The following is a 57,671-nucleotide window of genomic DNA, read 5'->3' as shown; positions in this document are numbered from 1 at the left end:
AAGATCCAGGTATGCGCCGTCATCTGAAACATCTACTACTTCCAGAAAAGCAAATTCACCGACAGTAGCATAAGGTGTTTGGTTGGTGGCCAGTAGTTTACCTTCCTTATTCATGAAAGTAAATACATTGATGTTGTCACCCGGAATAGCCACATTGGGAGCATGATTATAAGGCATCATTACCTCGGTGTCGCCATCGGTTAACAAAACGCCAACATCTGTTTTTTGTACGATTCTAAGGTAATTGAACTTTCCGATTTCGATCATTGCTATTGTGGTTTTAATCCTTCCGCTATTGTATATGAACATTAGCGGATGCAAAGATAGTAAAACCCGCTTAATAAGTTCTAAAAGAGATGGATGCTCCTTTAATTAGGCCTATTAGTTTAAAGATTATCAGAATGTTATGTTTTAAGTACTATAATTAGATATATCTAACACGTATGTTAGATATATCTAATTATTTATTTATGTTTGCTTAAAAATATGCGTATGAAGATTTTATTACTATTGGTACTGACCTTATCGACGCTCTATTCTTACTCTCAAACTGGCGGGATAAGCGGAAGAGTGTTGTATGGAAAAAATCCCTTGCAAACAACTGTTTCTATTTCAAATGCTTCTTTATCAATGTCTTCAGACTCATTAGGTAGGTTTTTTATGACAGGGATCCCCATAGGGTCGCAAGAAGTTATTTTTTCGGCAGTAGGTTATGAACGATTAAAACTCAGACTTCAAGTACTGCCTGATTCTATTTTAGACCTTCATATCCACATGAAGGAAAGCAGAAATTCGTTAAGCGAAGTAGTTGTTACGGGCACTATGAAAGAGGTAAGCCGTTTGGAAAGCCCGGTTCCTGTAGAAGTGTATACGCATAAGTTTTTTCAAAAGAACCCCACTCCTAATTTGTTTGAGGCGATAGGGCTAGTCAATGGTGTACGCCCTCAATTGAATTGCAATGTGTGCAATACAGGCGATATTCACATCAACGGAATGGAAGGACCTTATACCTTAGTGCTGATTGATGGAATGCCTATCGTAAGCAGTCTCTCAACAGTGTATGGGCTATCCGGAATTCCGAACAGTCTGGTCGAGCGGATTGAGGTAGTTAAGGGGCCGGCTTCGTCCTTATATGGTTCGGAAGCGATGGGAGGTATTATTAATGTAATTACAAAAAGTCCTTCTAAAGCGCCATTGGTAACAGCTGATGTTTTTGGAACCACTTGGGAAGAGTATAATGTAGATGCAGCAATAAAGTTCTCAGGAAAGAAGTTTACAAGTCTGGCTGGTTTAAATTATTTCAATTATGCTAACCCAATAGATAATAATAATGACGGTTTTACGGATGTAACCTTGCAAAACAGGATTTCTCTATTTAACAAATGGGACTTTATTAGAAAAGATAAGCGATTAGCTACCGTAGCATTCCGTTATGTAAACGAAGATCGCTGGGGTGGGCAGATGAACTGGAACACCGAATGGAGAGGGTCGGATAGTATTTATGGGGAGAGTATTTACACCCGGCGATGGGAAATGATCAGCAAGTATCAGCTGCCTTTCAAGGAAAAAATTATGCTTCAGTTATCGTATAACTGGCACGATCAAAATTCATATTATGGTATTTTGCCCTATATGGCCAATCAGCAGGTTGGCTTTGCGCAACTATTCTGGGATAAGGACTTCGGGGAAAAGCATAGCTTTTTATTAGGAGGAACCATGCGTTATACCTGGTATGATGATAATACGCCGGGTACTTTATCCGCCGATGGTCTTCATGATGCTCCTGCAAAAACACCCTTGCCGGGAGTTTTTATACAGGATGAATGGAAGTTTACAAATCAACAAACCCTCTTGTTGGGCTACCGGTACGATTACGATCGCTACCATGGCTCTATTCATTCTCCAAGGGTGGCGTATAAGTGGTCCCCGGATAAGAATAATGTGTTAAGGGCAAGTTTTGGTACTGGATTTCGTGTGGTAAATCTATTTACGGAAGATCATGCTGCGCTGACAGGTGCCCGTCAAGTCGTAGTAAATGAAGAACTCAATCCGGAGAAATCATATAACAGCAATCTGAATTATGTGCTAAAAGTACCCTCGGAACACTATTACCTGGGCTTTGACCTGACGGGATTTTATTCCTACTTTACCAATAAAATTGTAGGTGATTTTGATCAGGACCCCAATAAGATTATCTATTCCAATTTAAACGGCTATGCGGTATCCCGGGGTGTCTCGCTGAATACAGATCTGTCTTTCAATTTTCCGCTTCAACTCCTTGCCGGGGTAACTTTTCTCGATGTTTATCAGCAAGCAGACCGGGGAAATGGGAAGCAAAAGGTTGTTCAGCTGCATGCACCCAAATGGAGTGGTAATTATTTGTTTTCTTACACCTACAAGAAAAAGTACACGCTGGATTTTACGGGTACTTTTAGCGGACCAATGCGTCTGCCTATTCAGAAAAATGATTACAGACCTGCATACTCACCCTGGTTTACCCTTGCCAATGTTCAGCTAACCAGGAAGTTTACTAATGGAATGGAAATCTATGGGGGCATTAAGAATCTATTTAATTTTGTACCTAAGGATCCTTTTATGCGACCTTTTGATCCATTTGATAAGACGGCCAATGATCCGGTATCCAATCCAAACCACTATACCTTTGATACCGAGTACAACTATGCGCCGCTTCAGGGAATAAGAGGTTTTTTAGGAGTCAGGTATACCTTGTTCTAGGGGCGGTTTGCTATCTTTGCCACATGAAAAATAGTTTTAAAACTGAAATAGACGGGACGCTATTTGAATTTCATACGATGAATGTACAAAGGCTGCAGTTATTCCAGGTATATGTATTGCATGAAAATGAAAAGTTAAGGTTTCATATGCAAATTGATGCAGAAAGGCAGTTTAAAATTACAGATCCATCGGTATGTCCGGATAAATATATGCAAATGGAATCTGCCTTGCATGATGCCATCATGGAATATGCTAAAGAGGATGAGCTGTACCTGAATGCAAGAGAAAGGACGACATAATTCTGTAAGTCTTTTTTCTTTGCGCTATTTAGCTGAAAACTCACTCTAATTGACTGAATAGGCTTACTTTTGCTTTTTCAATGCATTTTAGCTCTCTCTAAACAATGAAGGGATGGCTTGTGATCAAATAAACACCATACTTCTATGCCCATTATTTTCAATAAATTTAAGGAACACAAAACTAGCCCCTTGGCTGAAATACTAATACTAGGTACTTTTAATCCGGATACGATTGATGGACCTGATTTTTATTACGGTAGGTCAAGAAACTTTTTATGGCACTTATTGCCGGAATGCTGGGGAGTAGAGGATCTTAAAGAGGCTGAACTGAAGTATAAGAAGGCGTTTATGCAGCAGTATAAAGTAGACTTTGCTGATGTAATTGATGCTTTAGAGATTCCCGAAGGAGAAGAAGAGAATGTAGATGATGCATTTATTGATAGTCATGTGCAGCAATGGAATAACATCATTGGAATCATTGATACTATGCCCCAATTGAAGGCTGTTTATTTCACCAGGAAAACTTTTAATGGCATTCCAAATATGCGCGCGCAAATGAAGCTTGTTTCTACGCATTGTTTGCAAAAAGGGATTCGGTTTTGTAAACTGGATACTCCAGCCCGTTATCATAGTCCGGAAAAACAGAAACAATGGGTGGATACTATTATTCTGCAGAACACCTGTTTAAGGGTGTAACTTTTGTTAGAGCTAGTGCTTTAACAGCAAAATGCTGCAAAATCATGGATATATTCCGGTTCATCTGTTTAAGATATAGGTAGCCATATTCATAAAGCTCTCGTGTGGATTTAGAATTATACTACCGGTATGCGCATTGCTAAATTTAGCCCTTTCTAAAAGAGCAATTGATTTACGGTTTTCTACTGAAGGGAAAGCGGTGATTGATTGAGCATTCATTTGTTCAAATCCGAATTTAATTACCTGCTTCATTGCTTCAATCATCAATCCTTTGCCTTGATAGGAGGGTAGCAGTTCATACCCGATCTCCACGATTTCATTTTCAACATCAAAGTTCCAAAAGCCTATTGTGCCGATTAAGATATCCTCTTCCTTTTCTACAATGGCCCAGTTCATAGATTGCTTTTTTTTGACTAAATTTTCAATCATTAGGATATGTGCTTCAGCATCCGCAATGCCGGTTGAGATACGCCGATCCAGGTATTTATTGAGGTCCTTATCAGATCGTATTAAATGGATCCGGTAAGCATCTTCAGTACAAAGTGGTCTTAAAATTAATCGGGGAGTGATTAACACTGGAATCTCTTTAAAATCTAAATATAGCATATTTGTTTTTCCTCGATTTGAATATTCGTTTGTGTAGTTTAGCTGATATAAAAATAGGTTCATTTATTTGATTTATTCAATAAACAGATCGATTAGTACTTTATAAAACAACAAATGCACCCTCATAAAACGAATGCTGCCCGAATATTGGATAAAATACCTGTTCCATACGATCTGATTACCTACGCTGTTGATGAGGATCACCTAAATGCAATTCATGTAGCGGAACAATTAAGCCAACCTATTGAGCAGGTATTTAAAACCATACTGGTTCGTGGCGATAAATCTGGTGTTTTCGTGTGTGTTATTCCTGGTGCTCTGGAAGTCAATCTTAAAAATGCGGCTAGTGTATCTGGCAATAAAAAAGTGGAAACGGTAGCAGTGAAAGAGCTTTTTTCGCTAACCGGGTATATCAGAGGGGGCTGTTCGCCCATAGGTATGAAAAAAAAGTATCCGGTTTATCTCGATAAACACGCTTTAGACTTTACTTCTATCTATATTAGCGCTGGTCAACGTGGATTGCAACTTAAATTAAATCCCACAGATCTGGTCCAGGTTGTAGATGCTACTATCTGCACATTAACTGATACAAATCCATAACTCTTTATGCTTTCCGAAAATATAAAAATCAATACCAAAAATAGTCATCAGTCACTTGAAAACAAATTGATTCTCCCAATGAAATCAATTCATAATCAGGAAAGTCTAGCGCGGTTATTAGTAATCTTCTATAGCTTTTTTGGAGGTCTGGAAGTTAATATCAACAAACACATTGATACTGCTTTTTTGCCCGATTATGCAGATCGCCGGAAAACAGCTGCTCTTGAAAATGACTTGATCCTATTGAAAACAGCACTTCCATCTCTGGCAAGCAATGACGATCTGCCAGAAATAAACAACCATCTGCAAGCACTAGGCGCCCTTTATGTGATCGAAGGATCTACTTTGGGTGGCAAGTTTATAAGCAAAATGGTACGGCAGCAAATAGATCTTCCTCATGTTATCGGACTAACTTTTTTCGATGGATATGGAAGCGATACCGATACCATGTGGCAGCTTTTTAAACAGTTTATGGATCAGCCAATGACAGCAGATGAAAAGGACATGGTGATCCAGTCTGCTAATGATACATTCGCAAAATTTAGTCAATGGGTCGATAAAACGAATACCTTTTTAGTAGCTTAATTCTTTGAATTGAACGCTATCCTTGTCCTTTAAAAGCACCTCTACAATGCGGTCTAAATCAGGACAATCCTGAGCGGTAGCTATTCCTACTTCAACCAAAGCGTTAATATTATCTTGTGTAGCGTTATCCATTTCAAATTTCGCTCTTCTAATGCTGGAAGGCTGAATCCGAATATAATTATCTTCATTCCCCTGTGCCGCAAACATTTTCGTTAAATGATAATGGGTTGTTTCCGATGCTCCAGCCATCATGATGTCTATAATTGGCCTTATCCATCCAATAGCACCATAATCTTTAGCATCTTCATATTTGTAAGGTTTATTTTCACTGCCAGTACCAATTGATACGATAAACATGTCCTTTGCTGTTGGTTCTCCATTTGACGTGCGGACTTCGGAATAGGCACATAAAGCTGGATTATTGGCAAATACGCCACCATCAATCAAAGCATAAGATACACCGCTGAGCGACTTAACTAAAGCGGTTTCAAAATAGGTGGGTGCAGCAGAGGTAGCCCGACAAACTTCTCTTACCAGAAAGTCGCCACCTTCACCCTTTGATAAATGGTCTTGCTGAGCAAAAAAATGAGTATTCCTACCTTCAATATCATAGGAGGTGATTATACAGGGTTTAACCAACTGACTCAGTTTTAAATCTCCAAAATATTCCTTCAGACAGTCTTCTAGTGGTTTTGCATCAAACTTTTCGTCCAGCATTCCCTCTCCGGAATGAATGCGGTGCCATAGGTTCGTGTCGAATATTTTAGCTCCATTTTTAACATATAAATTCACAGCTTCCTGTGCCGAGAACCGGGGAGAGGTAGGGTTATTTTCATCCGGACATAAACAAATACAAGTGAGGATTCCCCCGGTACTGGTACCGGCAAAAAAATCAAAGTAATCGGCTATGCGAGCCTGGTCATTTCCTGTTTTTTTCTGTAGTTTCTGCTCAAGGGCTACGAGAATTTGTCCGGCTATTATTCCGCGGATTCCACCTCCATCAATCGATAGTATCTTTTTCATATACAAAGTGTTATAAAAGAGTTGTTAATATAAATTTATAAAATAAGTTTTGATAAATAGTGGGGAATAATAAAAATATATTACGAATATCGATAGGTGTATACATTCCAGGCTGCACTGAATTAAAAGCTGAAAATGTATATGTGTTTAGTCTCCTTAATGGTGTGTAGATTAGTTGAATTAAACTCTCAGGAGAAAAAAATAACTAAGAAATGTATAATGGGTATGACCTTCTTTATAATTGAAAGGGAAATAACTTTCACCTTGTCCCCACTTTATTCGCATTCCGAGCGGAGGAGGTGCGGAGGAGCTGCGGTTCAGGTGGGTATAATGTGCGAAAAAATTAAGAGTAAGAATACTAAATTATTCTGCTTTAGCATATAAGCATTTTTAACCCTATTTTTATTTTAACAATCTGTTTATATGAATGTATTAACAACCGAATGGCTGCAAACAATTGAGGCGATTAAAGATGTTCCCATTGAACAGCTGCAATGGTTATTAGATAATAGCACACTTGTCAAGCTGGAGGAAGGGGATTATTTATTTAATCAGGGAGATCCAATTAAAGGAACTTTTGTGGTCATTAGTGGCATAATTAAGTTATCCATCAAGCAAAATAACGAATTACGGGAAATAACAAATTTTGAATCGAAGTCTATCACGGGGCATTTGCCATTTTCAAGGGGGAAGTTTTCTAACGGAATTGGTCAGGCTATATTACCTACCGAGCTTCTTTTCCTCCCAATGAAGAAAACGGAAGAGATGATTCATAACCAGTTTGAACTTACACAGGCGCTGGTGCATATTATGACTAGCCGGGTACGCGATTTCACTGCTTTAGAACAGCAAAATGAAAAGATGATGGCTTTGGGCAAGCTCTCGGCTGGGTTAGCTCATGAATTGAATAACCCTGCAGTGGCGGTGGTTAGGGGCTCCATCTCACTTAAAAAACATCTGCATCTGATTCCTGAAACTTTCAAGCTGATCATGTCATTGAAAATGAGTGAGGAAGAAATTGACATCGTCAATGTAAAATTATTCGAACTGTTAAACCGGGAAGAGAAACCTGCACTTACTTTAATGCAACGATCCAATCTGGAGGATGAGTTTAGCGACTGGCTAGAAGCTAATCAAGTACGTAACTGTCCTGAAATAGCTGAAACGTTTGTTGATTTTGGTTTTACACTTGATGATCTGGATTATTTTAAAGCGCATATTGCTCAGGAATCTTTAAATGCAGGTTTTAAATGGATGAACAATCAGTTGATTACTGAAAAAATGGTAACTGATATCGTGGAGGCATCACAACGGATTTCCAAATTGGTGGGCTCAGTTAAAAATTTCACTCACATGGATCAGGGGCGCGACAAACAATACGCCGATATTCATAACGGGATCCGCAATACGCTGACCATGTTGGAGCATAAGATCAGGAAGGGGAACGTGGAAGTGATTCAGAATTTTGATACTACTATTCCGCCTGTTAAAGCGATGATTGGAGAGCTGAACCAGGTATGGACGAACCTGATTGACAATGCGCTCGACGCCATGGAAATGAATGGAAAGGGTGTTTTGGAGATTAAAACGCGGCAGGATAAGAACGATGTAAAAGTTTCCGTGATTGATAATGGTTCCGGCATTTCTAAAGAAGCTATATACAAGATCTTCGATCCTTTTTATACCACTAAGGATGTTGGAAAGGGTACTGGACTGGGTCTGGATGTTGTGAACCGGATTGTGAAATCTCATCGTGGATCAGTGAATGTGAATTCGGTTGTCAACCGTACCGAATTTGTTGTTTGCTTTCCTATTGACAATTAAATAATCCCGATTGAGTATATTTAAATGTAGTTATTAGTTTATTAAATCAAAATACAGCAATGAATCTGCCGATACTGTTTTGTATAGATGATGATGCACAAGTTTTACGTGCTTTAAGCCGTGACTTAAAATCGAGATATCGTGACCGGTATAAGGTGGTTAGTACCACTCTTGTGCAAGAAGGACTGGATAGTCTGTTAGCATTGAAAAATATGGGTGAAACGGTAGCCGTTTTTATATCTGACCAGCGGATGCCTCAATTAGAGGGTGTTGAGTTTCTTGAACAGGCCATGAAATTCTATCCCGAAGCCAAGCGTGTTTTACTAACGGCTTATTCGGATACAGATGCAGCCATACGGGCGATAAATAATGTGCAATTGGATTATTACCTGGTAAAACCATGGGATCCACCTGAAGAGCGGTTGTATCCTGTTATTGATGATTTGTTGGAGGATTGGCAGGAAACGTATCATCCGGACTTCAAAGGAATTAAGGTAATTGGGTATCAGTATTCTCAAAATTCACATGAGATTAAAGACTTCCTGGCGGGTAATTTAGTGCCTTACCAATGGCTTGATATTCAAATTGCGGATGAAGCGGAAGAGCTACTTAAGCTGAATTCGCTTAGTAATAAAGATTTACCGGTTATATTTTTGGAGGATGGTTCTTATCTGATCAATCCTGGTATTGTTGAAATTGCCCATAGTATTGGTCTTAATCCTCAGCTGAAAAAGCAGGATGTGTATGATGTGGTCATCATTGGCGCAGGGCCGGCAGGATTGGCTGCTGGTGTATATGGCGCATCGGAGGGATTGAAAACGCTATTGATTGAACGGCGTGCTCCTGGTGGTCAGGCTGGAACGAGCTCCAGGATTGAGAATTATCTGGGTTTCCCTACAGGTTTAAGTGGAGCTGAACTGACCAGAAGGGCTATTACTCAGGCAACTCGTTTAGGCACTGAATTTTTGTCGCCTCAATCGGTTAAATCAATCGTTCAAATAGATGGTTACAAGCGGATTATTCTTGATAATGATGAAGAGATCGTGACTCGAAGTGTGGTGATTACTACAGGAGTGGATTACCGCAAATTGGAAACTAAGGGTGTTTCTGACTTTACTGGTGCGGGGATCTATTACGGAGCGGCTATGACAGAGGCTACTGCTTGTAAAGGTAAAGAAGTGTACATCGTAGGTGGGGGCAATTCAGCCGGACAATCTGCTATGAACCTTTCTAAATTTGCTTTAAATGTGTATATCCTGATTCGAAAAGAAGATCTCAGTAGTACCATGTCGGCTTATCTGATTGATCAGATCAATGCGACTGAAAATATCCATATCATATCGAAAACGGAAATTGTAGAAGCCAGGGGTTCGGGTAACCTGGAACAACTGGATATTATTTGTCTGGATTCCAATGAAGTTGAAACTAAAAATGCGGATGCCTTATACATTTTTATTGGGGCGAAACCATTTACGGACTGGATCCAACTTGATATTATTAAAGATGGGAAAGGGTTTATTGAAACGGGTCGCGAGCTGACCTCTTATGCTAACTTCAATAAAGTCTGGAAACAAAATCGTGATCCTTATCTGTTAGAAACCAGCTGTCCGGGTATTTTTGCAGCCGGTGATGTACGTGCCGGAGCCATGAACAGAGTAGCCTCAGCAGTAGGTGAGGGATCTATGGCGATCAGTTTTGTACATAAATACCTGGCTGAAGTGAAGTAAGTTAGTTTTGATAGGGGATGTCTTTTGTTTCATTTTCCCATTCCTTACAAATTGACAGCACTACTTCTTTGAGTCTGTCGGGAAGGTGTGCCGTTTCGGAAATCAGCTGATGAAGCGCACATTCTTTTGCCGGCTGTTGTGGATATGAACGGAACTTATGAATAATGATAGAGATATCCTGCAGGCTCATTACCTGACCAGTATCCAGGTAATGAGGTCCGGTTACCTTCTTAAATAAATGCGTCAATTCATCAAAATTGGAGGCATTGCTTGAGAAACTTCCTAAAGTAGGTTTTTTATCAGTTAACAATAGCGCTTTGTCATACTCCGCCTGGAGATGCATTTTAAATTTTTCAAACGCCTTAAACTGTGCAAAGAGGTAATCGTAGCCGGTAGAAAAACCTGCATCGCCATAATAAAGCATGGGGAGCACCTTTAGAGGAATGTTGCAGAATCTAAAACGATTGGAAGGTTGGCGTACAAAGAGTTTGAAATCCATGTAGTCCTGATGATCGCGGTAATAATCATATAGAAAGGAGTTCGAGACAAAGAACTCCTCTAATTTGTTTTGCTGGTTACAGATGAAGTTTAACAGATCTTCTTTGCCATTAGGGGGCAATGGTTTATCCATCTCCATGTTCCATACTTCTGAAAAGAAGATCGCCTTCTTTAAAAACAATGGTTTGATATTCCTAAAGAAAAAGACTTCTTCTGAGCGCCATTTAAAGGGATGTTGCTGTATGTAATCCTTTAACCTGACCATATATGCAGAGGTAACTTCAATAGAAGCCTTTGACCAGTCCCACGCTTCAGGATACTCAGATCGGATAGAAAACAGTTTAGATTCCATCTCTTTATACATTCCGTTGCAGTGGTCTTTTAAAGCTTCCATATTATTGCTTCCGGTTATTTTAAATAGGCTTTTAACATCCAGCTGTTTTTTTCTTTGAATTGCATGAAGCCATTAATCATGTCATTCGTTCCGTCGTCATTTGCTTCAGCAGACTGAACAAGAATCTGACGTTCCAACTGGATCAGAATTTTAAAGTCATCAAGGATGGTTTGTACCAATGGTCTGTCTGATACTCCTTTTGTTTCAATTTCTTTAATCTTAGCGATATCCATGTATGCTGATAAAGTACTTATTGGCGTAGTATCCAATGCTAAAATTCGTTCTGCGGTATCATCTATCACCTGTAATGCATGGTCGTATAGTTCTTCAAACTTAACATGCAGTGGAAAGAAGTTGGTGCCGGTAACATTCCAGTGGCAAGCTCTTAGTTTCTGGTAGTGTACATGGTAATTAGCCAGGTATTCGTTGAGTAGTGTAGTAACCAATTTGATTTCGGTCTTATCCAATTCAAGAGTTTCAGTTTCCATTATTTTAATTTTAGATATTTTTTTATTAAGCCTGACCATGCAGGTTTCCTTTTTTAGCAAGTAGCTGTTCCATTGTTTCAGGATACAGCGGAGAGATGACACAAGCACCTACCTGGCAGGCATCAACACATTGAGGTTTATCATGGAATCCGACACATTCCGTGCATTTGCTTGATACAATATAAAAGGTGTCGAATGATTGAGATGGATTGCGTTGATCAGCATCAACTACTGTTCCATCCATAAGGGTTACGGACCCTTTGGTCTTCGTGCCTTTTGCCATAGTCCATTTTGTTCCACCTTCATATATAGCATGATTAGGGCACTCTATTTCGCAAGACCCACAGCTTACGCATTTTTCTAATATTTGAAAAGCCATATTATTAATTTTAAAGAAATAGTAAAAAGCAAATGTAATTAATTGTTTACGATAAAAACAAATCTTAATTTATATAATTAATTGATAATCAAATTGTTAAATCTTTCATTTATGTAATATTTGCTCAAAAACCTTACATAAATGTAAGAAATAAGCTATTTATTTGGTTAATAATGATTATAAATAGCATTGTATTTTGCGTGATTTTCAACTTGTTAAGGTTTCTGTTGCCGTATTCGCAATAGAATAAATCAGTATTGGCACATGAGTTGCAAATGAGGTTTATTGTAAAGCAAAAAATATTCGTAATGAGAAAAATAGCAATTTATGGTAAAGGTGGTATTGGTAAGAGTACTACTACTCAAAATACTGTAGCCGGATTGGTTGAGTCAGGAAAAAAGGTCATAGTTGTTGGTTGTGACCCGAAAGCTGATTCAACCAGGTTACTCTTAGGAGGTCTGGCTCAAAAAACAGTTTTGGATACCTTAAGGGAAGAAGGTGAAGATGTAGAACTGGATGATGTAGTGAAGTTAGGATACGGCGGTTCACGTTGTGTTGAATCAGGTGGTCCGGAACCAGGTGTTGGATGTGCTGGTCGTGGGATCATTACTTCCATCAATTTGTTGGAGCAGTTAGGTGCTTATGATGAAACCGAAATTGAAACCGATTATGTTTTTTATGATGTACTGGGTGATGTAGTTTGTGGTGGTTTTGCCATGCCAATGCGTGAGGGAAAGGCACAGGAAATTTACATTGTTTGTTCAGGTGAAATGATGGCTATGTATGCGGCTAACAATATCAGTAAGGGTATTGTGAAGTTTGCTGAAGCTGGTGGTGTTCGTTTAGGTGGCTTGATCTGTAATAGCCGTAATGTGGACAACGAAGAGAATATGATTGTTGAGTTTGCCCGCAGACTAGGCACTCAGATGATCCATTTTGTTCCCAGAGATAACATGGTTCAGCGCGCAGAAATTAACCGTCAAACAGTAATTGAATTTGAGCCTACTCATAACCAGGCTAATGAATACCGTGCTCTTGCTAAGAAAATTGATGAGAACAAAATGTTCGTGATTCCTAAACCTCTTGAAATGGAAGATCTGGAAAGCTTACTGGTAGAATACGGTGTTGAATAATAATTAACCAAAATATAAAACGAGAATATGTTATTAATAAGAGCAATTGTAAGACCTGAAAAATCTAGTGCCGTGTTGAAAGCCCTTATCGATGTTGGGTTTCCGGGTGTAACTAAAATGCCTGTGTTTGGACGCGGTAAACAAAGGGGATTAAAGGTAGGCGACATTACCTATGATGAGCTTCCTAAAGAGCTGTTGATCATTGTGATCAAAGAAGCGGATAAAGATTATGTAGTCAACACAATCATCGAAGCTGCAAGAACAGGGGATAAAGGAGCCATGGGAGATGGTAAGATTTTCATTACTCCTGTAATTGAAAGTTATACAATTTCAAGTGGGATTAAAGAACTGGCGGCAGGTCAAGTAGAGGCATCTGTAGCTATCGGTTAAATTTATTATTAAGATCATCCATTTATGAAATTAATTCTGGCAATTATACGCATCAGGAAAATGAACGATACCAAGAAGGCCCTCTCTGAAGCAAACTTACCATCCTTTACTGCGATGGGCGTTTTGGGTCGGGGGAGTCAAAGGGGATTCGGACAGAGCTATCAGGAGGTTGTTAATGATCCTGAAATTAAAATGATCATGCAGGAAGCGGAAGCAAACCACCGTTTAAAAGCGAAACGCATGATTACACTGGTTGTTTCCGACGATAAAAAGGACCTTGCTATCGAAACAATTATTAAAACCAACCGAACAAATAACAGTGGAGACGGAAGAATCTTTGTGCTTGAAGCCCTCGATTCGATTAGTGTCCGTACTGGAGAAAAGGGTGTCCTCACATTAGATTAACATATATAACCATGGGTAAAATCGAAATAGATCCACTAAGATGGAAAGAAGAGGTATTGAAAAAATACCCAAAGAAAGTGGCTAAAAAACGTGATAAGGGGATTTTAGTACATGATGGGGAGATGCCTAAACAAATCATGGCCAATGTGAGGAGTATTCCCGGAATCATTACTGCACGTGGATGTACCTATGCAGGATGTAAAGGTGTTGTACTTGGTCCTACACGAGATATCATCAATTTGGTTCATGGTCCTATAGGTTGTAGCTTTTATGCCTGGTTAACCAGACGTAATCAAACTTTACCTCCAACTCCTGAATCTGAAAACTTTATGAACTACTGCTTTTCTACAGATATGCAGGATTCGAATATCGTGTTTGGTGGTGAGCTTAAATTGAAACAAGCGGTAAGAGAAGTTTTTGAAATATTTAAACCGAAGAGCATTGGGATCTTTTCAACCTGTCCGGTAGGACTTATTGGAGATGACGTGCATGCGGTAGCTCGTGAGATGAAAGAAGAGCTTGGCATCAACATCTTTGGTTTTAGTTGTGAGGGTTATAAAGGGGTAAGTCAGAGTGCAGGTCATCATATTGCGAATAATACGCTGATGAAACATGTAATCGGGCGTAATGATACCGCACCTGAAGGAAAATATAAAATTAATATGCTGGGCGAGTACAACATAGGCGGTGATGCTTTTGAACTCGAACGGATCTTTGAAAAATGCGGACTTACTTTAGTTTCTTCTTTTAGTGGAAACTCAACTATTGAACAGTTTGAACGCGCGCATACAGCAGATTTAAATGTGATCATGTGCCATAGGTCGATCAACTATGTCGCTGAAATGATGGAGACTAAGTTCGGAATTCCTTGGTTTAAAGTCAACTTCATTGGTGCAGATGCTTCTGCAAAGTCTTTACGCCGGATTGCGGAGTACTTTGAAGATGCTGAATTGATGGCACGTGTAGAAGAAGTGATCGCGGAAGAAATGGCTATCGTAAAAGAAGCGATTGAAACAGTATATCCTCGTACAACTGGTAAAGTAGCCATGCTATTTGTAGGTGGTTCCAGAGCGCATCATTATCAGGAATTATTTTCTGAATTGGGCATGAGTACATTATCTGCGGGTTATGAATTTGGACACCGTGATGATTATGAAGGCAGAAGGGTAATTCCTACTATTCAGGTAGATGCTGATAGTCGTAACATCGAGGTCTTAACTATTGAGGCTGATGAAACACGTTACCGTCCCCGTAAAACGGATGAAGAAATAGCAGCTTTGAATGCGAAAGGATGTGGATTTGGTGAGTATGATGGGATGATGGCCGATATGGCTAAGGGTGCCCTGATTATTGATGATATCAGCCATTACGAAATGGAAAAACTGATTGAGATCTATCATCCTGACATTTTCTGTGCAGGTATTAAAGAAAAATATTGTGTTCAAAAGATGGGTATTCCGCTTAAACAGTTGCATAGTTATGATTACGGTGGTCCGTATGCAGGTTTTGAAGGTGCTGTTAATTTCTACAACGATATTGACATGATGATTAATACCAGTATCTGGAAAATGATCAAAGCACCATGGCAGGTAGAGCCTGTGATTGAAGCAGAATACGGAGTTTAATTTTTGAAATAAGAATCAGATATGTTATTACGTCATACAACAGATAAAATAATCGAGAGAGAGGCCCTTACAATTAATCCGGCAAAAACATGTCAGCCGGTAGGAGCCATGTATGCGGCATTGGGAATTCATGGTTGTCTTCCCCATAGCCATGGTTCTCAAGGGTGCTGTTCATACCATAGAAGTGCTTTAACAAGGCATTACAAGGAGCCCGTAATGGCTGCTACAAGTTCGTTTACAGAGGGTACTTCCGTATTTGGAGGTCAGGCTAACTTACTTCAGGCCATTGAAACAATCTTCACGGTTTATAACCCGGATGTGATTGCTGTTCATACTACCTGTCTATCCGAAACTATTGGAGATGATGTAAATCAAATCTGTCAAAAAGCAAGGACAGAAGGGTATGTTCCTGAAGGCAAGTTTGTGATCCATTGCAATACACCTAGTTATGTAGGATCGCATGTAACTGGTTATGCCAATATGGTTACCTCCATGGTTAAGCATTTTGCTACAGTAAGTACTACACCCAAAAATCAGATCAATTTGGTTGCTGGATGGTGCGAGCCAAGTGACATGCGGGAAATGAAACGGATTTCTACTCAAATGGGTATTAAAACGGTTATGTTTCCTGATACTTCGGATGTTTTGGATACTCCATTGACAGGTAAACATGAATTCTACCCTTCTGGTGGTGTTACTATTCCTGAATTGGTGAGTACTGGTGACAGTAAGTTTACGCTTGCACTAGGCTCTTATAGCTCTGAAGATGCTGCAACACTGCTTGAAACCAAGTGTAAGGTTAAGTTCAGTGTTTTGGACCTTCCAATTGGATTGCAGGCAACAGACAAGTATGTGATGGCATTAAGTCGTGCGTCAAAAATGCCTGTTCCTGATTCAATTACAGCTGATCGTGGCCGTTTGGTTGATATGATCGCTGATATGCATCAATACCTGTATAATAAAAGGGTAGCGCTTTTTGGAGATCCTGATACACTTGTTCCGCTAACGGAATTTCTGTTATCGATGGATATGAAACCGGTTTATATCGTAAGTGGTACTCCGGGTAAAAAGTTTGAGACGGCTATGACTAACCTGCTTTTGAAAAAAGTACCGGAAGCAAAGTTTAAAAATGGTCAGCGTGCTGATATGTTTTTATTGCATCAGTGGATTAAACAGGAGCCTGTCGATCTATTGATTGGAAACAGCTATGGAAAATACATTGCCAGGGATGAGAATATACCATTGGTACGTGTTGGTTTCCCAATTCTTGATCGTATAGGTCACAGTCATTTCCCAATTGTTGGTTATCAAGGTGGTATGGGTCTTATTATAAAGATCTTAAATGCGATCCTGGATAAAGAAGATCGGGAATGTGCTGAAGAAAAGGTTGAATTAACGATGTAATAAACGGCGATACCGCCTAATAAAACGAAGCATGATGAGTGAATTTCTTACAGGTCGCGAAAAGCAAATAGTTCGTAGTGGAACTACCAGTGAAGCTATACTCTGTGCTAAACCAAGTCTTGCCGGCTCTGTGAGTCAGCGGGCTTGTGTGTTTTGTGGTTCCAGAGTGGTATTATACCCTATTTCAGATGCGCTGCATCTGATTCATGGACCGATAGGTTGTGCAGTTTATACCTGGGACATAAGGGGTGCTTTGTCATCGGGACCAGAACTTCACCGTAATAGTTTTTCAACTGATTTACAGGAGAAGGATGTGGTGTTTGGTGGAGAGAAAAAGTTATATGCTTCGCTGATTGAGCTGATTGACCGGTATAAGCCAAAAGCTGCTTTTGTTTATTCAACCTGTCTGGTTGGTGTGATAGGAGATGACCTGGAGGCTGTTTGCAAAAAGGTGGGCTTAGAGAAATCTATTCCAGTGATTCCGGTACAGGCACCGGGATTTAACGGGACTAAAAAGGATGGTTATAAGGTCGCATGTGAAGCTTTGGCCACACTTGTAGGTACCTCTGATAGAGAAATCCCTAAGTTCAGTATCAATATTCTGGGTGACTTCAACATTGCAGGTGAATTATGGCTGCTGCTGGATTACTATCGCCGGATGGGCATTCATGTGAATGCAACTATTACCGGTGATGGGAGAGTAGATGCAATCAGAAATGCACATAAGGCATCATTGAACGTCGTGCAATGTTCGGGTTCCATGATGTATCTGGCTAAATTGATGCAGGAAAAGTATGGCGTTCCATTTATGAGGGTCTCTTATTTCGGTTTAGAAGATATGTCGGAAGCTTTATATGGAGTGGCTAAATTCTTTAAGGATAAGGACTTGATGATTAAAGCAAGCGAGATTGTGAAGGAAGAATTCTTACGGATTATGCCTGTCATCAAGGAATATAAAGAGAAGCTGCAGGGGAAAAAGGCTGCTATTTATGTGGGTGGATCCTTTAAGGCTATTTCTTTGATTAAAGCACTTCGACTGATTGGTGTGCAGACCGTTGTGGTTGGATCGCAGACCGGTACAAGTGAGGACTATGAGTTAATTCAGCAGTTGTGTGACGAGGGAACCATCATTGTAGATGATTCGAATCCGATTGAGCTTTCCACATTTGTGAAAGAAAAAAAGGCTGATATTTTTATTGGCGGGGTAAAAGAGCGACCTATAGCTTATAAGCTGGGTTTGGGTTTTTGTGATCATAACCATGAACGTAAAGAGGCGCTGGCAGGTTATGAGGGGATGCTCAATTTTGCTAAAGAGATTTATGCAACAGCCATGAGCCCGGTATGGCAATTTACCAGATAAACGAGTTAATATGGATATAGCAGTAAAAGAAGGTCCGGAAAGTTTTTCTTCTCTACGAAATGCCTGTAAACTTTGTTCGCCATTAGGGGCAAGTGTGGTTTTTAAGGGCATAGAGGGGTGTATTCCAATGATTCATGGTTCTCAGGGATGTGCTACTTACATCAGGCGTTATCTGATCAGCCATTACAAAGAACCTGTGGATATTGCTTCCTCTAATTTCAGTGAAGAAACGACCATTTTTGGGGGACATAAAAACTTCAATAACGGATTAGATAATATCATTAAACAATATCATCCTGGGGTTATTGGGATTTCCTCAGCTTGTCTCAGTGAAACAATCGGGGAAGATATTAATATGTTGATTAAAGAATACGAGGCATCTAATAAGGATACTGATTTGCCTGTATTGATTCATGCATCCACACCTGGTTATCAGGGAACGCATATAGACGGATTTCATGATACGGTTACCGCATCAGTAGCTGTTCTTGCTGAAGAAAACCAGAGTGGTACGCATATTAATATCTTTCCCGGATTTGTTTCTCCCGAAGATATCAGACACTTGAAAGATATTCTGGATAGTTTCGGATTTGACTATGTGCTGTTTCCCGATTATTCAGATTCATTAGATAACCCAAATTGGAGTGAATACCATCTTATTCCTCCGGGAGGAACGCCTGTTGCTGATTTAAGACGTACAGGATCGGCTTCTGCTTCTATAGAATTCGGATATGTTCTGAATGAAGGAACTACAAATAGCCGCATAAAAAAAAATAAGCAGTCATTTACTGCCGCTAAATGGTTAGAGAAAAATAGAAATGTTTCCGCAAACCGCCTTGGCTTACCCATTGGGATCAGGGAGACGGATCGCTTTTTTGAATTGCTTAAAAAGCTTTCAGGAAAAGAAACAGACCGGAAATATACCATGGAACGAGGGCGGTTGATTGACTCCTATGTGGATGGACATAAGTATCTCTTTGGTAAAAGAGCAATTGTTTATGGAGACGAAGATCTGGTGATCGGTACGGTGTTGTTCTTATTAGAGATTGGAATAGAACCCGTACTGATTGCATCAGGTGGTGTAGGTGAGAGCCTTAAGCCTATTCTGGATCGCCTTACTGAAGGGAAAACAAAAGATATACCGGTGATGAACAATATGGATTTCGAGTCTATAAACGAGAAATCAGATGCCCTAAAGCCTGATATTTTAATAGGTAGCAGCAAGGGGTATTACGTTGCCAGGAGGTTGGGGATTCCTATAGTTCGGACAGGTTTTCCGGTGCATGATCGTTTTGGGGCCCAACGGTTACAACATGTTGGATACAAGGGAACCCAGCAACTTTTTGATCGGATAGTAAATGCTTTGATTGAGCATAAACAGGAAGATTCGGCAGTTGGATATAAATATATGTAGTGTTAAAATTTAGATAAAAAACTTATGGTAGAAAAACCGACAGCTGCGGCGCATCCATGTTTTGATGTAAAAGCTCGGCATACACATGCCCGTGTACATTTACCGGTAGCACCAAAGTGTAATATCAGTTGCAATTACTGCAATAGAAAATATGATTGTGTAAATGAAAGCAGGCCGGGAGTTTGTTCTGCTTTGCTTTCTCCTTATCAGGCGGTTGAATATCTGAAGGAACTTGATACGCATATTGAAAAGCTTTCCGTAATTGGGATAGCCGGTCCTGGTGATCCTTTTGCAAATCCGGAGGAAACATTGGAAACCATGCGGTTGGCAAAGGCTCAGTTTCCGGATAAGATCTTCTGTCTTTCTACCAATGGGCTGAATCTAAAGCCTTATATAGATGAATTGGCTCTCCTAAATGTAACGCATGTAACCATCACTATTAATGCGGTTGACCCTGATATTGGCAGTAGTATTTATGCCTGGATCAGACATGAGAAAAAGATTTACAGAGGAAGAGCAGCTGCAGAAATTATTATAAAAAATCAACTGGAATGCATTCCCCTGCTTAAAGCGAAAGGTATTACGGTAAAAATAAATTCTGTTATTCTTCCGGGAGTGAATGACCATCATATTGAAGAAGTAGCTAAAATGGTTGCTTCGCTGGGTGCTGATGTGATGAATTGTATTCCTGTGTTGCCAACAAAGGACACTGCTTTTGAAGATATTGATAAACCTTCGGGTCCATTGATGAAGGAAGTAAGGAAGGTAGCTAAGAAGCATCTTGGGTTGATGACTCATTGTTCCCGGTGTCGTGCTGATGCTGCTGGTTTATTGGGTCACGATTTTACTGAAGCCTACGGTATGTTGCGTGAATACGCTATGCGGCCCTTGAAGTCTACAGACGACAGGCCTTATGCAGCAGTTGGAACCAGGGAAGGTGCATTAGTGAATATGCATCTGGGGGAAGCGGAGTCGCTTTATATTTTTAAACAAACGCCTAGTGGGTTCCAGTTTATTGAGGAGCGGGTTACCCCTCCTGCAGGGTGTGGAGATAGTCGCTGGAAGGATCTGGCTGATTCACTTGCTGACTGCAGAGCTATTCTGGTGGAGGGAGTAGGTGCTAAACCTTTGAAAATTCTTCAGCATGCAGGGATCAGAGTAATTCAAATGTCCGGCATTATAGATGAAGGACTTGAAGGGGTGTATTATAATAAAGAGGTAAAGGCAGTTAAAATGCCTGATGCATTTAAGTGTGGCGATAGCTGCAGGGGAGATGCACAGGGATGTGCTTAAGTAGAAATATAAATTAAACTATCATAAGATGAAAAAGCCAGAATTCCATATTCTTTTATGCAATTCATACCGTCTAGCCGGTGATGCTAAAGGAGTTTGTAACAAGAAAAATGCGCCAGCTATTATTCAGTATATGATTTCGGAGGCTTCGGACAGGGGAATGGATGTGACGGTATCGACTACGGGTTGTCTGAATGTTTGTGCCCAGGGGCCGGTAATGGTGATTCATCCCTGTAATTACTGGTATGGTGCGGTGGATGAAAATGCAGTAGATGAGATTCTGGATGCGCTGGAAGAGGGTAAGTCAGTAGCGAAATATTTAATATCTGATTAAACTGGTTGCAATGGGGAATGATAGAGGGATTTTTAATACGCTTTTAATCGATACGACCTTACGTGACGGGGAGCAGGCACCAGGAGTAGTGTTCGATTTGAATGATAAGATTCGGATTGCCTGTTTGCTGGAGCAAGCGGGGATCAAAGAAGTGGAATTAGGGACGCCTGTGATGGGAAGCCGTGAAGTGAATGACATCAAAACTATTGTGGAGTTGGGATTGAACTTCAGGTCTACTGCATGGTGCAGGGCAAACAGGTTAGATCTGGACGCCGCTTTGAAAACAGGGGTCAATAGTGTTAATATTTCCTTTCCTGTTTCTCCGATTCTCTTAAAAGCATTAGGGAAAAACTACCATTGGGTGATTGAGAACTTGCGTGATCTGGTTCGTTATGCATCAGATCATTTCGAATATATTGCAATAGGTGCTCAGGATGCTTCAAGGGCTGAGTTCTCATTCTTGTCCTATTTTCTTGCTGAAGCAAATCGAGTTGGTGCGAGCAGGTTACGTATTGCGGATACGGTAGGTTTGCTTACTCCGCTATCAACCATGGAGCTTTTTACTAAAGTACGCAAGATCCTGCCTGATGTATCATTGGAATTTCATGGGCATAATGACCTGGGAATGGCTACAGCTAATACCTTAACGGCACTGCAAACTGGTGCAGATGCAGCAAGTCTGACCGTAAATGGTTTAGGCGAAAGGGCAGGAAATGCTGCTTTGGAAGAGCTTGTTATGGCTTTGGATTTAGGGGGTAAAATGGAGCATGGCATTCATACCGAGGTTCTAAATGAACTATGTATGGAAGTGAGTAAAGCTTCGGGAATTCCAATACATGATCATAAGGCGATTACTGGAAGTAAGGTGTTGAGCCATGAGTCTGGAATTCATACGAGTTGTTTGCTGGCCAATCGGGAAACGTATCAGATTATTGATCCTGAAAAGATAGGCAGACCACAGGGTGAGTTTGTTTTTGGAAAACACTCTGGAACTGCGGCATTAATATCTTTTTTAAATAGTAAGGCAATAGCCATTAATAAGGCAGAATCAGTTTCCTTACTACATGTCATCAAAGAGATGTCCTGTCGGTTGAAGCGATCGCTCTCTCAACTGGAAGTTCAGAACCTGTATCTGAATAAAGAATATGTAATTAACAGCTAAAATATATAATTATGAGTGGTGAAACAGTAACTAACAGCTTTTTAAAGGAAGCAAATGACTACTATAAAGTTTCGGTAGGTGGATTAAACAGAAGGAATATTTTTACAAATGAAATTCTGTATAACACTATTTCGCTGTCGATAGAAAAATACATTATGGGCTTCTTTGTTTCCAGAAAGGAGATGCTGCAATGTCATACTTTAAATGGTATGATTAGTGAATTGAAGCGGTATATGCCTGTGGAAGATAACCTGGTGAGTCAAATCAGGTATTTTGATAATATGCAACAAATCTGTTCTTTGGCGACCTATAATAAGAATATGATTGCGGATGATGATATTTCTAATATGATTGATGTTTTGCATAAAATAAAAGGCATGATTCTGTCTAATTTAGATCAAAAGAATTAAATATTGTGATAGTGTCTGCTATTGTAGGTTTAAATTATAAAAAATGCAATAATTATTAAATTTTACTATTAAAAACTTATAAAAATCTAGTTTTTATTGATGGAAGTCATTTTTTATGGGCAGATAATGAATTAAATTTAAAGTATAAGATCGAATTGTCTGTTTTTGTCGAGTTTATTCGAGCTTAAAGTTTAAATAGTTTAAAATACCCCTATATGTTATCATGTTGTGTGAGAAATGGCCGAGATTGTTACGGACAATCTGAACTTCCTTTGCTTTTTGGCATTAGTACCCTATTAAATGGAAGTGTAGATATTAAAGATGTTCTTTATCCCATTTTAGAGCTAATGAACAAGTATATCAGCGCGAAACGTAGTATGATTACCATTTTGAATCGTGACCAGTCCACTATTTACATAGAAGATGGATATGGGATTACTGCAGCAGCCAAAGCAAAAGGGGTATATCGGATTGGAGAAGGCATTACAGGGTTGGTGGTGAAAACGGGTTGCTCCATTACTATTCCTGATATATCAAAAGAAAGTCGCTTTTTAAATAAAACAGGTTACGACCTGATGAAAAATCGTGGTGTTTCTTTTATCTGTGTGCCCATTAAAGTAGATGAACAATCGGTGGGTACGATCAGTATTTTTCGTTTAAAGAATGATCATTTTTCGGTTGTTCAGGATGTGGAAACTTTAAGTATAGTGGGCTCTCTTATTGCCCAGGCGGTAAAGGTAAGGCAGGATCAACTGGAAGAATTGGTCAGGCTGAAGAGTGAAAATCAGAAGTTAAGTATCGAATTAAAAGGCTTTAAACGACCTGCAAATATCATTGGAAGTTCAAGAAGAATGCAGGAGGTTTATCAGCTTGTGAGTACAGTGGCTCCTACAAACGCGACCGTTTTGATCAGAGGCGAGAGTGGAGTCGGGAAAGAACTTATTGCAGAGGCGATCCATTATGCGAGCAACCGTGCTAATATGCCTTTTATCAAAGTAAACTGTTCTGCTTTGCCGGAGAATTTGATAGAAAGTGAACTCTTTGGACATGAAAAAGGCTCTTTTACAGGGGCTGCCAGTCAGCGGAAAGGACGGTTTGAACTAGCTGATCACGGAACGATCTTTCTGGATGAAATTGGCGATTTGCCTACCATTATACAGGTAAAACTGTTGAGAGTGATTCAACAAAGGGAATTTGATAGAGTAGGGGGTACAAAAACGATTAAAACAGATGTACGCATTATTGCGGCTACGAATAGGAATCTGGAGGAGTTGATCAAACAGAACCTGTTTCGCGAAGATTTATATTATCGCATTAATGTGTTTCCGATGCATATTCCTTCTTTGAGGGAGCGGAAGACGGATATCACTACCCTGGCAGATCACTTTATAGAGAAATTCAATAATATGAATAATGCGTCTGTAAAACGGATCTCCAGTGATGCCATTGATTTATTGATGATTTATAGCTGGCCGGGTAATATCCGTGAGCTGGAGAATTGTATTGAACGCGCCTGCATATTGAGTGTAAGCGGCGTAATTAACTCAGAAAACTTACCACCAACACTTCAAACAGCGGAATCCTCACATACAGAACGAAAGGGGCCATTGCTGAATGTCTTGGATGGTGTAGAAAAACAAATGATTATTGATACCCTGACCAGTACCCGTGGCAACATTGTTAAAGCGGCTGAAATTATGGGGATTACGGAACGGATAATAGGTTTAAGGATAAAGAAATATAGCATCAGTACAAGAATATATAAAGGTTTGAGAAATCAGAAAAACAACGAAAATGAGTAAAACAAAGATCATTGACGGTAACCAGGCTGCCGCCCACATAGCATATAAAACAAGTGAAGTTTGTGCTATTTATCCAATAACACCTTCTTCGGCAATGGGGGAATGGGCGGAAGAATGGAGCAGTGATGATAAGTTAAATATTTATGGGGAGGTTCCCTCTGTAACCGTGATGCAAAGTGAGGGAGGTGCTGCGGGAGCTGTTCATGGTGCACTGCAAGCGGGTGTTTTGTCTTCTACCTTTACTTGTTCTCAAGGACTGTTATTGATGATCCCGAATATGTATAAGATAGCAGGTGAATTGTCGCCTACTGTTTTTCATATTGCTGCAAGGGCATTGGCGACTCATGCGCTTTCTATTTTTGGTGATCATAGTGATGTTATGGCTGTGCGTTCTACTGGTTTTGCGATGCTGTTTGGCAGCAATCCACAGGAAGCACATGATATGGCCATGATTGCTACTTCTGCTTCGCTGAGTTCTTCGGTTCCTTTTATGAATATCTTCGATGGTTTTCGTACTTCTCATGAATTGAATTCTGTTGAAATTATACCCGATGAAACGATCATGGAAATGATCTCTGATGAGGATGTGGCCCGTCACCGGAATAAAGGACTAAACCCGGCAGCTCCTGTCATCAGGGGAACTACACAAAATCCGGATGTCTATTTTCAGAGTAGGGAAGCGTGTAATTCCTATTATTTGGAGGTTCCCTCTAAGGTTGAGGCTGCCATGGTAAAGCTTTCGGAATCGACAGGGAGAGCGTATAAATTGTTCGATTTTTATGGTGATCCTGAAGCTGAACAAGTGATCATTATTATGGGTTCCGGTGCTGGTGCAGTATACGAAACGGTTGATTACCTGAACCAAACAGGTGAAAAAACAGGATGTCTGCAGATCCATCTTTACCGTCCTTTCTCGATTGCTCATTTCGTTCAGTCACTGCCTGTTAGTGTAAAATCTATTGCTGTGCTGGACCGTTGTAAAGAGCCCGGATCTATTGGAGAACCACTTTATATGGATGTTATTTCTGCTTTGCATGAAGGTTGGAGCGGTAAAATGCCTACAGTAATAAGAGGCCGGTATGGCTTAGGTTCTAAAGAATTCAATCCTGGAATGGTAAAAGCCATTTTTGAAGAATTGAAAAAAGAGGTTCCACAGAAAAGTTTTACGATAGGCATTCTGGATGATATTACACATCTTAGTTTAGCGTACGACAAAGAGTTTTCGCTTGAAAAACATTTATTCAGAGGCTTGTTTTACGGATTGGGTGCCGATGGAACAGTGAGTGCAAATAAAAATACCATTAAGATTATTGGAGAAGTGACCGATCATGCCGTTCAGGGATACTTTGTTTATGATTCAAAGAAATCAGGTTCTTTAACCGTATCCCATCTTAGGTTTAGTGCTGAACAAATTCGCTCGTCCTACCTGATTAATTCTGCAAACTTCATTGCCTGTCATCAGTTTACGCATGTTCATAAATATGATCTCTTACAGACTGCAGAAAAAGGAGCCACATTTCTATTAAATGCTCCTTATTCAAAGGAGGAGGTGTGGGACACGTTGCCGAAGATCATTCAGGACGACATTATTAACAAACAACTTAAGTTTTATGTTGTAAATGCTTCTAAAGTTGCCAGGGAAACTGGAATGGGCTCACGCATAAATGGGATCCTTCAGACTTGCTTTTTTGCTATTTCAGGCGTCATTCCTCAGGAAGAAGCGATTGGACATATCAAGGCATCGATTAAGAAAACGTATGGTAGAAAGGGAGAGGCCATTTTAGAGAAAAATTATAATGCGGTAGATAAAACGCTTGAAAATTTGTTCCAGGTGGATTACTCCGGATATATAGCCGGTAATAAAGGCTTTGATACCCCTGACTTTACCGGGGCTTCAGACTTTGTTCAACAGGTATTGTCGAAAATTATATCAGGTGATGGGGAAGAAATTCCTGTGAGTGCTTTACCTGCCGATGGTACTTTTCCAACGGGTACAACCTGCTATGAGAAGCGAAATGTTACGGAAAAGGTGCCTGTATGGAATACGCCTTCATGTACCCAATGTGGTAAATGTTTTATAATTTGTCCGCATGCCGCTATTCGTCCAAAAGTGTACGACAAGGCCTTACTGGAGAATGCACCGGAATCTTTTAAATATACCAGTCCTATGGGCAGGGAGTTTTCAAAAGATAATGAGGTGTATTCGATTCAGGTTGCTGTAGAGGATTGTACAGGATGTAATCTTTGCGTGGAGGTCTGTCCGGTAACTGATAAATTATATCCGGGTTCCAAGGCTTTAAAAATGGAAGAGGTACTGCCTATCAAGGAAGTTGAAAAAGTAAACTGGAAATTCTTTCTTTCTATTCCCGAAATTGACCGTACCCGGATTAGTCACAGTACAGTGCGCACCTCTCAATTATTGCAACCTTTATTTGAGTTTTCCGGTGCATGCAGTGGTTGTGGTGAAACGCCTTATCTTAAATTATTAACCCAGTTATTTGGAAGCAGAATGATCGTGGCAAATGCAACAGGTTGTTCATCTATTTACGGAGGTAATCTTCCTACAACGCCATGGACAAAGAATTGCAGTGGTCATGGACCTGCTTGGGCAAATTCACTCTTTGAAGATAATGCAGAGTTTGGTTTGGGGATTAAACTGGCCACGGATAAAAAGCAGGATTACGCATTTTCTTTATTGAAATTATTAGAAAAAGAGGTTGGTTCCGAACTATCCGAAAGTATTCTTTTAAACCCACAGGAAACGGAATCAGATTTTGTTAATCAACAAAAATATGTCGGGAAGCTCAAGGAACTGTTAGCTGGTAACGATAGTAAGTCTGCAAAATTGTTACTTCCGCTAACCGACTTTCTTGAAAATAAATCCATCTGGATCATTGGTGGTGACGGTTGGGCGTATGATATTGATTTTGGTGGAATAGATCATGTTTTATCAACCGGACAGAATGTGAATATCATGGTAATGGATACGGAAGTGTATTCCAATACAGGTGGTCAGAAGTCTAAATCCACTCCTATTGGTGCCAGTGCTAAATTTGCCACAAAAGGAAAGACAACCGGTAAAAAAGATCTTGCTATGCAGGCTATTGCCCATGGAACGGCTTATGTTGCAGAAATTGCAATTGGTGCAAATGATGCACATGCACTAAAAACAATTATTGAGGCAGAAGCATATCCTGGACCATCATTAATCATTGCTTATAGTCACTGTATTTCCCATGGATATGATATTCAAAAGGCGCTTGTGCAACAGTCCCAGGCAGTTAAAACTGGTTATTGGCCACTGTTCAGATATAATCCTTTAAATGAAAAAGGGGAGCGTTTTATGCTTGATTGTCGTGAACCTAGCGTTCCTTTAGAAGACTTTTTATATAAAGAAAATAGATTCGCTACGATAAAAAATAATTTCCCTGAAAAGGCAGATGAATTTCTAGCTTTGGCGAAAGAAGGTTTGCAACAAAGATGGGAGCGTATTGAAGCCCTGAAGTTACTATAGTTTATAATCATGAATGAAAGTCACCCTAATACAGTAGAATCTATAAAGTCTCAAGAGGATATTGACGAGTTAAAAGAAGCGATATCCGCCTTTAAAAAGGGCGATTTATCAGAAGATCAGTTTCGGAGTATGCGTACTCTTAAAGGTGTATACAGTCAAAGGCAAGCGGGTGGACAAATGGTACGAATAAAGCTTCCGTTTGGAAGAGTAACTTTTCGTCAAATGCTTTTACTTGCTGATATATCTGAAACGTATTCGGATGGCTTAATTCATTTTACTACGCGACAGGACATTCAGATCTATAATGTTAGCTTGGAACGAATTCCTGAACTATGGAACAAACTTGAAACGGTAGATATTACATTAAGGGGTTCAGGTGGAAACTCTGTCAGAAATGTTACCGCAACCGCTTTAGCAGGGATAGATCCTAAAGAGCCATTTGATGTTTCGCCATACGCATACATCGTTTTTAAATACTTTCTACATAACCCGGTTTGTCAGGAAATGGGGAGGAAAATTAAAATCTCCTTTTCTTCCAGTGAAGAGGATACCGGTTTATCTTTCATTCATGATCTGGGATTCCTGCCTCGCTTAAGGCAATTGGATGGTGTAGAGCAAAGAGGATTTAAGGTGCTTATTGGAGGGGGACTTGGAGCCCAACCTCTATTGGCACAGGAAATAAAGGACTTTCTTCCTGAAGATCAATTGATTCCTTTTATTGAATCCGTGTTACGTGTGTTTAACTCATACGGCGAGCGAAAGAATAAAAATCGTTCCAGACTGAAGTATTTCGTTCGTGAAATAGGATTAAAAGAGATGTTGGTTCTTATTGAACAGCAAATAATGGCTCTCCCTGTAAAATCACTTTGCGTTGATCGGAATTGTATTCCCTTGTCCGGCTTACACCAGCACCTGAATGAGAAAACAAAATTTATTCCGGATACAAAGTATAATTCTTGGTTCAAGACAAATGTGTTCGAGCAAAAGCAGGGTGGTTGCTATGGAATTTATATAAAGCTTCAGCCTGGTGGTGATATTAAATCAGACAAACTGAGGAAATTAGTTTCTTATGTTAAAAACAGAGTTGCTGATGATATCCGAGTAACCGGGAATCAGAACCTGGTATTAAGATTCGTAAAGAAGGAAGATCTGACTACTCTTTTTGCCAAATTAAATGAGCTAGGTTTAGCTGAGTCAGGTGCCGGTAGTCTTTTAGATCTGATGTCTTGCCGAGGAAGCAAAACATGTAATCTAGCTATTTCAAATAGTCTTGGATTGGCTCAGGTACTGGAAGACTTATTTATAATAGAGTATAAAGATTTAATGCACCATACCGATATCAAAGTTAAGATCAGTGGTTGCATGAACTCCTGTGGACATCATGCGATTGCTTCTATTGGATTGCATGGAAGTTCATTAAGGGCAGATAATAAAGTTCTTCCAGCTGTACAGATTCTTATTGGTGGGGGTATATTAGGAAATGGCGAGGGACGTTTTGCCGATAAAATTATAAAGATCCCTGTACGCCGTGCACCAGATGCCTTACGACTTATCTTAAATCATTATAGAGAAAATGTTGGTTTAAATGAATCTTTCTTTGACTATTATGACCGGTATAACAAAGGAGTTTATTATACGCTATTAAAGCCGCTGTCTGATCTGTCAAACTTAACACATCTGGATTTTATTGACTGGGGATATAAGGAAACATATAAAACAGCTATTGGCACGGGAGAGTGTGCCGGTGAGACAGTAGACCTCACCTATATACTGTTGCAGCAGGCTTACGATAAAATTGATAAAGCAAAAAATACTTTTGATGCAGGTCTATATGCTGATTCTATTCATCATGCCTATACCTCCCTGATTAATACAGCAAAAGCTTTATTACTGACTAAGGGTATTTCAAGTAGTAGTCAGCATAATATGATCTCAGATTTTGATACGCATTTTGCTCTTAATGAAGACTTCTCTAACTACGAAACCTTTAAAGACCTGGTTCAGCAGATCAATCAAAATGAACCCGAAGAAGGGTTTGCGGAAAGATACCTGGAAGATGCGATCTCTTTCGTTCAAAATCATGACCTTATTACAAATGGTAATTAATAAACAAATTAGCTACATAAATGTATTAAGTAATCTATTTCCTACCTGGAGGTATCTTTTATAATTAGCAATAAGTTAATAAGGAACTGATAAGTAGGCGTTTACGTTTATGGCATAAGGTTTGTCTTATAGTTAAAACAAAACGTATCATATATATGAAGTTAAGTGCAAGAAATCAATTAAAAGGAAAGGTCCTTAAAGTTGAAGAAGGATTAATAACAGCGAAAATTACACTTGACTTAGGAAACGGAAATGTTATCACTGCTATCATTTCCAAGGATGCAATCGCCGATCTTAACCTTAAGGCAGATGACATGGCATATGCAATTATCAAATCTACAGAGGTCATTATCGCTATAGACGAATAGATATATGATTGAAGTAGAATGCCGTATTTTTATTAAAAAAGACAAACAGATTTACCTTGATCAAACTAAGATCAACCTGTTACTGCATATTCAACAAAATGGAAGTCTTCGATCAGCAGCAAAAATCATGGGAATCTCGTATCAGCATGCATGGAATTTGATTAACGATATGAATACTGTCGCCGTCGAACCACTAATCATTAAACAACGGGGTGGAACAAGTGGAGGAGGAGCAACGCTTACTTCCTCTGGCCTTAGAGTTTTGAATGAATATCAACAGATCGAAAAACAAGTAAACGTATTTGTGAAGCAAATTAATGCTGAAATAAATATGTGATTTTTTTTACCTATCGTTATCTCTTTAAGTTTATATCGAATTATATATTTTAAATCCTATCACGAATGAAGTTACACTTTACTTTCTTTTGCACTCTTTTTATGCTTTTTTTTTCGGTCCCTTCAAAAGGGCAGGATATTCTTATTGATGGAGAATTCAGACCCAGATTTGAATACAGAAATGGCTTCAAGTCACCATTAGCCGATTCATTAAAACCGGTAGGCATTGGACTTCAGCGTACCCGTCTGGGTGCTAATTATAAAAGCAACGCGATCATTGCTCAATTCACTATGCAAGATAGCCGGATTTATGGGGCAACGGATCTTAAACAGACGGCAAGCTTAGGGATTTATGAAGCCTATGCGGAGTTATTATTAATGCAGGGCCTTTCAGTGAAGGTTGGAAGGCAGGGTCTTCAATACGAAGATGGCCGGCTGTTTAGTACTGCACCATGGAGCAATACAGGCAATGCGCACGATCTGGCTATGTTAAAATATAACAACAGCAGCTTTCAAGCAAATCTTGCTTTTGGCTATGGCAATAAAAATGATATTTTAAGTGAGTCTGTGTATGATGTAAGTGGCATGTATAAAGACATCTCCATTTTATGGATGAAAAAAACAATCTTGAACGGCTTAAATCTTTCCCTGCTAGGCACGCAAGAGGGATTTCAGGAGGGAACCACTGCAGCACTGCTGAAAAATCTATACCATCGGAACACAATAGGCGGTACGTTAGAATTAAAAAATGACTCCATACCACTTAGTTTTTTATTGACGGCCTATACTCAATCGGGGAAAAGCAGTGTTTCCACAAATCTGGATGCCTACCTTTTGGCTTTTAGAGTCAATAATAAGTTCAGCAGTTCCTTCGGGTTATCACTAGGTACAGATTATTACTCCGGTACATCACCTGAAACAGCCAGTACTGAAAATCATACCTTCAATAAATTATACGGAGTAAACCACTTATTTAACGGGTTTATGGAATATTGGGCTACCTTACCTAAAGGAGGCTTGATCGATTATCTGGCTATAGTATCCTATCCCGGTAAAAGTAAATTATCTGCTGATCTAACCTTGCATCATTTCTTACTGGCTAAACAAATGATCGTGGACAAACTGCAAGTGAAACGTAATATTGGTTCCGAACTGGATCTGGTATTCAACTATAAATTAACTAAAGAAGCAGCCATTCAGTTAGGTTATTGTTCCTATTTTACTACGGATGGAACCAGAACCCTAAAAAAGGCCAGTCAGGATAGTCACTCGCCTCAATATGCTTACCTGATGTTCACCATTAAACCACAGTTTTTCGAAACACCTGAAGTCAAATAATTAATGCCTCAACACCTTTATAAAAATCAAAAATGAAAAAAATATTTTTAGGCCTGCTTGTTTTGTTTTCTTTACACACAACAGCTCAAACCATTAAAGTGGCCGCCGCCGCTAATCTTCGCTATATCCTTGAGGAGATCAAGACCAACTATCAAAAGTTGAATCCGAAAACGCATCTGGTATTAACTATTGGGTCATCGGGTACTTTATATCAGCAAATTATAAACGGGGCATCTTATGATGTTTTCATGGCCGCTGATAAAATATTTCCTGAAAAACTTAAAGCACAGGGTGCCGTTATTGGTGAGGTTAAAACTTATGCCTATGGTAAATTGGCAATATGGAGCAATTCAGTTGACGTTAAAAGCATGAATAAACTCCTATCTGAATCCGTAAAACACATTGCAGTAGCAAAACCAGACTTAGCTCCCTATGGAGAAAGGGCAATTCAATGTCTTAAATACTATCATTTATATGACCGGGTAAAAGATAAATTAGTATTCGCTGATAATATCTCACAGGCTGCTCAGTTTGCACAAACCGGAAATGCAGAGGTTGGTATCCTTGCACTTTCTTTGGTAAAAACCCCTGAAATGAAGGGTAGTTACATCATACCTGATCCTAAAAGTTACAAACCTGTTGAACAGGCTATGGTATTGGTTAAAGGTTTTCAATACAATCCCGGGGCAGCAAAATTTATGAAGTTTGTTATGAGTGCAGCCTGCAAACCTATATTTGAAAAATATGGATATATTGTACCTTAATCTGCAAAAATTAAAAGCTACTTATTCAAAACGTTCTAATGGATATCGATTTTCTAATCACACTTTGGATCACTTTAAAATTAGCCTTGCTGACCACTTTGATTCTTGTTCTGCTGGGGATACCTGTTGCCTATGGTTTAGCCTACACCAAGTTTAAGGCTAAACCACTCGTAGAAGCGCTGATTAGTATGCCAATGGTTTTGCCCCCTTCCGTAGTGGGCTATTATATGCTTCTGGTGTACAGTCCCCGCAATGCCTTTGGTGCATGGCTTGCCCAGACTATGGATATCAGACTTGCCTTTTCTTTTCCAGGGATCCTTATAGCCTCTGTTCTGTTCAGCCTGCCTTTTATGGTGCAGCCGCTCCTGAGTGGGTTGCGTTCATTGCCCGATAGTTTGTCTGAAGCTTCCTATACGCTTGGTAAGTCGAAAACCACCACATTCTTCCGCGTTCTACTGCCTAATGTCAAGTCATCCTTTATAACCGCAATTGCCCTAACTTTTGCACATTGTATTGGTGAGTTTGGTATCGTGCTGATGGTTGGAGGAAACATTCCAGGCGAAACACGGGTAGCCTCCATAGCTATCTACGATGAAGTTCAAGCCTTAAACTTTGCCCTTGCCGATCAATATGCTATTATCCTATTTGGGATCTCTTTCGTGCTCCTTGCTGTAATTTATAGTGTCAATAGAAAAAATGATCAATGGAAAATCCTGTAATATATATTGATATCGAAAAAGAGCTAATCACTCCCAGTGGTAAAATGAACCTGATATTCAAGTCAGAGATTGCTAGTGGAGAACTTCTTGCTTTGTTTGGCGCATCAGGCGAAGGCAAAACTACTTTACTGCGAATGTTGGCAGGACTCACTAAACCTGATAAGGGGATTATTAAATATGGCGAGAAGGTCTGGTTTGATTCTGATAAAGGGATCCATGTCGCTGCTCAAAATCGGAATATAGGTTTCATGTTCCAGGATTATGCCTTGTTCCCAAACATGACCATAGAGGGAAATATTCGCTTTGCGCAGACTATTCCGGATGAAGAAATGGTTGATCAGCTTCTGGAGCTCTTTGGTTTAACCGGTTTCCGAAAGCAGAAGCCTGATAAATTATCAGGGGGACAAAAACAGCGCGTTGCTCTTGCCCGTGCCCTTGCCCGAAAACCTGATATATTATTGCTTGATGAGCCCTTTTCTTCCCTTGATTACAAAATGCGTCTTTCTATACAAAAGGAGATTAAAAAGGCATACCAGTTTAAGCAGACGACCATGATCATTGTAAGTCACGACCCTGCGGAGATCTTACGTTTGGCAGAACGGATCATCTGTATTGAAGATGGGGCGATTGTACGGACAGGCACTCCTAAAGAAGTTTTTGCCGATTATGAAATAATTACTTTTGAGTAATTAATAGGTAAAAAACAAGTCGATCATAATGTAGTATCCGTATACTGTCTTTGCTCTGTTATTAGCTTTTTGAAAAATGACAGGTAGTGATCTGTCATTTTTTTCCAGTTAAATTGCTGTTTTGTATAATTAATTATATCAGCACGGTTCATTTTTTTAGGTTCATTTATGAGTTGATTTAAAGCATCAATCCATGCATTTGCATCTTGAGTAGGCAAAAGAATACCATTTTTTCCTGGGTGTACAGCATCTGTTATTCCCTCTATTCCAGAAGCGATTACTTTGGTGCCACACATTGAAGCTTCCAGGCCAACAAGACCGAATCCTTCCATATCCCCTTTAATATAGATATTAGGCATAATCAAAGCTTCTGCAATGCCAAGAATATTAATGATGTCGGTAAAAGGTAATTTCCCTAAATTTTTAACTCTACCTGAAATAAGAGGATTTTTTATTAGTGTAATAACCGTTTGTCTGTCTGACGGATATCCCAGGAAAAGCTCCATTGGCTTTCGAATAAATGAAGGTATATTTTTAAATAAGTAATTTTTGAAGTCAGTCTTTTCCTCAACAGAAGGTCCAATAAGTAATAGAATAAAGTCCTCATGCAACTTTGGTAGCACATTTTGTATAAACCAGGAAAACCCTTTCCGTTTAACAGGTCTTCCCATTGCTACCAATATTCTTTTATCTGTACAATCCAGGTGATATTTCTCTTTCATCATTATAGCAATATCGGCTCTTAAAAGAGATGGCTTTATGCTAGTATCAACTCCGTTATTAACAACCACTACTTTCCCTGGAGAAATACCTCTTAAAATACAAGCCTCAGCAGTAGCCCTGCTTACTGCGAAAATTAAATCAAAGCGGTTAAACTTCGGAAGTACAAAATGCTGATATATTCGGGAAGGGAAAACGATATCCAGACCATGCACGGTCATTGTTCGTTTAAGATGGGAATACCCCTTATGCGTTAAACTCCAGGCAGCTACTAAAGCATCATTAAAATGAATAATTGAGATCCCTTGGTTTTCTTTACAAAGCAGAATAATCCTCTGGTTAAGCTTTAAAAAGAAGCTCAGCCTGCTTTCCTTTCCTTCATACACGATACTGTGCACTTTTAAATAGGGCTTTAATCCATTAATTAGTTCAAAGCTCTGTTTCTCCATACCTCCTAAAGCGGGTGGGTATTTGTGACTAATAAACAGAATTTCCATTCAGTGTTTTTAAGTTTGAAAGCCTTATTCGGTACATAAACCAATAGATGATAAAGCCTATAACTATCCAGGTAAGTTGTCTTGAACGCCTTAATATGGAAGCCATAGTCCAAATTTCAACCCCCGTTATTCCTATTACAGCGAGCATGATCTTGTTGCCGAATTCTTCAATCCCAACTTGTCCGGGAATAAAGATCCCAGCGGCTTTGAAAAATATAACCCCCATATCCAATAACAAGGCTTGCACAATATGGATGTTTACCCCTAAAAATTGCAGTATAAGATAAAATTCAATACATCCAGCAATCCAGTGCAACAGCGCAAAAATTACTGCCAGAAATAGGGCATTTTTATGATCTTCAAAAAGATTTGAAATATCTTGCTTAAGCTCTGAAAATTTCAATCTTAGTTTTATTGTTCTCTCAAATACGACAATACCCAACCTGGTTCTGAGCAATATAATCGTAAACTTTCTTCTAAAAACAAATGAAGTAACCGCAATTAAGCAAAGAAGAATACCAGTTACTACTGCAAATTCCAGGCGAATAGGCGAGCTTATAATCGTTGAGTTGGTATACAGCAGAACGCTGAGAGCAAAGGAAAATAAAATGAGCTGTGTTCCAATCATAATAACTCTGGAAACCAATATGGAAGAAAGGATCGCTTTTTTTTCAATTCCATGCTCTTGTAAAAGATGAGCCTTCACCGTTTCGCCAACCAATATGCCTGCCGGGTTGAGTAAACTTGCCGTTTCACCCACATGGCGAATCAAAAATAATTTGACTAGCGAAATATCAACAGCCTGATCAGCCATACAGTACTTCCAACTTAAGGTACCCAAAACATACGCAATACCTGTAATGGCAATCAGATAGATAAATTTAAACCCAATTTTTTGTATTGAAGAGATGACGTATCCATAATCAATAGCATAGACAAAGATGACCAAAGAAACAATAACGCAAATCAGTATTAAAACCTTTATATACTTCATCGAAGAATCTTAAACAGCAACCTGCAGCGATTCCGCAGAAAGAAATTGTACATCTTCAAAATACGTTTGTGCCAGTTGTTCCCAGTTACACCCTTTGCTGTAAGTCAATCCCGCCTGTGAAAACTGCTTCCAAAGTGTTTTGTCATGCAGTAAAAGCTGTATTTTATCTATGTAATCCGCAGCGTTTTCAGCCTCGCATTTAAAGCCATTTACTCCGTCTTCAATGAAGTCTTTTGAACCACCCCCGTCTGCAATTACGCAAGGTAATCCCGATGCCATAGCCTCTAACACCACATTTCCAAAGGTTTCCGAAATGGAAGGGAAAAGAAAAATATCAGATGATGCATATAAAACAGCCAGGTCTTCATGACTCTTTTTACCAACAAAAAAAGCTTTAGGCATTCTTGCTCTGCAGGCATCTTCCGCTATACCATCTCCTGCAATTAAAAGGTTAATCTCTAGTTTCTTTTTAATCAATATATCATAAACACCAAATAGGGTCTCCAGGTTCTTTTCCCAGACTAACCTGCTTGCAAATAGTATAGTTGGAAATTTATTTCCTGTAATCTTCCTGATAAGAGGTAAGTCTTTTTTTACCGCTGAGAAAATAGAGGTATCAAACCCCCTTTTCCATATTTTTAAACGACTCTCCTCAATTCCCATCTCACCTAACTCAGCTGATATGCTTTCTGAAGGTACATAGGTTAAGTAACTTTGATTGTAGAATTTCCGTTGACTATCAGCAATCAGCGGTTTAATGGCACCTATTAGAAATGGGGCATGCTTGAAATAATAATCAATATAAGAGATAAAGTGGGTATGATAAATGGATATGATTGGAATGAATCGCCGACGCGCATATTTCATTGCAAAGTGACCCAATAGGGAAGGTGTAGCAATGTGTACTACATCAGGATTGAAATTTAATAGCTTTTCCTTAAGTCTGCTCTGCGCAAAAACAGGTAAAGCCATTTTATAAGTATGATTAACTGGCAGTGTAATAGTAGGAATCCGCATGCACTCAAATCCGTAAAGCTGATCAGGCCCTACTCCACAAATAAAAAGAAATTCAAAATTCTCTGGATTGATTCTTTTTATTAGTTGAAACATGGTACGTGATGCACCATCAAAATCTTCTATTAAAATCTCAGCAAAAAATGCCACCTTAATCCTTTTCATAATTAAACTTTGGATGGAAAGCTACCATCTTCTTGTTACTATAGAATGAAGAGAGAATTAAGTTTTCAGTCCATGCCTTTCCCTGTATCAATAAATGCGTCCAAGTTTTTTTAAAGGTGTAAATAAATTAAAAGAATCAATTAAGCTTCAATACTTCAACACCAAAACGTGCTGTTTCCCTTTCAACCGTCTTAATATCTTTCGATTTGATCCATGATCCGATTACATGGTTTCCGGCGTTTGGAATGGCTGCCTTCCGTTTTAAACGTACTGGCGAGCCAAGTTCATTAAACATATTAAGCATGGCATCAATCTTTACTACATTATCCTGATGGGCAGGATCTTTATAATAATAAAGAAGAAGAACCGGTTGCCGCACCTTTTTAAAAGTGGAAGGTAACATCGTCGTTTCAATAAGTTCCTGAAGCTGAACAGCAGCCTCAAGTCTGTAATAAGGATACCAGTACCTGCTGTATTCTTTTGTTTTTGTACGGGACCTTAAATAGTTGCCTCCTGCAATTTGTCTTGCAATCTGTAATCCCCATGGATTATTCAGCAACCAGGAATTGTCATTGTTGATCTCAATATTTGGTGATAACAGGATCAGACTGTTGATCTCAGGATAATCTGCAGCTAGTTTTAATGACAGTGTGCCCCCTGTAGAGGTGCTCATCAAAATTACTTTTTTACCAAGCTTTCTACCAATCGCATAAGCTTCCAAGGCAGATTGCCAAAGTCTTTCTGCGCTGAAATCAATCATTGGCTCTTTGGTGATTAATCCATGATCTGCCAGTCTTGATAGGTACAGGTTACAGTGAAACTTTTTTGCAAATGCACGATGTACAGGATTACCTTCCTCATGACTGGAGCCAAATCCATGTAGATAGACTACCGCATACTCCGTTTGGGTTTTAGCCGCAGAGTCTGCCCAAATAATTTCTGCTTCGTTTCCTGGTTTAATAGCTAATTTCCCTTCTTTCCCAGTAATGTATGCATGCAGATTCTTCAACTCCGGAACAGCAGGCAGCTGACTGGTATAAACAGGAGTCTTGGGATTAGGCCCGCAGAAATAAACAACGATCAGTAAAAGGATAACCGAAACAAGTACTTTTAATCCTGTTCTCAACGTGATTTGTTTTTGTGGATCAACAAATCCGGGTAGTCAGTAATAATGCCATCCACTCCCTTGTTGATCAAACCTTCAATAGCCGCCTGGGTATTAACTGTCCATGGAATAATTTTAATATCCTGTTTATGGCAATCCTTGATTGTTTTGTCGTTAACAAGTAGATAGTAAGGGCTGTATATGGTTGGTTTAAAGCTCAGCCTTTTCAGGTTAAGCTTAAAGCTTTCCTTATTCTCGACCAAAAGTGCTGTTTTAATTTCCGGATAATCACGGTGTACAATTTCCAGTGTTCGGGGATCAAAAGATTGAATGATCACTCTTTTTTCTATACCCTTACTCAATATGACAGGCATCAGCACTTTCATAAAAGCTTCTGGTTTCGGATGATAAATGTCATCCCCTTCTGCTGTTACCTTTGTTTCAATATTATAATAGGGATCCGGTAAATGAGCATGCTTTGCATAGGCCTCGGTTGAATCAATCAAATCGCTCAGTAAAGGTTTGTAGGCCACCATCTTTTCCTGCTTCGGAAACTTATCATTTCCTCTGCTTCCCACATCAAACTTCCGGATCTCTTCGTAGTTTAGCGCGTATATTTTTAAGCTTTTTGACTCTGCTGACGTAACGGCTTGTCCATCTGGTTTCGTTACGAAATCCGAAGACATAAAAGGATCATGTGACACAACCGCATGCATATCCTTACTAATAGCAATATCCATCTCCAGGGTAGTAACACCAAGATCCATTGCTTTTTTCATAGCCGGTATGGTGTTTTCAGGCATTAGTCCCCTGCATCCCCGATGTCCTTGAATGTCAATTTTTCCTTGTGCCATAGTAAAATAAGATATACACATCAACAAGGTAACCAGAATTAGGTATTGAATCTTAATAAGAATATTTTTTTTGATCACCATGTCATTTATTGTTAATTGATTGCCTTATAATTACCTGCATACCAGCCTTTGCTAGGTATCAGTTATTTGTTGCTAATATAAGTGTATCGCTTAATCATATACATTAAAATTATACCATTAAATCATGAACTTTAAAATGCATGAGTAGTCATTGATTTAAGAAAATGACATTATAATGAAAGATTTTAGCTGATCACACAACTAAATCGTTAATAATTTGTTTACACTCCTATAACCTACTACTAAGATAATTACCTTTGCATATGACATTGACTACAACTAGTTTTTCAGAATTCATTAAAGAGTTCGAAGAAACTCTAAGACATTTATTTCACGAGAAAGAAGATATAAATAAACTCAGCCTTGAAAGAGGTCTTCCCCCTTCAATTATGAGTGGAATTATGTCTAAAGTTCCTTTAGCCGTTGCTATTCCTGAACAATACGGAGGCCGTGGAAGCAAAGTAAAAGAATGCTTAGGCTTATTAGCTGCAGCATCCTACGAATCACTTCCCCTTTCCTTAACATTCGGAATCAACATCGCCCTCTTTTTAGAGCCTATTTCTAAATATGCAAACGAAGGCGTAAAAAAAGAAATTTTTGACCGCTTTCTGATGAATCAGAATATGGGTGGACTCATGATTACTGAGCCAGACTTTGGTAGTGATGCCTTAAACATGAAAACATGCCACACGCCTTTTAATGATGGATATGCAATTAAAGGTACCAAACATTGGCAAGGCCTGACCGGTTTAGCCGATTATTGGCTCATCGCTTGCCGGAAGTCAATAGACAATGGAGAACTAAGCAGGGATATTGACTTTTTTATCTGCGATACTGCTCAAAAGAAACAACAAGTTGTAGTAGAGGAACTTTATGATAGTTTAGGACTTTACATGATTCCTTACGGATTAAATACCCTTGACCTGGAGGTTCCCGCTAAATTTAAATTAGAACCGGAGACTACAGGGATTAAAATGATGCTTGATATTTTACATCGAAGCAGAATGCAATTCCCAGGTATGGGTATGGGCTTTATCAAACGCATGATGGACGAAGCCATTAACCACTGCAAGAATAGAATGGTTGGTGCAGGTAATTTATTATCCATGGATCAGGTGCAACATCAGATTGCCAGGATTCAATCTGCTTTTACCATTTGTTCAGCTATGTGTGCCAGGAGTAGCCAGATCAGTGGAATTGACCATAACCTGGCAACCGAAGGCCTGGAAGCAAATAGCATGAAAGCCGTTGTTACAGATCTAATGCAGGAATCTGCCCAGTTATTGGTACAGGTTTCTGGTGCAAACGGATACCGCATCAGCCATATTGGTGGTCGTGGTATCATGGATAGCAGACCTTTTCAGATTTTTGAAGGTTCTAATGAAATGCTGTATGCGCAGATAGCCGAAATGATTACCCGTCTTATGAAAAAACAAAAACAACTGAATCTGTTTGATTTTCTAAAAGATTTTAAAGTAACAGCTGAAGCTTGTTTGCATTTTAAAAAAGACTTAAGCTTCTCTATCAGCAGCACCATCTCTCAGCGCAAGCTTGTTGATCTAGGTAAGATTCTGGGAAGAATTGTTTCCGTGGGATACGTATTGGATCTGGAGGCTAAAGGTTTCAGGAAAGACTTGATTGAAAATTGTATTACTATGGTACAACAGGAAATCTCCTCCCTGATGTGCTCATTTAAATTTGATAATACTGTTCAGGTTGTTGACGACTATGCAGATGATAGTTCATGGCTTAATTTTGCTTAATTAATAAATTCTACTGGTAATAAATAATCTCCTTAGATTAATCTGTCACAGTTTACCTGTGTTAGATTAAAATAAGGAGATTTTGAATCTTAAAGCATTAAAGAACCTGCTTTCTGTTATAAAATAAAAGGAATACTTAACTCTACTTATTCCCCAACTTTTTGCTGGTCGGGTGCTTCTCTGTAACCAGCAACATCTTCCGAGCCAGAGTCCTGATTGCTTCTATTCTCTGTGGTAGGTTCTTCCTCCTCCTGATCATCCGTTGAATTTTGTCCTTCAGTTAAATAGGTCCTTAAATCTTCAAGTGATTTTTCCCAACCTTCCTGATGCGGCATTACGGCTTCCTCCGTCGAATTGCTCTCCTGAAGAATTGCAATTTGACTGCCTTGATCGGCATCCGTAAAATTTACAGTTAGTTTATAACTTGCATTTCCTAAAGGACCCTCCTGTGTAACCCAGTCCCAGGTGTACACTAACTTTGCATTTTCTTCTACTTTCAAATATTCGCCGGTAATAATCAGAAAATCCTTGATTCCGTTATTTTCAAAAGTGTACTTTATTTTACCTGCTTTTTCGACAGTATTGTCCACTTCAGTCAACGTCGCTTTCAATGGCTTCCACCATTTTTTTAAATCATCAGCATTCGTCCATGCCTGATAAAGCGCTTCTTTTGATACCGGAAATTCCTTTTTAATTTCAATGTTGTTAACTTGTGATGCTTCCATAATGTAGATAGATAGTTTTTTAATACTCTTATTTATCTATAATTATGCCATAAACAAAGCAAAATCCTGATCCTTGTCCCTTTATTCTATTTCTTTTAATCCAAGAGGAACCAGTACTTTAGTTTTGAAATAGGTAACACTGACAATGATCAGGGTCATTGTACCTCCGAATACGACGGCTGGGACTGTTCCCATGAGTCGGGCCGTTAACCCGGATTCAAATGCACCTATTTCATTGGAAGATCCGATGAACATCGAGTTGACTGCAGATACGCGCCCACGCATGTTATCAGGAGTAAGCAGCTGCATGATGGTAGAACGTATAACGACACTTACACTATCAAAAACGCCTTCAAAAAAGAGAAAGAAAAGGGTCAGGTAAAAATTTGTAGACAATCCATAACAGATGATTGAGACCCCAAACCCTGTTACTGCAATGAGCAGATTCCTCCATGGTTTATTCATAGGAGAGTGACGAGCCATGAAAAGCATGGTTAATACAGCTCCTATTGCGGGTGTCGCCCTCATTATGCCAAACCCTTCTGCGCCAACATGAAGCACTTCACTGGCAATTACAGGAATTAGAGCTACAGCACCACCAAAAAATACGGAGAACATATCCAGACTCATGGCTCCCAGCATCATCCTGTTTCCAAATACAAATTTGATTCCTACGGAAAGACTTTCAAAAATACTTTCTTTAGGCATAAATACAGGTTCTCTTTTTTTGATTAAAAAGATACAGCATAAAGCAATTGACAAAAATATCAGGATCAGCAAAAAGGTAAAGGAGATTCCGGCAAAGGCATAAATCAATCCCCCGGCAGCAGGACCACCAATAGCGGCAATCTGAAAACCAGTACTATTCCAGGTAGAGGAATTGGGATAAAGCGCCCTTGGAACGATTAAAGACATGAGCGAAAAAGTAGTAGGGCCCATGAAACCCCGACAGATGCCGATGCAAAAGATCATCATATAGATAATCCCTACAAGATGGGCAGTACTGAGTCTGGAAGATAATGTTGGCAGCGTGATGAGATAAAGTACTGTAGAACAGGCAATCATGCCTCCAATGATAATCTTTAGTAGTTTAGTTTTCTCTGATTTATCTGCTACATAACCGCCGTAGAGGGAAATGCTAACAGCAGGAATGGCCTCACATAAACCAATCAGTCCCAGTGACAATGGATCTTTAGTAAGATGATAAATGTACCATCCAATTACAACAGCTTGAATCTGATATCCAAATGTTAAAAAGAAACGCATTAGTAAGTATGCACGGAATTCAGGAAAGCGTAAGGCGGCATAAGGGTCTGGTTTTACAGACTCCGAATCATCAGTATTCATATCATCGTATAATCGTTATCAATAATAACGAAATTATCCTAAAGTGCCGTAATAATCAACGATGTTACGAACAGAAAAAGGAGTATAATCTACGATAATTACCTGTAATAAGCTGATTTTTATTAGTATGCGCATTTTTATTCATTTCCATCTCTTTGTTTAATCGCATAAAAACGTGATGGCATATTGATTCATTCTGGAGAATAACTGATATACAACTTTTCTCTCATTTATACATTAAATATACATAACTCTGAAGAGTCCGAACATTCCGGTGTCTGCACAGAACTTTGTAAAAGAGTTGGTGTTAGCTTTAAAAATAGTATACATATTTAAATTTTCATCGTTATGAAAACTACACTGCTGAGTATTATGGCCGCATTTTTCTTATTTGTTTTTGTAAGAGCTGGAAAAGACGTTAATACGCTGAAAAAAACAAATGCTATAGTTTTGGCTGATCTAACTAAAAATCTGGAATACGACTTTGACAAGCCTTCTGTTCGTGTTTCTTATTACAAAAAATTAGATCAACTGGCAAGTGCAGTTATCCATGATAATTATGTTGTTTCTTTAAGGGGGCATGCAGATAGTATTGGTGCTTACAAGTACAATTGGGTGCTATCTGATAAGAGGGCAGGAAACGTAAAAGAGTACTTGGTTTCTAAAGGAGTAAAAAGCGAACGTATTATTACAACCCCTTTCGGAAGTACTGTACCGATTGCTAGTAATAAAACTAAAGCCGGTCGCCAAAAAAATAGAAGAGTGGAGGTTGAGCTTAAAAAAATGGGTAAATAATAATAGCGTATATCCTTGTCGATCATAAAATTTACGATAGGTCCGTATAAAAACTACAAACTTTTTAACCCGCTAAAAATGCCATCGCGTTTAATAGCACAAAGCATTCAAATAATAAAAAATTGTTGCTTTTGAACATTTTTTCCCAAATTATGGGAAGGCTTTTGTGTATTAGATGTGTACCACGAGCGGGATCATAAGTGATACTTTTGTTTACGTTTATTTACTTTATGCATATTCTTAATCTATGACACACAAATTTTGGAAAATTTTCGCCTTAAACTTTATGTTTATTTCTGGTCTGACCCTTATTTCTTCTTGTGTAAGCACTAAAAATATTCCGTATTTTCAGAATTTAAATCAAACAGACCGGAAGCGGTTAGATTCTGTTACGAATTTTACAGAACCGATCATTCAGCCAGATGATATTTTATCAGTATCTATCATTACAGTTGATCCACAGACCGCAGCGGTAATCAATCAATCCAATCCCCTGGAAACAATGGGAACGCCAAGGAATCCAAGTTCACGTGAGATCGAAGGATTTTCTGTTGATAAGAATGGTGAGATTGAGCTTGCTATTATCGGCAATGTGAAGGTAGGCGGATTGACTACTTTTCAAGCCCGCGATTTGATCCGTACAAAAGCAGCTAGGTATTTCCAGAAACCGAACGTAAGTGTTCGTTTTGCCAACTTTAAGATCTCTATTCTGGGCGAGGTTAACCGTCCCGGTTCATATACTTTACCAAACGAAAAAGTGACGATCCTCGATGCTCTTAGTTTATCAGGCGATTTGACCCTTTATGGCAAAAGAGAAAACATCATGATCATTCGCGATGTAAACGGAAGGAAAGAATATGGAACAGTAAGTATTAACTCATCCAATATTTTTAACAGCCCATATTACTTTCTAAAGCAAAATGATGTGGTTTATGTAGAACCAAACAAATCGAAGGTCTTTAGCTTAAACAACACTGCGCGTTCTACTGCTGTGATTGCTTTATCCGCACTTTCAACGATTGTACTCATTATAACACGTATTTACTAGGGCTTTAACCTCTTTTTATGAGCAGAATAAATAATACAGGAATGTCATTCGACGAAAGTGAAGAGACGAATTACAGTCAGCTTTGGAAAAAGATGAAAGCCGCATGGCCATGGTTCTTACTCGCGTTCATCGTTTTTTTTACTGCAGTCTTCTTTTATGTGATGTATACCACGCCTATGTATAACATACATGCGCTGATTAAAATTAATAATTCCAACCGTGGAGCACCTTCAACGTCGACTGATAATTCCCTTTCAACCGAATTTGGAGTTCCAACGGCCTCTATAGTAGATGAGGAAGCAGTGGTTTTACAAACCAAATACCTGATGGAACGGGTTGTGAATGATATGAAGTTAAACATCACTTACTTCAGTAAAGGTCCGATCAGAGATGAAGAACTTTATACCCCTCCTTTTACGGTTCAAATATCTGAACCTGTAGATACTATTCATTTCACGAAGTTTAATGCAGAGGTTCTGGCAGGACATAAAGTTCATCTGCAGACTGAAACGCTTGATACCATTGTCGATTTTAATCAGTCATTGAGTTTGGCTAACATTGGTAGAATTAAACTGGTTAATCCATTGCCTGGATTAAAATCGAATCATTACGCCTTTACACTTTCATCTGTCGATCAGACTGTAAATAAATTGAGCAGTAATCTGACAGTAGCATTGCTGGCCAAGCAGATGGGTATCATACAACTTGACTTTGTTTATCCCTTACCTAAGAAAGGGGAAGATATCCTGAATAAACTGTTGGATATTTATGTGCAATCCAATTTGGAAGATCGTAATACATTGGCAGACAGTAGTGTTAAGTTTATCCGGAACAGGTTGAGTTATCTTGGAGGAGAGCTGGGTGATTTGGAAGGAAATATTCAAAACTTCAAGCAACGCAATCAGATCGCCGAAATGAGTGAACAATCCAGAGTGATGGTTCAGAATACCAGTCAGTTCAACGATGAAGTGGCCAAGGTGCAAACTCAGATCAGCGTATTGAACAGCATTCAGGATTACCTGCAGAAGAATGCAGGAAACGACAGGGTTGTGCCTAGTTCACTCGTAGTGTCAGACCCTACGTTTAGTAGTTTGGTTGATAAATACAATACCCTGCTTTTAGAGCGTGACCGGAGAATGGTAGGCGTAACGGCAGAAAATCCGGTAATCACAAATCTGAACGATCGGATTGCTAACCTTCGTGCAGATATGCTGAGCAGTTTAACCAACAGCAAAGACTTCTTGAAGATTACACTTAATTCCCTGCAGAAACAAGTGCAGACTGTAGCCGGAAAAATTCAAAACGTTCCTGAAATAGAACGAAACTATCTGGATTTGGCACGTCAACAGCAGATCAAACAACAGCTGTATATTTTTCTAATGCAGAAAAGTGAAGAAGCAGCTATTGGTAAGACTTATAATACGCCGAATTCTAAAAAGATAGATCCTCCTAAAACACAGGAGAAAGTAAGTCCCAAGGTCCCTGTTTTTTATGCTATAGCAGTACTTCTGGCTTTGATTTTGCCAGCTACCGTGATTTATACCCGATTTTTGCTCAATAGTCTGATCGAAAGAAAAGACGATATCATAAATGGAACACAGGTTCCGGTAATTGGTGAGATCGGTCATAATTCAGGATCCGACAATTTAATTGTCGCTCATAACCCACGATCCGCCATAGCAGAGCAGTTTAGAGCTTTGCGAACCCGGTTATTCTTCTATTTGAAGGATGCGGATGAAAAAGTGATCTTGCTGACTTCGAGTATGGCTAATGAAGGAAAGTCATTTACATCGATTAATCTAGGCAGTGTTCTGGCAATATCGGGTAAAAAAGTGTTGTTGATGGAACTTGACCTGCGCAAATCAGGCTTGTCTTCCAAACTAGGAGTGGATAATAGCGTAGGTTTTACGAATTATATCATGGATGATAAAATGATCCCTGAACAGATCATTAGACCATCGGGTGCACTCGATAATCTGTTTGTCATCAGTTCCGGAGAAACACAACCCAATCCTGCCGAATTACTCATGCATAATCGTATTGGATTGTTATTTAAAGACCTGAAAGAACGTTTCGATTATATTATTATTGATGCTCCTCCGGTAGGGGTAGTGATTGATGCGCAGTTACTGGCTGGATATGCTGACTTATGTCTTTATATAGTGAGACAGCATATTACATCAAAATCACAGCTGTCTATCGTAGAAGATATGTTTAAAGAAAATGAAATGAAACGTCTGGCTATCGTGCTGAATGACATCAGGATGGGTACGGGCAGTGATTATGCTTACGGTAATTATAATTATGGTGATGAGCGCACTGGTTTAAGGTCAAAAATTAAAGGGATTTTCAGTAAAAATTAAGCTTTACAATCTGATGAACAATGAACCTTATTTTTCAGTGATCATTCCGGTTCATAATAAGTTGCCTCACCTGGAGCGATCTGTATTTTCAGTATTGAAGCAGACTTATCAGAACTTTGAACTCATTATTATTGATGATGCATCAACGGACGGTTCTTCAGAGAAGGTAACTGAATTTACCGATCCAAAGATTTCCCTTTACACCCGTACTGAACCTGGTCCGGGTGGTTACAAGGCCAGAAACGTTGGTATTGATCATGCTCGTTACCCCTGGATCTGTTTCCTGGATGCGGATGATGAATGGAGCCTGGATCTGCTTGATACCATTAAAAGCGCAATTGTTAAAAATCCGGATATCGAATGTGTGACCTGGGGATATTACAATACTTTAGGGACGCAAAAAAAACTGGATAAAACCTCAGTGATCAATGCTGATGTACAACAAAAGTCTTTTGCGCTGATTGATTTGTTTAGGCAAAAACATACGTTATGGACTGGAGCGGTTTCTTTTAAAAAGGACCTGCTTGTGCGCGCGGGCAAGTTTCCTGAAAGCGGCTATAAGAGAGGGGGGGATGTGGATACCTGGATCAGATGTTTGTGGCAAAGCAAAGGTAATTTGTGGATCAACAAACCGCTTTCTTATTATTATCTGGATGCGGTTAACATGGTCACGAAGTCCATAAAAAGGGAATCACTTTATATATTTTCTCCTTTTTTGCTTAACATATTAAGGGAAAATAAGAATACCGAACTGGAACAGGCCATAAAAGATTTTCAAAATAAACGGATTTATAGTATTCTCAGGGGGCAGATCGTAGATAAACAACCGCTGGACTACCAGTTGCTCCGGAAAATGAATCTCACCCCGGATAGTATCATCCTGGTGTCTAAGCTTATGCTTAAAAAAATGATTAAAGTGTAATGGGGTATGAAGCTAGCTTATTTTTATAGAAATCTGAATCAGGGGGGCATTCAGAAGATGATTGTAAATGCCGCGAATTACTTCGTGGAACAGGGGAACGACGTTTCTGTGGTGCTAATGATCCCTGGAGGGGAGTATGTTAGTTTACTTGACCCTCGCATCAAACTGATTTACTTCCGTTCGTTAAAAAAAAGTCGCCTGTTTTTCTCTTTTTCTGATATTTTAAAAAGGGAAAAGTTTGATGTGCTCTTCACTGCAACCCCTTCTTTAAATACATTCACGGTTATTGGCCGTTTAATGGCTCGTGTAAAAACAAAAATTGTTATCTCTGAACGGAATAATACGGTAGTCTTTTTTAAAAATAGTGCACTCACTCTCTCTAAGCTTACTTTTTTATCCATACCGCTTTTATATCGTTTCGCTGATGCCATAGTAGCGGTGTCTAAGGGCTTAGGTCAGAGCCTGCAAAAGGTTGCCCTGATTCCGGCAAATAAGATCCATGTGATCTATAATCCGGCCTGGTCTCCTGAACTGGAAAAGCAGGCAGGATTACCTGTTCAGCACGAATGGCTGAATGATGATACTGTTCCTGTCCTGATTACTGTAGGACGTTTAGTTGATGCTAAAAATCATGCGCTGTTGATTGATGCCATAGCCTTATTATCAAAAAAACGTGAGGTCAGACTGATTATCATTGGAGAGGGACCGTTGCGTGAAAAGTTGCAGAGTCAGATTAACAGTCTGAATTTACAGGATTGTATAAGCCTGGAAGGTTTTAAACTAAATCCTGTATCCTGGATGAGTAAAGCCAACTTATTTGTGCTTTCTTCTGATTATGAAGGGTTCGGTAATGTGCTTGTGGAGGCCCTTGCAGCGGGACTCACAATTGTGTCAACAGATTGCGATTATGGACCTGCTGAAATATTAGAAGATCGCTATGGTTTTCTTGTTCCAATCGGGCAGGTAAATGCCCTTTCAGAGCAGATAAATTACGCTTTGGATCATCCTATCGATCGTGATTTACTGATTAGCAGAGCCAGAGAATTTAGTGTAAATCAGATTATGCAGCACTATCAATCTTTGTTTTCTACTCTAATTTCATAGTTTTTCTCACTTTTTGTGTACCGTTAAGGTCAAAATGTATCAAACATTTAAGGGCAAAAACTGCTCTCTTTGTATGTGAAGCTTATCAAGTGATTTGCAATATTTTTAATGTTCTTTTAAATTGTTTATGAAATTGTTAATAATCACCCCATTTAAAAACGAAGAAGATTCAATAGGTGGTACAATTGCTTCAATTGTTAAACAGGGTATTTATCCTGCTGCCTGGCTTTTAATGGATGATGGGTCGAATGATTCCTCTCCGGAGATTGTTAAAGATTATGCTAAGAAATATCCCTTTATTCATTATCATCGAAGAGAAAAAACATCTTCAACACGAGCAACCGGAAATAATGTAGTCGAATTATTTAATCTGGGTTTACAAGTTGCAGATACTATGAAAATAGACTGGGATATTGTTTCTAAATTGGATGCCGATCTTGTTATTCAGCGAAATGATTATATCGAATTTATGCTGAGCAAGTTCGAGAAATATCCTTCATTGGGAATAGCCAGCGGAGTCACTTTCATATTAGGGGATGATAACACAAGAATCATTGAATCAAAACATAAATGGCATACACAGGGGCCAAATAAGTTTTATAGAAAAGAATGTCTCCAAGCGATTGGCGGATTAAGACCTTTTAAAGGCTGGGATGGAATTGATGATATACTGGCCCGTGATAAGGGGTATATCACTGAAAAGTTTTTTGAGCAGGATATTCTGCATTTATACCCAACGCAAACACGTCAGGCAGAGGGGGGCTTCCAAAAGGGCCTTTCCAGGGAAGCTTACGGATATCGTAATATGGGATATCCTTTTTATATGTACTTATTTAAAGCAATGAAATTGGTGAAAGAGCGGGGTATACAGGAAGGCTCATTGTTTTTTTATTATGGAGTAAAGGCTACTCTTCAAAATCAGCCACTGGTCTCTAAAGAAGAATCCAGAATCGTGAAGAGGTTTATGGCCAAGCGGATCGAGAACAAGTTTATTTACACAAACACATCTACATTATGAAAATCATTGGAATTGCATCAGTCGGGGGACATTGGGTACAGTTATTACGAGTAGTAATGGCTTTCAAAAAGGAAGAGTTGATTTTTATATCGACGAGTCCTGATTTCGCTGTTACCGTTCCGGGGAAAAAGTTTTATCATATTGCAGATGGGAGCAGTTGGAATAAATTTAAACTCCTGAGATCTTTCTGGAATGCGTACAACATTGTAATGAAAGAGAAACCGGATGTTATTGTAACTACGGGTGCTGCCCCAGGGCTAATGGGGTTATTTGCAGGAAAGATCCTTGGCGCTAAAACAATCTGGATCGATAGTATTGCTAACGTAGAAAAGATCTCCTTGAGTGGGCGGATCGCATTATGGTTTGCTGACCGGGTTTATACTCAATGGCCTGATCTTGCATCATCCAAAGTTACATACGCAGGGAATGTATTGATATGATATTTGTTACTACTGGAACCCAGGCGCCATTTAACCGTCTGATCCTGGCAATGGACGAAATTGCTGCTGAACTAGGTGAAGAAGTAATAGCACAGGCATCAGGAGTTGATTTCCCTGTAAAGAACTTGAAAATTGTTGAGTTTCTTAACCCAACGGAGTACAAACGGATTTTTAAAGAATCAAAGATGGTAATCAGTCATGCCGGAATGGGCACTATTATTTCTGCTTTGAAAGATAAAAAACCAATTTTAATTGTACCTCGCGTTGCTGCACTGGGAGAACATCGGAATGAGCATCAGTATGCCACTGCTAAAAAAATTGAAGAATTAGGTTATATGCCGGTGGTGTATGACATGTACGATCTGAAAGATAAAGTGATCAGTTTAAGAGATGATGCCGACCACTATGTGTTGCCTGCAATGGGTGATTTTGCGTCAGTTAGTTTAATACAATCATTGCAGGATTTTATTTTGAAAGATAAATGATAAGACTAAGAAAATATACACATGAAGGCCTTCTTCTTTAAGAGAATTTTTATTGTTACCATGGTTGCGATGGCATTAGTGTCATTGGCTTTCCTTCTGGTTAGGAAGGAAACTGCGCCTATGGTGTCGGGACTCGAAGGCCTGTTGATTTTATATTGTGGTGCTGCCTTTTTATGGGCAAAGTCGCAACGGATAGACAGTGTGGTGATTGTGCGAACGGGAATTGGTTTGTATGTTGCACTGTCCTTTGCTTATGTTATTATGTATAAGCATGCAAATACGCTGGACTTTCTGCTGATTTATAAATCATACATATATTTATTTTTTCTGACCTTTCTGGCGGATAAAAGACTCATGACAGCTAAAGGCGTTCTGAACTTTTACACCTTCCTGTTGGGTGCTTTTTTTATTAAATATCTACTGGCACTGGTACTGCATACAGACGACAGGCCTGTTGTTTATGAGGAAAATAATTTTGAGCTGATGTTGCTCTATTCCTTGTATTTGGTTCGGTTTTCTATAACACGTAAAAAAGCCTTTTTTGTATTAGGTCTAGTTGGTGTAATTACTATCTTATCACTCTCCCGATCATCTTTGCTGATGTATAGTGTGTTGGTATTCTATGTGTTTTACACTTCTTTCCCTAGAACCTGGGTTTATGTTATACCCGTAGCTCTTGTTGTAATGGGAGCAGTGATTTACTTCATATTTTCTGAACGCTCCGGCAGTCTCGAAGATATTGATCGTTTTAAGTTTATGACCATTTTCTGGGGCGAGGTAAAACACTGGAACCTTTGGCACTGGCTTGTAGGCAATGAACGCATCACTCCTTTGAGTTATTACGCCTGCGATAATATGAGTTATTTTACTAATTTATTCAGTTACTCGGGTGATGGAACCTGTTATTCAGTGATCCTGCACTCCTTCCTTTTTAGGGTGATTCTTGATCATGGACTATTGGGCCTGGTCTTGATCATTTATGCTACCTGGCTATTGATGAATAAGAGTGGAATTAGCCGGAACGTAATTCTTGTGTTTTTAGCAATCGTTCTTATTAATGGCCTCTCTGTCTCTTCGTTTAATAATTTATTCTTTGCTATCAGTATGGTCTTTCTAATGACCACCAATATGAAATTTTTACAGGTGCCTGCACGCGTTGAAAAACACGATCAAAATTTATGAAAAAAGAAAAAAGAAAGGTAAATTATAAGTTCTTAGGTGAATATTTCAACTTCTTCTACGAGAAGCTTGGTATTCGCTTTTTGTTCGACATGGTGCTCAATGTAATGGTAAGCTGTCTGGACGGTATCGGTCTGGCTATGTTTATTCCTTTACTGAAATTAATGGATAATGACGGCAATATGCGTACTGGAAAGGAAATGGGTAACCTTCATTTTCTAACTGATATGTTTAATGCGGTACATGTTCCGGTTAACATTTATAGTGTATTGGGTCTTATGGGCATTTTGTTTGCTACAAAAGGGGGACTCAAATTCTTTCAGTTGAGCTCTCAGGTACGTCTGAAACAAACATTTATTAAAAAATTGCGCTTTGGACTGACATCTGATATGCAGTCCCTGAGTTATAATGGTTTTCTGAAGCTGGATGCAGGAAAGATTCAAAATATCCTGACTTCGGAAGTACAAAAACTCCAATTGGCGATCACACACTATTTGAACTCTGTGAGTGGAGTAGCCATGTTGCTAACTTATGTGATCATGGCTTTTTTGGCCAACTGGCAGTTTGCAATTCTGGTCGCTATAGGTTCATTGCTCTCCAATCTGGTTTTCAGTAGAGCCGTGAAAACTGTGAAGAAAACTTCAATGAAGATTTCCTCCCGAGGTAACGTGTTTAACTCTCACCTGATCGAAGCCGTGCATTACTTTAAATATCTAAAGGCAACTAATCAATTCAAGGGTTTCTCTGGTAAGATTAGAAAAGTGATTAGAGAAAGTGAGGCATTGAATACCAAGGTAGGTTATTACCAGGCCGTAACCACGAGTATCAAGGAGCCGATGGTGATGCTGATTGTTATTGTGGTGATCATAGTACAAATTAAGTTTTTGGGTGGAAACTTAGGTTCCATCATTTTAAGTTTGTTGCTTTTTTATCGCGCATTATCATTCCTGATGAACTTCCAGAATTCGTGGCAAAACTTTATTCAGAATGTGGGTGCTATAGATTCTGTTTCGAAGCTGATTGATGAAATGAAAGCACAGAAAGAAATACAGGTAGCAAAACCTTTTACTGGATTTCAGCATAGTATTGAGATTAAGGACCTGATTTTTAAATATGGTCAAACTACTGTGCTGAAAAATGTGAATATACAGATTCCAAAAAACAAGACGATTGCTTTGGTAGGGGAGAGTGGTTCGGGCAAAACTACCCTGATAAATATCGTTACGGGACTTCTGCCTATGGAAAGTGGAAACATGTTTGTTGATGGAGTTCCGGTTACGGAGTATAATCTGGACAGCTTCCGCAGTCGCATAGGCTACATCTCACAGGAAGCGGTGATATTTAAAGATGATGTATTTAATAATGTCACATTTTGGGCCGAACCAACTGAAGAGAATAAGAAACATTTCTGGAAAGTTTGTGAGATGTCATCATTAACTGACTTTGTTGAATCACTTCCAGAAAAGGAGCTTACCAGTCTGGGTGATAAAGGAATGCTGATTTCCGGAGGACAAAAGCAACGAATTTCCATTGCACGCGAGTTATATAAAAACGCAGATATTCTGATTTTAGATGAAGCGACATCTGCGCTGGATTCGGAAACGGAATTAGTTATCCAACAAAATATAGAAAAGTTGCAGGGAAGCTATACGATGATTATTATTGCACATCGGCTTTCTACAATAAAAAATGCTGATAGGATATATATGCTAGACCGCGGTGAGGTAACTTACAGTGGCAAGTTTAAAGAAATGGTGGAGAAGTCGGAGCGATTTAAACGAATGGTATCTTTACAACAAATTTAATTTCATTTGAACATATGACGAAAATTACTAAGATTTGCTGCATTGGAGCTGGCTACGTAGGTGGTCCAACGATGACAGTTATCGCTAAAAAATGTCCCCATATTAAAGTAACAGTAGTGGACCTGAATGAAGAGCGAATAGCAGCCTGGAATGATCCGGATACGAATAATATTCCTGTTTTTGAACCAGGCTTAAGTGAAGTAGTTGCTGAAGCAAGAGGCCGGAATTTATTTTTCTCTACAGCAGTAGATGAGGCAATAGATGAAGCAGATATGGTTTTCATTTCTGTGAATACACCTACTAAAACATACGGTGCAGGTATTGGACAAGCTGCAGATCTCAAATGGATTGAATTGTGTGCCCGTCAGATTGCCCGGGTATCTAAAACAGATAAGATCGTTGTAGAAAAATCTACACTTCCAGTTCGTACAGCTAGTGCAATTAAAGATATCCTGACACATACCGGAAGCGGTTGTAAATTTCAGATTCTTTCTAATCCTGAATTTCTTGCAGAAGGTACTGCTATAGAAGATTTGAATGCTCCTGATCGGGTGCTGATTGGTGGAGACAGTACAGAAGAAGGGAAAGAAGCCATGCAGGCATTGGTTGATATTTATGCAAACTGGGTACCTAGAGAGCGGATTTTAACCACGAATATTTGGTCTTCTGAGTTATCGAAGCTGACTGCCAATGCATTCCTTGCTCAGCGGGTTTCTTCTATTAACTCGCTTTCAGAGTTATGCGAAAAAACAGAAGCAGATATTTCTGAAGTTTCGCGTGCTATAGGTACAGATAGTCGTATCGGACCAAAGTTCCTGAAAGCATCTGTTGGTTTTGGTGGATCTTGTTTCCAAAAAGATATTTTAAACCTGGTTTATATTGCACGTTCATACGGTTTGCAAGAGGTAGCTGATTATTGGGAACAGGTGATCATTATTAACGACCATCAGAAAAAAAGGTTTGCTAATGAAATTATCCGCACCTCTTATAACACGGTGAACGGAAAGAAAATAGCTTTTTTAGGCTGGGCCTTTAAAAAGGATACCAACGATACCAGGGAATCTGCAGCGATTTATGTAGCCGATCATCTCTTGTTTGAGCAGGCTAAGATCACGGTTTATGATCCTAAAGTGCAGGAATCTCAGGTATATGGTGATTTAGATTACCTGCGTTCACGCGATCCTCAGGAAAACCGTTTTGGAGTGAAGGTAACTTCAGATCCTTATGAAGCCTGCAAAGACGCGCACGCAATAGCAATTCTGACTGAATGGGACGAATTTAAAACATATGACTGGCAACGTATTTATGATAATATGTTAAAGCCAGCCAACGTATTTGATGGACGTAACCTATTAGACGTAGAAAAACTGAAAGCCATTGGTTTTCAGGTGAAATCTATTGGTACTGCCTAATTAGTATTTATGCTTTTACAGGATGGCTCTCACACTTCCTGAATAAAGCTTATCAGTGGCCTGTTGAATCAGGTTCTGACTCTACATCTGCCAATATATTTGGCTAATCTATCACCAGGAGTTTTCGGCATTTGTCGGAAACTCCTGGTGATATTCAAGTACTTCAATCATCCTCAATTTTTAGAAATTTTTGTCTGTTTAATTGCACCCAAAAACTATATAAAAATCGAAGTATGAACAATTTTAAAATCCTCCTTGCATCCCTTGTGGTCGGATGTACAAGCTGCGCTAAGAATGATAGCGAACCAAATCAAGTTACTGCAGATAAAACAATATCTGCATCCAATGTAACTGCACTGAAGTTGAGTGATAATATCACTTTTCAAAACACAATGCCCTTCCCGATTGGAGTCGGAATTAACATGGGGATCCTTAAAAGGGATAGTAAGTACCGTGCTATTGTAGTAAAGGAATATAATAGCATTTCAGCCGAAACAGCCATGAAAATGAAAAGCTTGCGTCCCTCTGCAACAACCTACAGCTGGTCGGAAGCAGATAACCTGGTTAAATTTGCTGAAGAAAACAACAAACGCGTTTATGGACATGCTTTAATCTGGGGAAATTCCCTTCCAGATTGGGTAAAGAATTTTAAAGGAGGCTACCCGGAATGGAAAGAAATGTTTAAAGCGCACATTACTGAGGTAGTTAAACATTTCAAAGGTAAGGTGGTTGCTTGGGATGTGATCAATGAAGCTTTTGCCGATAATGGTGATTTAAAGAATACCATATGGCGTCAAAAGTTAGGCCCAAATTATATTGACATGGCCTTCATATTTGCACATCGTGCTGATCCATCGGCAATTCTTTTTATTAATGATTATGGAATGGAGTATGGTAATAATAAGCGTCGCGGACTTGTTAAGTATGTTGAAGGCATGATACAGCGAGGTATTCCGATTGGCGGAATTGCTACTCAGTTTCATTCCCGAGTAAATTTGGAAGATGCTAAGTTTTCGAGAGCCTTGAATGAGATTGCCGCAACCGGTTTAAAAGTACATATCTCGGAAATGGAGATTTCCTTAAATCCGGGAAGTATCAAATCCTTATTGTTGAGTTCATTGCTTGAGCGTCAGCAGGCAGCTAAGTATGAGTATATCGTGAGAAGTTATAATGCGCTGCCTAAAAAACAACAATTCGGTATTACCTTATGGAATGTAACAGATAATGATAGCTGGGTACTGAATTACTATAACCGGCCCGATTGGCCACTACCCTTTGATGGAAATTATCAGAAAAAACCAGCCTACCAAGGGATTTTGAATGGTGTAAAATAGGTGTCTCAAACAAGCTTAAAGGCCTAGTCCATAGTGCAGGTGCGATATTCTCTTTAAATCTTACCTTTTATATTTACAAT

At 39.2% G+C, this 57,671-nt stretch carries 53 protein-coding genes (1 of these 53 running past the window's edge); 40 read left to right on the top strand and 13 right to left on the bottom strand.

The genetic code is table 11. From position 1 onward, the window contains the following. A protein-coding gene (locus ADIARSV_RS11860) for a CvfB family protein (RefSeq protein ID WP_040299926.1) crosses the window boundary here: on the bottom strand, positions 1–267 show its beginning. The gene continues 570 nt to the left of window position 1, outside the view; the window shows 267 of its 837 coding nt (coding positions 1–267); it begins with the start codon at positions 265–267; its stop codon lies off the left edge, out of view. 225 nt (positions 268–492) lie between these two features. On the opposite strand from ADIARSV_RS11860, the gene ADIARSV_RS11855 reads away from it, so the two are divergent. The 3 genes from ADIARSV_RS11855 (at position 493) to ADIARSV_RS11845 (ending at position 3,731) form a co-directional block, all read left to right on the top strand. Then, entirely contained in the window at positions 493–2,736 is a 2,244-nt protein-coding gene (locus ADIARSV_RS11855) for a TonB-dependent receptor (RefSeq protein ID WP_040299909.1), read from the top strand. 23 nt (positions 2,737–2,759) lie between these two features. Continuing rightward, the gene (locus tag ADIARSV_RS11850) at positions 2,760–3,035 is read left to right on the top strand and encodes a hypothetical protein (RefSeq protein WP_040299907.1); all 276 of its coding nucleotides are present in this window, start codon (positions 2,760–2,762) and stop codon (positions 3,033–3,035) included. 189 nt (positions 3,036–3,224) lie between these two features. Then, a complete protein-coding gene (locus tag ADIARSV_RS11845) occupies positions 3,225–3,731 on the top strand; it encodes a uracil-DNA glycosylase family protein (RefSeq protein ID WP_152439858.1) in 507 nt (168 codons plus the stop codon). 60 nt (positions 3,732–3,791) lie between these two features. On the opposite strand, the gene ADIARSV_RS11840 is transcribed toward ADIARSV_RS11845, so the two are convergent. Next, positions 3,792–4,337, bottom strand: a complete 546-nt coding sequence (locus ADIARSV_RS11840; protein ID WP_160166661.1) for a GNAT family N-acetyltransferase — start codon at positions 4,335–4,337, stop codon at positions 3,792–3,794. Positions 4,338–4,451: 114 nt separating this feature from the next. On the opposite strand from ADIARSV_RS11840, the gene ybaK reads away from it, so the two are divergent. Beyond that, a complete protein-coding gene (gene ybaK / locus ADIARSV_RS11835; protein WP_016195762.1) occupies positions 4,452–4,937 on the top strand; it encodes a Cys-tRNA(Pro) deacylase in 486 nt (161 codons plus the stop codon). A 6-nt stretch (positions 4,938–4,943) separates the two neighbouring features. Then, positions 4,944–5,522, top strand: coding sequence for a biliverdin-producing heme oxygenase (locus ADIARSV_RS11830; protein WP_016195761.1), 579 nt, complete (start codon positions 4,944–4,946; stop codon positions 5,520–5,522). On the opposite strand, the gene ADIARSV_RS11825 is transcribed toward ADIARSV_RS11830, so the two are convergent. Further along, positions 5,511–6,545 carry a patatin-like phospholipase family protein gene (locus ADIARSV_RS11825; protein ID WP_016195760.1) on the bottom strand — a complete coding sequence of 345 codons (1,035 nt, stop codon included), beginning with the start codon at positions 6,543–6,545 and terminating at the stop codon, positions 5,511–5,513. The genes ADIARSV_RS11830 and ADIARSV_RS11825 overlap by 12 nt on opposite strands. Positions 6,546–6,968: 423 nt before the next feature. Between ADIARSV_RS11825 and ADIARSV_RS11820 the strand changes: the two genes are divergently transcribed. Continuing rightward, a complete protein-coding gene (locus tag ADIARSV_RS11820; RefSeq protein ID WP_016195759.1) occupies positions 6,969–8,369 on the top strand; it encodes an ATP-binding protein in 1,401 nt (466 codons plus the stop codon). Between the two features lie 59 nt (positions 8,370–8,428). Then, entirely contained in the window at positions 8,429–10,096 is a 1,668-nt protein-coding gene (locus tag ADIARSV_RS11815; RefSeq protein WP_016195758.1) for an FAD-dependent oxidoreductase, read from the top strand. Between the two features lies 1 nt (position 10,097). Here ADIARSV_RS11815 and ADIARSV_RS11810 read toward each other — a convergent pair whose 3' ends face one another. From ADIARSV_RS11810 to ADIARSV_RS11800, 3 genes are read right to left on the bottom strand one after another with little or no spacing between them, the layout of a single operon-like run. Then, a complete protein-coding gene (locus ADIARSV_RS11810) occupies positions 10,098–10,988 on the bottom strand; it encodes an RteC domain-containing protein (RefSeq protein WP_016195757.1) in 891 nt (296 codons plus the stop codon). 14 nt (positions 10,989–11,002) lie between these two features. Beyond that, a complete protein-coding gene (locus ADIARSV_RS11805) occupies positions 11,003–11,476 on the bottom strand; it encodes a Dps family protein (protein ID WP_016195756.1) in 474 nt (157 codons plus the stop codon). 25 nt (positions 11,477–11,501) lie between these two features. Continuing rightward, a complete protein-coding gene (locus tag ADIARSV_RS11800; RefSeq protein WP_016195755.1) occupies positions 11,502–11,855 on the bottom strand; it encodes a 4Fe-4S binding protein in 354 nt (117 codons plus the stop codon). Positions 11,856–12,163: 308 nt separating this feature from the next. Here ADIARSV_RS11800 and nifH point away from each other — a divergent pair, with 308 nt between their 5' ends. The 20 genes from nifH (at position 12,164) to ADIARSV_RS11700 (ending at position 34,421) form a co-directional block, all read left to right on the top strand. Continuing rightward, positions 12,164–12,988: a nitrogenase iron protein gene (gene nifH, locus ADIARSV_RS11795; protein WP_016195754.1), complete on the top strand. Its 825-nt coding sequence runs from the start codon at positions 12,164–12,166 to the stop codon at positions 12,986–12,988. 27 nt (positions 12,989–13,015) lie between these two features. Next, positions 13,016–13,378: a P-II family nitrogen regulator gene (locus ADIARSV_RS11790; protein WP_016195753.1), complete on the top strand. Its 363-nt coding sequence runs from the start codon at positions 13,016–13,018 to the stop codon at positions 13,376–13,378. Between the two features lie 24 nt (positions 13,379–13,402). Then, entirely contained in the window at positions 13,403–13,783 is a 381-nt protein-coding gene (locus ADIARSV_RS11785) for a P-II family nitrogen regulator (protein WP_016195752.1), read from the top strand. Between the two features lie 11 nt (positions 13,784–13,794). Then, entirely contained in the window at positions 13,795–15,408 is a 1,614-nt protein-coding gene (nifD, locus tag ADIARSV_RS11780) for a nitrogenase molybdenum-iron protein alpha chain (RefSeq protein ID WP_016195751.1), read from the top strand. Between the two features lie 21 nt (positions 15,409–15,429). Further along, a complete protein-coding gene (gene nifK, locus ADIARSV_RS11775; RefSeq protein WP_040299905.1) occupies positions 15,430–16,812 on the top strand; it encodes a nitrogenase molybdenum-iron protein subunit beta in 1,383 nt (460 codons plus the stop codon). A gap of 34 nt (positions 16,813–16,846) precedes the next feature. Further along, positions 16,847–18,172: a nitrogenase iron-molybdenum cofactor biosynthesis protein NifE gene (gene nifE, locus ADIARSV_RS11770; protein WP_152439857.1), complete on the top strand. Its 1,326-nt coding sequence runs from the start codon at positions 16,847–16,849 to the stop codon at positions 18,170–18,172. Between the two features lie 10 nt (positions 18,173–18,182). After that, positions 18,183–19,586: a nitrogenase component 1 gene (locus ADIARSV_RS11765; RefSeq protein ID WP_016195748.1), complete on the top strand. Its 1,404-nt coding sequence runs from the start codon at positions 18,183–18,185 to the stop codon at positions 19,584–19,586. Positions 19,587–19,610: 24 nt separating this feature from the next. Continuing rightward, a complete protein-coding gene (nifB, locus tag ADIARSV_RS11760; RefSeq protein ID WP_016195747.1) occupies positions 19,611–20,879 on the top strand; it encodes a nitrogenase cofactor biosynthesis protein NifB in 1,269 nt (422 codons plus the stop codon). A 28-nt stretch (positions 20,880–20,907) separates the two neighbouring features. Continuing rightward, entirely contained in the window at positions 20,908–21,213 is a 306-nt protein-coding gene (locus tag ADIARSV_RS11755) for a (2Fe-2S) ferredoxin domain-containing protein (RefSeq protein ID WP_016195746.1), read from the top strand. Between the two features lie 10 nt (positions 21,214–21,223). Continuing rightward, positions 21,224–22,375: a homocitrate synthase/isopropylmalate synthase family protein gene (locus ADIARSV_RS11750; protein ID WP_016195745.1), complete on the top strand. Its 1,152-nt coding sequence runs from the start codon at positions 21,224–21,226 to the stop codon at positions 22,373–22,375. Between the two features lie 11 nt (positions 22,376–22,386). Next, positions 22,387–22,785 carry a hypothetical protein gene (locus ADIARSV_RS11745; protein WP_016195744.1) on the top strand — a complete coding sequence of 133 codons (399 nt, stop codon included), beginning with the start codon at positions 22,387–22,389 and terminating at the stop codon, positions 22,783–22,785. A gap of 215 nt (positions 22,786–23,000) precedes the next feature. After that, a complete protein-coding gene (locus tag ADIARSV_RS11740) occupies positions 23,001–24,587 on the top strand; it encodes a sigma-54 interaction domain-containing protein (protein ID WP_016195743.1) in 1,587 nt (528 codons plus the stop codon). Next, a complete protein-coding gene (gene nifJ, locus ADIARSV_RS11735) occupies positions 24,580–28,101 on the top strand; it encodes a pyruvate:ferredoxin (flavodoxin) oxidoreductase (protein WP_016195742.1) in 3,522 nt (1,173 codons plus the stop codon). The genes ADIARSV_RS11740 and nifJ overlap by 8 nt, the downstream gene beginning before the upstream one ends. A 9-nt stretch (positions 28,102–28,110) precedes the next feature. Further along, on the top strand, positions 28,111–30,207 hold the full coding sequence (locus ADIARSV_RS11730) for a HEPN domain-containing protein (protein ID WP_016195741.1): 2,097 nt from the start codon (positions 28,111–28,113) through the stop codon (positions 30,205–30,207). Positions 30,208–30,362: 155 nt separating this feature from the next. Continuing rightward, a complete protein-coding gene (locus tag ADIARSV_RS11725; protein WP_016195740.1) occupies positions 30,363–30,575 on the top strand; it encodes a TOBE domain-containing protein in 213 nt (70 codons plus the stop codon). Positions 30,576–30,579: 4 nt separating this feature from the next. Beyond that, a complete protein-coding gene (locus ADIARSV_RS11720) occupies positions 30,580–30,912 on the top strand; it encodes a winged helix-turn-helix domain-containing protein (protein WP_016195739.1) in 333 nt (110 codons plus the stop codon). A 65-nt stretch (positions 30,913–30,977) separates the two neighbouring features. Next, complete coding sequence (locus ADIARSV_RS11715) at positions 30,978–32,249, top strand: alginate export family protein (protein WP_083936573.1); 1,272 nt, start codon at positions 30,978–30,980, stop codon at positions 32,247–32,249. 32 nt (positions 32,250–32,281) lie between these two features. Next, positions 32,282–33,013, top strand: coding sequence for a molybdate ABC transporter substrate-binding protein (modA, locus tag ADIARSV_RS11710; protein ID WP_016195737.1), 732 nt, complete (start codon positions 32,282–32,284; stop codon positions 33,011–33,013). A gap of 38 nt (positions 33,014–33,051) precedes the next feature. Then, a complete protein-coding gene (modB, locus tag ADIARSV_RS11705; RefSeq protein ID WP_016195736.1) occupies positions 33,052–33,732 on the top strand; it encodes a molybdate ABC transporter permease subunit in 681 nt (226 codons plus the stop codon). Further along, complete coding sequence (locus ADIARSV_RS11700) at positions 33,717–34,421, top strand: ABC transporter ATP-binding protein (protein ID WP_016195735.1); 705 nt, start codon at positions 33,717–33,719, stop codon at positions 34,419–34,421. The genes modB and ADIARSV_RS11700 overlap by 16 nt, the downstream gene beginning before the upstream one ends. A 23-nt stretch (positions 34,422–34,444) precedes the next feature. Here the strand turns inward: ADIARSV_RS11700 and ADIARSV_RS11695 are convergent, their stop codons facing one another. The 5 genes from ADIARSV_RS11695 to ADIARSV_RS11675 form a co-directional block, all read right to left on the bottom strand. Beyond that, on the bottom strand, positions 34,445–35,638 hold the full coding sequence (locus tag ADIARSV_RS11695; RefSeq protein WP_016195734.1) for a glycosyltransferase family 4 protein: 1,194 nt from the start codon (positions 35,636–35,638) through the stop codon (positions 34,445–34,447). Continuing rightward, complete coding sequence (locus ADIARSV_RS11690; RefSeq protein WP_016195733.1) at positions 35,619–36,632, bottom strand: lysylphosphatidylglycerol synthase transmembrane domain-containing protein; 1,014 nt, start codon at positions 36,630–36,632, stop codon at positions 35,619–35,621. Before ADIARSV_RS11690 ends, ADIARSV_RS11695 begins: the two co-directional genes overlap by 20 nt. 9 nt (positions 36,633–36,641) lie before the next feature. Next, a complete protein-coding gene (locus ADIARSV_RS11685) occupies positions 36,642–37,811 on the bottom strand; it encodes a glycosyltransferase family 4 protein (protein WP_016195732.1) in 1,170 nt (389 codons plus the stop codon). Positions 37,812–37,947: 136 nt separating this feature from the next. Further along, positions 37,948–38,937, bottom strand: coding sequence for an alpha/beta hydrolase (locus ADIARSV_RS11680; protein ID WP_016195731.1), 990 nt, complete (start codon positions 38,935–38,937; stop codon positions 37,948–37,950). Then, complete coding sequence (locus ADIARSV_RS11675; protein ID WP_235048411.1) at positions 38,934–39,770, bottom strand: glycerophosphodiester phosphodiesterase; 837 nt, start codon at positions 39,768–39,770, stop codon at positions 38,934–38,936. The genes ADIARSV_RS11680 and ADIARSV_RS11675 overlap by 4 nt, the downstream gene beginning before the upstream one ends. A 344-nt stretch (positions 39,771–40,114) precedes the next feature. On the opposite strand from ADIARSV_RS11675, the gene ADIARSV_RS11670 reads away from it, so the two are divergent. After that, positions 40,115–41,614 (top strand): acyl-CoA dehydrogenase family protein, encoded by a 1,500-nt coding sequence (locus tag ADIARSV_RS11670; protein ID WP_040299902.1) that lies wholly within the window; start codon positions 40,115–40,117, stop codon positions 41,612–41,614. Positions 41,615–41,760: 146 nt separating this feature from the next. On the opposite strand, the gene ADIARSV_RS11665 is transcribed toward ADIARSV_RS11670, so the two are convergent. Both ADIARSV_RS11665 and ADIARSV_RS11660 read right to left on the bottom strand, forming a co-directional pair. Then, a complete protein-coding gene (locus ADIARSV_RS11665) occupies positions 41,761–42,339 on the bottom strand; it encodes an SRPBCC family protein (RefSeq protein ID WP_016195728.1) in 579 nt (192 codons plus the stop codon). An 81-nt stretch (positions 42,340–42,420) separates the two neighbouring features. Further along, positions 42,421–43,686 (bottom strand): MFS transporter, encoded by a 1,266-nt coding sequence (locus tag ADIARSV_RS11660; RefSeq protein ID WP_016195727.1) that lies wholly within the window; start codon positions 43,684–43,686, stop codon positions 42,421–42,423. A gap of 348 nt (positions 43,687–44,034) precedes the next feature. Here ADIARSV_RS11660 and ADIARSV_RS11655 point away from each other — a divergent pair, with 348 nt between their 5' ends. From ADIARSV_RS11655 to ADIARSV_RS11600, 12 genes are all read left to right on the top strand, one after another. Beyond that, a complete protein-coding gene (locus ADIARSV_RS11655) occupies positions 44,035–44,481 on the top strand; it encodes an OmpA family protein (RefSeq protein ID WP_016195726.1) in 447 nt (148 codons plus the stop codon). A 247-nt stretch (positions 44,482–44,728) separates the two neighbouring features. Further along, a complete protein-coding gene (locus tag ADIARSV_RS11650) occupies positions 44,729–45,529 on the top strand; it encodes a polysaccharide biosynthesis/export family protein (protein ID WP_152439856.1) in 801 nt (266 codons plus the stop codon). A 17-nt stretch (positions 45,530–45,546) separates the two neighbouring features. Beyond that, on the top strand, positions 45,547–47,892 hold the full coding sequence (locus tag ADIARSV_RS11645; protein WP_016195724.1) for a GumC family protein: 2,346 nt from the start codon (positions 45,547–45,549) through the stop codon (positions 47,890–47,892). 13 nt (positions 47,893–47,905) lie between these two features. Then, on the top strand, positions 47,906–48,814 hold the full coding sequence (locus ADIARSV_RS20655) for a glycosyltransferase family 2 protein (RefSeq protein WP_016195723.1): 909 nt from the start codon (positions 47,906–47,908) through the stop codon (positions 48,812–48,814). Positions 48,815–48,820: 6 nt separating this feature from the next. Continuing rightward, positions 48,821–49,918 (top strand): glycosyltransferase, encoded by a 1,098-nt coding sequence (locus tag ADIARSV_RS11635; RefSeq protein WP_016195722.1) that lies wholly within the window; start codon positions 48,821–48,823, stop codon positions 49,916–49,918. A 127-nt stretch (positions 49,919–50,045) separates the two neighbouring features. Beyond that, the gene (locus ADIARSV_RS11630) at positions 50,046–50,936 is read left to right on the top strand and encodes a glycosyltransferase family 2 protein (protein WP_016195721.1); all 891 of its coding nucleotides are present in this window, start codon (positions 50,046–50,048) and stop codon (positions 50,934–50,936) included. Beyond that, on the top strand, positions 50,933–51,376 hold the full coding sequence (locus ADIARSV_RS11625) for a glycosyltransferase family protein (RefSeq protein ID WP_052017010.1): 444 nt from the start codon (positions 50,933–50,935) through the stop codon (positions 51,374–51,376). Before ADIARSV_RS11630 ends, ADIARSV_RS11625 begins: the two co-directional genes overlap by 4 nt. Continuing rightward, positions 51,373–51,861, top strand: coding sequence for a glycosyltransferase (locus tag ADIARSV_RS11620; protein ID WP_016195719.1), 489 nt, complete (start codon positions 51,373–51,375; stop codon positions 51,859–51,861). Before ADIARSV_RS11625 ends, ADIARSV_RS11620 begins: the two co-directional genes overlap by 4 nt. Before the next feature lie 21 nt (positions 51,862–51,882). Further along, positions 51,883–53,043: a hypothetical protein gene (locus ADIARSV_RS11615; protein ID WP_040299898.1), complete on the top strand. Its 1,161-nt coding sequence runs from the start codon at positions 51,883–51,885 to the stop codon at positions 53,041–53,043. Next, complete coding sequence (locus tag ADIARSV_RS11610) at positions 53,040–54,845, top strand: ABC transporter ATP-binding protein (RefSeq protein ID WP_016195717.1); 1,806 nt, start codon at positions 53,040–53,042, stop codon at positions 54,843–54,845. Before ADIARSV_RS11615 ends, ADIARSV_RS11610 begins: the two co-directional genes overlap by 4 nt. 14 nt (positions 54,846–54,859) lie before the next feature. Continuing rightward, positions 54,860–56,257, top strand: coding sequence for a UDP-glucose 6-dehydrogenase (locus ADIARSV_RS11605; protein WP_016195716.1), 1,398 nt, complete (start codon positions 54,860–54,862; stop codon positions 56,255–56,257). Positions 56,258–56,490: 233 nt separating this feature from the next. Beyond that, positions 56,491–57,591: an endo-1,4-beta-xylanase gene (locus ADIARSV_RS11600; protein ID WP_016195715.1), complete on the top strand. Its 1,101-nt coding sequence runs from the start codon at positions 56,491–56,493 to the stop codon at positions 57,589–57,591. Positions 57,592–57,671 lie beyond the last annotated feature (80 nt).

Source organism: Arcticibacter svalbardensis MN12-7 (assembly GCF_000403135.1).
Taxonomy (GTDB): domain Bacteria; phylum Bacteroidota; class Bacteroidia; order Sphingobacteriales; family Sphingobacteriaceae; genus Arcticibacter; species Arcticibacter svalbardensis.
This window is presented reverse-complemented; position numbering and strand designations above follow the sequence as displayed.

Excerpts from the sequence above, each read along its gene's own strand:
- ADIARSV_RS11805 (WP_016195756.1), bottom strand. The coding sequence starts at position 11,476 with ATGGAAACTGAAACTCTTGAATTGGATAAGACCGAAATCAAATTGGTT.
- ADIARSV_RS11765 (WP_016195748.1), top strand. The coding sequence starts at position 18,183 with ATGGATATAGCAGTAAAAGAAGGTCCGGAAAGTTTTTCTTCTCTACGA.
- nifK (WP_040299905.1), top strand. The coding sequence starts at position 15,430 with ATGTTATTACGTCATACAACAGATAAAATAATCGAGAGAGAGGCCCTT.
- nifJ (WP_016195742.1), top strand. The coding sequence starts at position 24,580 with ATGAGTAAAACAAAGATCATTGACGGTAACCAGGCTGCCGCCCACATA.
- ADIARSV_RS11695 (WP_016195734.1), bottom strand. The coding sequence starts at position 35,638 with ATGGAAATTCTGTTTATTAGTCACAAATACCCACCCGCTTTAGGAGGT.
- ADIARSV_RS11715 (WP_083936573.1), top strand. The coding sequence starts at position 30,978 with ATGAAGTTACACTTTACTTTCTTTTGCACTCTTTTTATGCTTTTTTTT.
- nifD (WP_016195751.1), top strand. The coding sequence starts at position 13,795 with ATGGGTAAAATCGAAATAGATCCACTAAGATGGAAAGAAGAGGTATTG.
- ADIARSV_RS11620 (WP_016195719.1), top strand. The coding sequence starts at position 51,373 with ATGATATTTGTTACTACTGGAACCCAGGCGCCATTTAACCGTCTGATC.
- ADIARSV_RS11615 (WP_040299898.1), top strand. The coding sequence starts at position 51,883 with ATGAAGGCCTTCTTCTTTAAGAGAATTTTTATTGTTACCATGGTTGCG.
- ybaK (WP_016195762.1), top strand. The coding sequence starts at position 4,452 with ATGCACCCTCATAAAACGAATGCTGCCCGAATATTGGATAAAATACCT.
- ADIARSV_RS11850 (WP_040299907.1), top strand. The coding sequence starts at position 2,760 with ATGAAAAATAGTTTTAAAACTGAAATAGACGGGACGCTATTTGAATTT.
- nifB (WP_016195747.1), top strand. The coding sequence starts at position 19,611 with ATGGTAGAAAAACCGACAGCTGCGGCGCATCCATGTTTTGATGTAAAA.
- ADIARSV_RS11745 (WP_016195744.1), top strand. The coding sequence starts at position 22,387 with ATGAGTGGTGAAACAGTAACTAACAGCTTTTTAAAGGAAGCAAATGAC.
- ADIARSV_RS20655 (WP_016195723.1), top strand. The coding sequence starts at position 47,906 with ATGAACAATGAACCTTATTTTTCAGTGATCATTCCGGTTCATAATAAG.
- ADIARSV_RS11825 (WP_016195760.1), bottom strand. The coding sequence starts at position 6,545 with ATGAAAAAGATACTATCGATTGATGGAGGTGGAATCCGCGGAATAATA.
- ADIARSV_RS11665 (WP_016195728.1), bottom strand. The coding sequence starts at position 42,339 with ATGGAAGCATCACAAGTTAACAACATTGAAATTAAAAAGGAATTTCCG.
- nifE (WP_152439857.1), top strand. The coding sequence starts at position 16,847 with ATGAGTGAATTTCTTACAGGTCGCGAAAAGCAAATAGTTCGTAGTGGA.
- ADIARSV_RS11800 (WP_016195755.1), bottom strand. The coding sequence starts at position 11,855 with ATGGCTTTTCAAATATTAGAAAAATGCGTAAGCTGTGGGTCTTGCGAA.
- ADIARSV_RS11720 (WP_016195739.1), top strand. The coding sequence starts at position 30,580 with ATGATTGAAGTAGAATGCCGTATTTTTATTAAAAAAGACAAACAGATT.
- modB (WP_016195736.1), top strand. The coding sequence starts at position 33,052 with ATGGATATCGATTTTCTAATCACACTTTGGATCACTTTAAAATTAGCC.
- ADIARSV_RS11675 (WP_235048411.1), bottom strand. The coding sequence starts at position 39,770 with ATGGCACAAGGAAAAATTGACATTCAAGGACATCGGGGATGCAGGGGA.
- nifH (WP_016195754.1), top strand. The coding sequence starts at position 12,164 with ATGAGAAAAATAGCAATTTATGGTAAAGGTGGTATTGGTAAGAGTACT.
- ADIARSV_RS11635 (WP_016195722.1), top strand. The coding sequence starts at position 48,821 with ATGAAGCTAGCTTATTTTTATAGAAATCTGAATCAGGGGGGCATTCAG.
- ADIARSV_RS11685 (WP_016195732.1), bottom strand. The coding sequence starts at position 37,811 with ATGAAAAGGATTAAGGTGGCATTTTTTGCTGAGATTTTAATAGAAGAT.
- ADIARSV_RS11855 (WP_040299909.1), top strand. The coding sequence starts at position 493 with ATGAAGATTTTATTACTATTGGTACTGACCTTATCGACGCTCTATTCT.
- ADIARSV_RS11725 (WP_016195740.1), top strand. The coding sequence starts at position 30,363 with ATGAAGTTAAGTGCAAGAAATCAATTAAAAGGAAAGGTCCTTAAAGTT.
- ADIARSV_RS11750 (WP_016195745.1), top strand. The coding sequence starts at position 21,224 with ATGGGGAATGATAGAGGGATTTTTAATACGCTTTTAATCGATACGACC.
- ADIARSV_RS11815 (WP_016195758.1), top strand. The coding sequence starts at position 8,429 with ATGAATCTGCCGATACTGTTTTGTATAGATGATGATGCACAAGTTTTA.
- ADIARSV_RS11740 (WP_016195743.1), top strand. The coding sequence starts at position 23,001 with ATGTTATCATGTTGTGTGAGAAATGGCCGAGATTGTTACGGACAATCT.
- ADIARSV_RS11610 (WP_016195717.1), top strand. The coding sequence starts at position 53,040 with ATGAAAAAAGAAAAAAGAAAGGTAAATTATAAGTTCTTAGGTGAATAT.
- ADIARSV_RS11790 (WP_016195753.1), top strand. The coding sequence starts at position 13,016 with ATGTTATTAATAAGAGCAATTGTAAGACCTGAAAAATCTAGTGCCGTG.
- ADIARSV_RS11630 (WP_016195721.1), top strand. The coding sequence starts at position 50,046 with ATGAAATTGTTAATAATCACCCCATTTAAAAACGAAGAAGATTCAATA.
- ADIARSV_RS11690 (WP_016195733.1), bottom strand. The coding sequence starts at position 36,632 with ATGAAGTATATAAAGGTTTTAATACTGATTTGCGTTATTGTTTCTTTG.
- ADIARSV_RS11605 (WP_016195716.1), top strand. The coding sequence starts at position 54,860 with ATGACGAAAATTACTAAGATTTGCTGCATTGGAGCTGGCTACGTAGGT.
- modA (WP_016195737.1), top strand. The coding sequence starts at position 32,282 with ATGAAAAAAATATTTTTAGGCCTGCTTGTTTTGTTTTCTTTACACACA.
- ADIARSV_RS11600 (WP_016195715.1), top strand. The coding sequence starts at position 56,491 with ATGAACAATTTTAAAATCCTCCTTGCATCCCTTGTGGTCGGATGTACA.
- ADIARSV_RS11660 (WP_016195727.1), bottom strand. The coding sequence starts at position 43,686 with ATGAATACTGATGATTCGGAGTCTGTAAAACCAGACCCTTATGCCGCC.
- ADIARSV_RS11820 (WP_016195759.1), top strand. The coding sequence starts at position 6,969 with ATGAATGTATTAACAACCGAATGGCTGCAAACAATTGAGGCGATTAAA.
- ADIARSV_RS11625 (WP_052017010.1), top strand. The coding sequence starts at position 50,933 with ATGAAAATCATTGGAATTGCATCAGTCGGGGGACATTGGGTACAGTTA.
- ADIARSV_RS11840 (WP_160166661.1), bottom strand. The coding sequence starts at position 4,337 with ATGCTATATTTAGATTTTAAAGAGATTCCAGTGTTAATCACTCCCCGA.
- ADIARSV_RS11755 (WP_016195746.1), top strand. The coding sequence starts at position 20,908 with ATGAAAAAGCCAGAATTCCATATTCTTTTATGCAATTCATACCGTCTA.
- ADIARSV_RS11830 (WP_016195761.1), top strand. The coding sequence starts at position 4,944 with ATGCTTTCCGAAAATATAAAAATCAATACCAAAAATAGTCATCAGTCA.
- ADIARSV_RS11785 (WP_016195752.1), top strand. The coding sequence starts at position 13,403 with ATGAAATTAATTCTGGCAATTATACGCATCAGGAAAATGAACGATACC.
- ADIARSV_RS11645 (WP_016195724.1), top strand. The coding sequence starts at position 45,547 with ATGAGCAGAATAAATAATACAGGAATGTCATTCGACGAAAGTGAAGAG.
- ADIARSV_RS11650 (WP_152439856.1), top strand. The coding sequence starts at position 44,729 with ATGACACACAAATTTTGGAAAATTTTCGCCTTAAACTTTATGTTTATT.
- ADIARSV_RS11730 (WP_016195741.1), top strand. The coding sequence starts at position 28,111 with ATGAATGAAAGTCACCCTAATACAGTAGAATCTATAAAGTCTCAAGAG.
- ADIARSV_RS11700 (WP_016195735.1), top strand. The coding sequence starts at position 33,717 with ATGGAAAATCCTGTAATATATATTGATATCGAAAAAGAGCTAATCACT.
- ADIARSV_RS11670 (WP_040299902.1), top strand. The coding sequence starts at position 40,115 with ATGACATTGACTACAACTAGTTTTTCAGAATTCATTAAAGAGTTCGAA.
- ADIARSV_RS11655 (WP_016195726.1), top strand. The coding sequence starts at position 44,035 with ATGAAAACTACACTGCTGAGTATTATGGCCGCATTTTTCTTATTTGTT.
- ADIARSV_RS11810 (WP_016195757.1), bottom strand. The coding sequence starts at position 10,988 with ATGGAAGCTTTAAAAGACCACTGCAACGGAATGTATAAAGAGATGGAA.